This window comes from uncultured Porticoccus sp. (assembly GCF_963975625.1).
Taxonomy (GTDB): domain Bacteria; phylum Pseudomonadota; class Gammaproteobacteria; order Pseudomonadales; family Porticoccaceae; genus Porticoccus.
On record NZ_CAXBHS010000002.1, the window covers coordinates 115,344 to 173,014 of the forward strand.

Annotated in this window: 56 protein-coding genes (2 of these 56 cut by a window edge); 41 read left to right on the forward strand and 15 right to left on the reverse strand. The window is 50.9% G+C overall.

The genetic code is table 11. The features are described 5' to 3' along the window. From AACZ64_RS03175 to AACZ64_RS03205, 7 genes are all read left to right on the forward strand, one after another. Positions 1-1,062 carry the 3' portion of a hypothetical protein gene (locus tag AACZ64_RS03175; protein WP_293615018.1) on the forward strand. The gene continues 189 nt to the left of window position 1, outside the view, so only the last 1,062 of its 1,251 coding nucleotides appear in the window; the start codon falls outside the window, past its left edge; it ends in the stop codon at positions 1,060-1,062. Further along, positions 1,040-2,080: a transporter substrate-binding domain-containing protein gene (locus AACZ64_RS03180; protein ID WP_293615019.1), complete on the forward strand. Its 1,041-nt coding sequence runs from the start codon at positions 1,040-1,042 to the stop codon at positions 2,078-2,080. The genes AACZ64_RS03175 and AACZ64_RS03180 overlap by 23 nt, the downstream gene beginning before the upstream one ends. Positions 2,081-2,082: 2 nt before the next feature. After that, positions 2,083-2,640, forward strand: a complete 558-nt coding sequence (locus AACZ64_RS03185; protein WP_293615020.1) for a hypothetical protein — start codon at positions 2,083-2,085, stop codon at positions 2,638-2,640. Between the two features lie 275 nt (positions 2,641-2,915). Beyond that, on the forward strand, positions 2,916-3,389 hold the full coding sequence (locus AACZ64_RS03190) for a GtrA family protein (protein WP_293615022.1): 474 nt from the start codon (positions 2,916-2,918) through the stop codon (positions 3,387-3,389). Next, positions 3,386-4,549: a sulfotransferase gene (locus AACZ64_RS03195; protein ID WP_293615023.1), complete on the forward strand. Its 1,164-nt coding sequence runs from the start codon at positions 3,386-3,388 to the stop codon at positions 4,547-4,549. The genes AACZ64_RS03190 and AACZ64_RS03195 overlap by 4 nt, the downstream gene beginning before the upstream one ends. Beyond that, a complete protein-coding gene (locus AACZ64_RS03200) occupies positions 4,546-5,703 on the forward strand; it encodes a glycosyltransferase (RefSeq protein ID WP_339639681.1) in 1,158 nt (385 codons plus the stop codon). Before AACZ64_RS03195 ends, AACZ64_RS03200 begins: the two co-directional genes overlap by 4 nt. Further along, on the forward strand, positions 5,696-6,400 hold the full coding sequence (locus tag AACZ64_RS03205) for a polysaccharide deacetylase family protein (RefSeq protein WP_339639682.1): 705 nt from the start codon (positions 5,696-5,698) through the stop codon (positions 6,398-6,400). Before AACZ64_RS03200 ends, AACZ64_RS03205 begins: the two co-directional genes overlap by 8 nt. Positions 6,401-7,214: 814 nt before the next feature. Here the strand turns inward: AACZ64_RS03205 and AACZ64_RS03210 are convergent. Both AACZ64_RS03210 and AACZ64_RS03215 read right to left on the reverse strand, forming a co-directional pair. Continuing rightward, a complete protein-coding gene (locus AACZ64_RS03210) occupies positions 7,215-9,047 on the reverse strand; it encodes a sodium:proton antiporter (RefSeq protein WP_293614798.1) in 1,833 nt (610 codons plus the stop codon). Between the two features lie 264 nt (positions 9,048-9,311). Then, complete coding sequence (locus AACZ64_RS03215; RefSeq protein ID WP_293614799.1) at positions 9,312-10,526, reverse strand: lytic murein transglycosylase; 1,215 nt, start codon at positions 10,524-10,526, stop codon at positions 9,312-9,314. A gap of 560 nt (positions 10,527-11,086) precedes the next feature. Here AACZ64_RS03215 and AACZ64_RS03220 point away from each other — a divergent pair. From AACZ64_RS03220 to AACZ64_RS03230, 3 genes are all read left to right on the forward strand, one after another. Further along, entirely contained in the window at positions 11,087-11,656 is a 570-nt protein-coding gene (locus tag AACZ64_RS03220; RefSeq protein ID WP_293614800.1) for an EAL domain-containing protein, read from the forward strand. Continuing rightward, positions 11,592-12,284, forward strand: a complete 693-nt coding sequence (locus AACZ64_RS03225; protein ID WP_293614801.1) for an HDOD domain-containing protein — start codon at positions 11,592-11,594, stop codon at positions 12,282-12,284. The genes AACZ64_RS03220 and AACZ64_RS03225 overlap by 65 nt, the downstream gene beginning before the upstream one ends. Before the next feature lie 396 nt (positions 12,285-12,680). Beyond that, positions 12,681-14,165: a diguanylate cyclase gene (locus AACZ64_RS03230; protein ID WP_293614802.1), complete on the forward strand. Its 1,485-nt coding sequence runs from the start codon at positions 12,681-12,683 to the stop codon at positions 14,163-14,165. Between the two features lie 164 nt (positions 14,166-14,329). Here the strand turns inward: AACZ64_RS03230 and AACZ64_RS03235 are convergent, their stop codons facing one another. The 4 genes from AACZ64_RS03235 to AACZ64_RS03250 form a co-directional block, all read right to left on the reverse strand. Beyond that, positions 14,330-14,644 (reverse strand): hypothetical protein, encoded by a 315-nt coding sequence (locus AACZ64_RS03235; RefSeq protein WP_293614803.1) that lies wholly within the window; start codon positions 14,642-14,644, stop codon positions 14,330-14,332. A 32-nt stretch (positions 14,645-14,676) separates the two neighbouring features. Further along, positions 14,677-16,317, reverse strand: a complete 1,641-nt coding sequence (locus AACZ64_RS03240; protein WP_293614804.1) for a BCCT family transporter — start codon at positions 16,315-16,317, stop codon at positions 14,677-14,679. Between the two features lie 170 nt (positions 16,318-16,487). Continuing rightward, a complete protein-coding gene (locus AACZ64_RS03245; protein ID WP_293614805.1) occupies positions 16,488-17,198 on the reverse strand; it encodes a gamma-glutamyl-gamma-aminobutyrate hydrolase family protein in 711 nt (236 codons plus the stop codon). After that, positions 17,183-18,181, reverse strand: a complete 999-nt coding sequence (locus tag AACZ64_RS03250; protein WP_293614806.1) for an amidoligase family protein — start codon at positions 18,179-18,181, stop codon at positions 17,183-17,185. Before AACZ64_RS03250 ends, AACZ64_RS03245 begins: the two co-directional genes overlap by 16 nt. Before the next feature lie 269 nt (positions 18,182-18,450). On the opposite strand from AACZ64_RS03250, the gene AACZ64_RS03255 reads away from it, so the two are divergent. Next, positions 18,451-18,645, forward strand: a complete 195-nt coding sequence (locus tag AACZ64_RS03255) for a hypothetical protein (RefSeq protein ID WP_293614807.1) — start codon at positions 18,451-18,453, stop codon at positions 18,643-18,645. Between the two features lie 22 nt (positions 18,646-18,667). Beyond that, a complete protein-coding gene (gene tadA, locus AACZ64_RS03260) occupies positions 18,668-19,159 on the forward strand; it encodes a tRNA adenosine(34) deaminase TadA (protein ID WP_293614808.1) in 492 nt (163 codons plus the stop codon). A gap of 14 nt (positions 19,160-19,173) precedes the next feature. On the opposite strand, the gene mltF is transcribed toward tadA, so the two are convergent. After that, positions 19,174-20,637: a membrane-bound lytic murein transglycosylase MltF gene (gene mltF, locus AACZ64_RS03265; protein WP_293614809.1), complete on the reverse strand. Its 1,464-nt coding sequence runs from the start codon at positions 20,635-20,637 to the stop codon at positions 19,174-19,176. Positions 20,638-20,899: 262 nt separating this feature from the next. Between mltF and purL the strand changes: the two genes are divergently transcribed. Next, a complete protein-coding gene (purL, locus tag AACZ64_RS03270; protein ID WP_293614810.1) occupies positions 20,900-24,766 on the forward strand; it encodes a phosphoribosylformylglycinamidine synthase in 3,867 nt (1,288 codons plus the stop codon). Between the two features lie 65 nt (positions 24,767-24,831). On the opposite strand, the gene AACZ64_RS03275 is transcribed toward purL, so the two are convergent. Beyond that, a complete protein-coding gene (locus AACZ64_RS03275) occupies positions 24,832-25,137 on the reverse strand; it encodes a cytochrome c (protein WP_293614811.1) in 306 nt (101 codons plus the stop codon). Between the two features lie 46 nt (positions 25,138-25,183). Further along, on the reverse strand, positions 25,184-26,215 hold the full coding sequence (locus tag AACZ64_RS03280; protein ID WP_293614812.1) for a COX15/CtaA family protein: 1,032 nt from the start codon (positions 26,213-26,215) through the stop codon (positions 25,184-25,186). Positions 26,216-26,491: 276 nt separating this feature from the next. Between AACZ64_RS03280 and AACZ64_RS03285 the strand changes: the two genes are divergently transcribed. Then, complete coding sequence (locus tag AACZ64_RS03285) at positions 26,492-27,277, forward strand: alpha/beta hydrolase (RefSeq protein WP_293614813.1); 786 nt, start codon at positions 26,492-26,494, stop codon at positions 27,275-27,277. Here AACZ64_RS03285 and AACZ64_RS03290 read toward each other — a convergent pair. Next, positions 27,261-28,091 carry a patatin-like phospholipase family protein gene (locus tag AACZ64_RS03290; RefSeq protein ID WP_293614814.1) on the reverse strand — a complete coding sequence of 277 codons (831 nt, stop codon included), beginning with the start codon at positions 28,089-28,091 and terminating at the stop codon, positions 27,261-27,263. The genes AACZ64_RS03285 and AACZ64_RS03290 overlap by 17 nt on opposite strands. A 100-nt stretch (positions 28,092-28,191) precedes the next feature. Between AACZ64_RS03290 and ung the strand changes: the two genes are divergently transcribed. Next, positions 28,192-28,899 (forward strand): uracil-DNA glycosylase, encoded by a 708-nt coding sequence (gene ung, locus AACZ64_RS03295; protein ID WP_293614815.1) that lies wholly within the window; start codon positions 28,192-28,194, stop codon positions 28,897-28,899. On the opposite strand, the gene AACZ64_RS03300 is transcribed toward ung, so the two are convergent. Both AACZ64_RS03300 and AACZ64_RS03305 read right to left on the reverse strand, forming a co-directional pair. Further along, entirely contained in the window at positions 28,896-29,312 is a 417-nt protein-coding gene (locus tag AACZ64_RS03300) for a hypothetical protein (RefSeq protein WP_293614816.1), read from the reverse strand. The genes ung and AACZ64_RS03300 overlap by 4 nt on opposite strands. Before the next feature lie 58 nt (positions 29,313-29,370). Next, positions 29,371-30,360, reverse strand: a complete 990-nt coding sequence (locus tag AACZ64_RS03305; RefSeq protein ID WP_293614817.1) for a hypothetical protein — start codon at positions 30,358-30,360, stop codon at positions 29,371-29,373. Positions 30,361-30,463: 103 nt separating this feature from the next. Here AACZ64_RS03305 and AACZ64_RS03310 point away from each other — a divergent pair, with 103 nt between their 5' ends. After that, positions 30,464-30,709, forward strand: a complete 246-nt coding sequence (locus tag AACZ64_RS03310) for a succinate dehydrogenase assembly factor 2 (protein WP_272992044.1) — start codon at positions 30,464-30,466, stop codon at positions 30,707-30,709. Next, positions 30,684-31,088, forward strand: a complete 405-nt coding sequence (locus AACZ64_RS03315) for a hypothetical protein (protein ID WP_293614818.1) — start codon at positions 30,684-30,686, stop codon at positions 31,086-31,088. Before AACZ64_RS03310 ends, AACZ64_RS03315 begins: the two co-directional genes overlap by 26 nt. A 1-nt stretch (position 31,089) precedes the next feature. Here AACZ64_RS03315 and nadB read toward each other — a convergent pair whose 3' ends face one another. Next, positions 31,090-32,712: an L-aspartate oxidase gene (gene nadB / locus AACZ64_RS03320; RefSeq protein ID WP_293614819.1), complete on the reverse strand. Its 1,623-nt coding sequence runs from the start codon at positions 32,710-32,712 to the stop codon at positions 31,090-31,092. Positions 32,713-32,873: 161 nt separating this feature from the next. Here nadB and rpoE point away from each other — a divergent pair, with 161 nt between their 5' ends. The 23 genes from rpoE to AACZ64_RS03435 all read left to right on the forward strand — a co-directional run bounded on the left by rpoE (position 32,874) and on the right by AACZ64_RS03435 (position 55,194). Beyond that, the gene (rpoE, locus tag AACZ64_RS03325; protein WP_293614820.1) at positions 32,874-33,458 is read left to right on the forward strand and encodes an RNA polymerase sigma factor RpoE; all 585 of its coding nucleotides are present in this window, start codon (positions 32,874-32,876) and stop codon (positions 33,456-33,458) included. A 162-nt stretch (positions 33,459-33,620) separates the two neighbouring features. Then, on the forward strand, positions 33,621-34,280 hold the full coding sequence (locus AACZ64_RS03330; protein ID WP_293614821.1) for a sigma-E factor negative regulatory protein: 660 nt from the start codon (positions 33,621-33,623) through the stop codon (positions 34,278-34,280). Beyond that, entirely contained in the window at positions 34,270-35,259 is a 990-nt protein-coding gene (locus tag AACZ64_RS03335; protein WP_339639683.1) for a MucB/RseB C-terminal domain-containing protein, read from the forward strand. The genes AACZ64_RS03330 and AACZ64_RS03335 overlap by 11 nt, the downstream gene beginning before the upstream one ends. Before the next feature lie 95 nt (positions 35,260-35,354). Then, complete coding sequence (locus AACZ64_RS03340) at positions 35,355-35,822, forward strand: SoxR reducing system RseC family protein (protein WP_293614823.1); 468 nt, start codon at positions 35,355-35,357, stop codon at positions 35,820-35,822. Between the two features lie 90 nt (positions 35,823-35,912). Next, the gene (locus AACZ64_RS03345) at positions 35,913-36,989 is read left to right on the forward strand and encodes a trypsin-like peptidase domain-containing protein (RefSeq protein ID WP_293614824.1); all 1,077 of its coding nucleotides are present in this window, start codon (positions 35,913-35,915) and stop codon (positions 36,987-36,989) included. Positions 36,990-37,177: 188 nt separating this feature from the next. Continuing rightward, positions 37,178-38,977 carry a translation elongation factor 4 gene (lepA, locus tag AACZ64_RS03350; RefSeq protein ID WP_339639685.1) on the forward strand — a complete coding sequence of 600 codons (1,800 nt, stop codon included), beginning with the start codon at positions 37,178-37,180 and terminating at the stop codon, positions 38,975-38,977. Between the two features lie 9 nt (positions 38,978-38,986). Continuing rightward, on the forward strand, positions 38,987-39,739 hold the full coding sequence (gene lepB / locus AACZ64_RS03355; protein ID WP_339639687.1) for a signal peptidase I: 753 nt from the start codon (positions 38,987-38,989) through the stop codon (positions 39,737-39,739). A gap of 31 nt (positions 39,740-39,770) precedes the next feature. Further along, positions 39,771-40,136: a DUF4845 domain-containing protein gene (locus tag AACZ64_RS03360; protein ID WP_339639688.1), complete on the forward strand. Its 366-nt coding sequence runs from the start codon at positions 39,771-39,773 to the stop codon at positions 40,134-40,136. 24 nt (positions 40,137-40,160) lie between these two features. Further along, the gene (gene rnc, locus AACZ64_RS03365; protein WP_293614827.1) at positions 40,161-40,832 is read left to right on the forward strand and encodes a ribonuclease III; all 672 of its coding nucleotides are present in this window, start codon (positions 40,161-40,163) and stop codon (positions 40,830-40,832) included. 14 nt (positions 40,833-40,846) lie between these two features. After that, positions 40,847-41,731 carry a GTPase Era gene (gene era / locus AACZ64_RS03370; RefSeq protein WP_293614844.1) on the forward strand — a complete coding sequence of 295 codons (885 nt, stop codon included), beginning with the start codon at positions 40,847-40,849 and terminating at the stop codon, positions 41,729-41,731. Positions 41,732-41,842: 111 nt separating this feature from the next. Further along, complete coding sequence (gene recO / locus AACZ64_RS03375) at positions 41,843-42,583, forward strand: DNA repair protein RecO (protein WP_293614828.1); 741 nt, start codon at positions 41,843-41,845, stop codon at positions 42,581-42,583. Then, entirely contained in the window at positions 42,580-42,960 is a 381-nt protein-coding gene (gene acpS, locus AACZ64_RS03380; RefSeq protein WP_293614829.1) for a holo-ACP synthase, read from the forward strand. The genes recO and acpS overlap by 4 nt, the downstream gene beginning before the upstream one ends. A 162-nt stretch (positions 42,961-43,122) precedes the next feature. Beyond that, positions 43,123-44,025, forward strand: coding sequence for a cysteine synthase CysM (cysM, locus tag AACZ64_RS03385; protein WP_293614830.1), 903 nt, complete (start codon positions 43,123-43,125; stop codon positions 44,023-44,025). 139 nt (positions 44,026-44,164) lie between these two features. After that, on the forward strand, positions 44,165-46,417 hold the full coding sequence (gene relA, locus AACZ64_RS03390) for a GTP diphosphokinase (protein WP_293614831.1): 2,253 nt from the start codon (positions 44,165-44,167) through the stop codon (positions 46,415-46,417). Between the two features lie 3 nt (positions 46,418-46,420). Then, positions 46,421-47,254, forward strand: a complete 834-nt coding sequence (mazG, locus tag AACZ64_RS03395) for a nucleoside triphosphate pyrophosphohydrolase (RefSeq protein WP_339639689.1) — start codon at positions 46,421-46,423, stop codon at positions 47,252-47,254. A 119-nt stretch (positions 47,255-47,373) separates the two neighbouring features. Next, on the forward strand, positions 47,374-48,027 hold the full coding sequence (gene adk, locus AACZ64_RS03400; RefSeq protein WP_293614833.1) for an adenylate kinase: 654 nt from the start codon (positions 47,374-47,376) through the stop codon (positions 48,025-48,027). A 70-nt stretch (positions 48,028-48,097) separates the two neighbouring features. Then, positions 48,098-49,084: a ferrochelatase gene (gene hemH / locus AACZ64_RS03405; RefSeq protein WP_293614834.1), complete on the forward strand. Its 987-nt coding sequence runs from the start codon at positions 48,098-48,100 to the stop codon at positions 49,082-49,084. A gap of 145 nt (positions 49,085-49,229) precedes the next feature. Continuing rightward, on the forward strand, positions 49,230-50,237 hold the full coding sequence (locus tag AACZ64_RS03410) for a hypothetical protein (protein WP_293614835.1): 1,008 nt from the start codon (positions 49,230-49,232) through the stop codon (positions 50,235-50,237). 98 nt (positions 50,238-50,335) lie between these two features. Beyond that, on the forward strand, positions 50,336-51,055 hold the full coding sequence (gene tsaB / locus AACZ64_RS03415; RefSeq protein ID WP_293614836.1) for a tRNA (adenosine(37)-N6)-threonylcarbamoyltransferase complex dimerization subunit type 1 TsaB: 720 nt from the start codon (positions 50,336-50,338) through the stop codon (positions 51,053-51,055). Between the two features lie 4 nt (positions 51,056-51,059). Further along, positions 51,060-51,860, forward strand: a complete 801-nt coding sequence (locus tag AACZ64_RS03420; RefSeq protein ID WP_293614837.1) for an undecaprenyl-diphosphate phosphatase — start codon at positions 51,060-51,062, stop codon at positions 51,858-51,860. A gap of 21 nt (positions 51,861-51,881) precedes the next feature. Continuing rightward, complete coding sequence (locus AACZ64_RS03425) at positions 51,882-52,769, forward strand: NAD(P)-dependent oxidoreductase (RefSeq protein WP_293614838.1); 888 nt, start codon at positions 51,882-51,884, stop codon at positions 52,767-52,769. Between the two features lie 6 nt (positions 52,770-52,775). Continuing rightward, entirely contained in the window at positions 52,776-54,089 is a 1,314-nt protein-coding gene (locus tag AACZ64_RS03430; protein ID WP_293614839.1) for a M18 family aminopeptidase, read from the forward strand. Between the two features lie 73 nt (positions 54,090-54,162). Then, positions 54,163-55,194 carry a tryptophan--tRNA ligase gene (locus AACZ64_RS03435; RefSeq protein WP_293614840.1) on the forward strand — a complete coding sequence of 344 codons (1,032 nt, stop codon included), beginning with the start codon at positions 54,163-54,165 and terminating at the stop codon, positions 55,192-55,194. A 13-nt stretch (positions 55,195-55,207) separates the two neighbouring features. Here the strand turns inward: AACZ64_RS03435 and bioA are convergent, their stop codons facing one another. After that, a complete protein-coding gene (bioA, locus tag AACZ64_RS03440; protein WP_339639691.1) occupies positions 55,208-56,515 on the reverse strand; it encodes an adenosylmethionine--8-amino-7-oxononanoate transaminase in 1,308 nt (435 codons plus the stop codon). Positions 56,516-56,612: 97 nt separating this feature from the next. On the opposite strand from bioA, the gene AACZ64_RS03445 reads away from it, so the two are divergent. Beyond that, a complete protein-coding gene (locus AACZ64_RS03445) occupies positions 56,613-57,434 on the forward strand; it encodes a DUF547 domain-containing protein (protein ID WP_339639692.1) in 822 nt (273 codons plus the stop codon). 52 nt (positions 57,435-57,486) lie between these two features. On the opposite strand, the gene AACZ64_RS03450 is transcribed toward AACZ64_RS03445, so the two are convergent. Beyond that, positions 57,487-57,671 carry the final stretch of an orotate phosphoribosyltransferase gene (locus AACZ64_RS03450; protein WP_293614843.1) on the reverse strand. It continues 505 nt past the right edge of the window, so the window shows 185 of its 690 coding nt (coding positions 506-690); its start codon lies off the right edge, out of view; its stop codon occupies positions 57,487-57,489.

Consider the following 57,671-nt stretch of genomic DNA (forward strand, 5'->3'; position numbering starts at 1 on the left):
GCCTATTCGGATATCACCCGTGACGACCGCGATATACGGCTGGGCTACTGGTGGGGTCGAAGCGTCGACGGCTTTGAACTGACATTGCATTGCTTCAACAGCGAACTGGCCGTGGTGGAACTGGTGCTGGAGCCGACGCCGGATATTGACGCCCATGCATTGAAAGAGTGGGCCGAAGAGCAAACCAAACTCGCCATAAGTCAATTTGCCAACCGGGAATTTGCCCGCATTATGGCTGCTCTGCGCGAGGCAAATATTGACAACCTGCAATTGCGTGAAGAATGCAGCGACCTGAAGTGTCTCTGGGTCGGCAGTATACTTAATCTGTCGTCAGAGGAGGTGCAGCACGAAAACACTCAGGCTCTGCTTCATCAATGGCTGGATGCGACCATCCGGCCCGAAGATGCCGAGGATATTATCAACGGTCGGCTGCGCCATTCGCTGCGCTGGCTGAATTATGTGATCGTTGCACAGGAGCACCAGACGGATCGCCAGAAAGTCGACGCCATGATTCTGGCCCAGTATTTTTATGCGGTACAACACTACATCAACCGCGATCTTCTCGCGGATATTTCCGATGTGTTTCTCGAGAAAAACCTGAAAACCAGCGAGCTGAAACTGCAACGGGTAAGGGCCCGCACACAGCTTCACATTACGACCTATTACGAAGCACGCAACCACCTGGTTCGCGCAAAAAAACAGTGGATGGAAGAGATACTACAGGCCTGGGATTTCGACGACCTGCTGGAAAATGCACAGCGGATGGTGGATGTCTGTTCGACCCGCATTAACGAAATCAATAATAAAAAGCGCTCCCTGGCCTCGATTCTCACCGACAGCCTGCTGGCGCTGATAGGCCTGTTTGCCATACTCGATCTCGCGCTTCAATTCGTCACCTACAGCCGGGAGATGGTGACTTCACCAACACTGAATTACTACGACGAGCAGACATCGGGACTACTCAGTGTCCTGGCGACCTGGAATATCGATCTTTTCATGGGGGTTAATTTACTGATTGTGATTTTGCTGGGAGCATTGTATGCAGTTCTCAAACTGCGTTAAAAGTGCACTGTTGTGTTCAGCACTACTGTCGGGCACAGCTCCCGCCGGTCCTTTCACCGCAGTGGACGTCTATACAGACGTATGGCCACCTTATGTGAATCGGGCGCAGGGTCAGGAGACTGGCGCCATCACACGTATTGTCGAGCTTGCCCTGCGCAATATGCGTCTCGATCCGCAGTGGCAATATGTGGATTTTTCGCTGGCCTACGAAATGGTCAACAATAACGAAATTCGCCTGTCCTTTCCGTATTTCGAGACGGCTCGCCGCAAACAGCTCTATCCCGATGTGCGCTTTTCTGCACCCCTGATGACAGTGGACAATGTGCTCTATTACAGCCGAGAGCACCGGGATTTTTCCTCACCGCCGGATTCTATCGGCGATCTTCGACTCGGTCGCGTGGCCGAGTATGCCTATGGTGAGAAATTCGAGGCATGGCTGGTCGGTGCCACGGAGTATCAGTCGGAAGTGCTCGCCCTGCGCGCTTTGTTCAACGGTGATATTGATCTGTTGCCCATGACCAGGCTCGTAGGGCAGGCATTGGTCCTGGAGCATTTCCCCTGGCAATACCGTTCCTTTCGCCATATCCCCGGCGAGGACTATCTGTCACAGGATACGGTTCATCTGGTGACCCACGACGATCCGCAGGGGGAGGCATTTATCAAGGCGTTCGATGAGGCACTGGAAAAGCTGGCAGGGGTGAACAAGCAGGACGAGGTGCAGGAAACCTCGCTGGATGCCGGGCGCAGTACTGGCTATGTGCGTCTGGTAGTGGGGGAGGGACATCCTGTGATCATCGGACAGACTCAGCGGCAGGGAGAGCATCCCGACAACCGCTACGTCATGATTCCGCCCGGCAGCCGCGGGCTGGTGCTGGATTGGAGTGATGCAGTATTTAAAGAGTTCAACTCCCCCAAACTATACGCTGCCATGGTGGCATTATCAAAAATCCGCATCGTCGATGGTCCTCACGTTGGTCGGGAGTTCTACGTCAAGAACCTGCACATCGAAATTGAATAGTTATGACCGGTTTTGAATTGCTGGGCTGGTTCGGCACCCTGCTTTACCTTGCCAATTATGCTTACCTCGCCTTCTATCCGCGCTGGCACAGACCCGTGTATTTCTCGGCCAACGGCGTTGCCGCCCTGTCTTTGGTGGTATCTTCTGCAGCCATTGCCTCCTGGCAGGCGGTGGGCATAAATTTTTTCTGGGCGGCGATCAGTGTCTGGTTGTTGATAGGTGGAAGTTTCAGGTTCGTAAGGGTAGGGCCAAGCGTTCTCACAGTCGGTGTCGGATTGTGTTGGGTGGCCGCGTTGCCCGCGCTATTCTGGCAATGGCAGTTGGCGGTGGCGATCATTGGCTGGAGCTCAACATTTGCCTTCAGTGCCGCCTATCTGTTGTTCGCCGCACGCCGACTGTCAATTGGCCCCTACCATCTATGGAATGCCTATGCGGCATTCGTACTACTGCCGCAGCTTTACCTAGACACCAACTGGCCGGTGCTGGCGATGGAAGTATGCTGGTTTGCCATTTCGCTATCGGCGCGTTTCAACCTACATCAGCCTGACGAACCGCGCTAGGGAGGCGGTTGGTTGGATACACCAAACGAAGAGGTCGGATGATAGCGCGTTGAATTTTAAAGTGGGCTGTGATTAAAAAGAACAGCTTTGCCGTGTCGTTCTGGAATCAGCGAACAGTGTTCTATTTATGGTCTATGTTAGGTAATTTGCCTTTTCTTGTTCATCACTGCCATGCAGAGAGCCGTTGGCTACTGCCTGAAAGACGCCGATTGACACCTCCTGCCGGCATCCGATAATGTCCGTTGCTCCTGTCTTAAACCCGGCAAAAGTTTCCGATGAAGTGGTACCTCTGTCGTTATCTTCATTCGCAAAGCCGCCTCGCGCAGTTTCTGCGCTTCGCCACCGTTGGGTTGAAGATGTCTTTGATCGACGTTGGTGGTACTTACCTGCTGCCTTGGCTGTTTGGTATGAAGCTACATGTCGCCCGCATCATTTCGCTGACCACAGCAATCATGGTGGGCTATCTGCTCAACCGTTACTTCACTTTCGGGCGCGACCAGCGCGGCAGTTTTCATCGCCAGATGGCCGGACATTTTGGCGTTCATGCCGCCGGAGGACTCCTCAACTATGGCGTGTTCAACGGCGTAATTGCACTGGGTTACAGTCATCTGATCCAGCCGCAGGCACTACTGCTGTTGCCACTGGTTGCTATCTGGATCGGCGGCCTGGTCGGCCTGGCATTCAACTTCACAGTGTCCAGCAGGCTGGTGTTCAGCAACCGGGCGGAAAACCCCGGTGCGGCTTCATGAGAGATGCTTTCCTGCTCAGTGTGCGATTGCACGCGCGTTGGTTCATTGAAGCTTTCGGAGCTGAAGGTCGCCGTGCTGGGCCATTGGGTCCTCGGCGACTGGCCGTCCTGCTGATTCTGTTTCCGCTGTTCCTGTTGTTGCAGACCATACACTGGCTGGGTTTTCTGCTCGACGAGCTGTTTTTTTCCGGCTGGCGCAGCGTTGAAATTCACCAGCCATTGTTCATCAGTGGCGTGCCCCGCAGCGGAACAACTTTCCTGCACCGCACACTGGCTCGCGATACGGCCAGTTTCACTACCTTTCATACCTGGGAGGCACTGTTCGCCCCATCGGTTTCCGAGCGGAAACTGTTCGGTATGTTCGCTGCCCTGGATCGGTTGCTCGGCAGACCGTTGCAGCGGCTCGGAGATACAATTACCCGTCGGGTGACGGGTGGTTTTGCCCACATTCACGAGGTTGGCCTGCAGGCTGCCGAAGAGGATTACCTCACGCTGTTGCCCGCGGGTGGCTGTTTTATCCTCGTGCTGGCCTTTCCCGCCAGTAAGTCGTTGTGGCTGCTGGGGCGATTGCGCGAACTGCCGGATTACGAACGCACCGTGCTGCTGAATTTTTATCGGTCCTGTCTACAGAAACATCTCTACGTCAATGGCAGTGGGCGCCGACTGTTGTCTAAGAACGCCGCCTTTGGTTCCTGGTTGCCCGAGCTCGCTGAAAGTTTCGATGACTCGCGCTTTCTGGTCTGTCTGCGTGAGCCGGGTGGGGCGCTGCGCTCCCAGCTCAGTTCCATTCGCAACGGTCTGGTTTTTTTTGGTACGACGGCGGCATCGGATCATGTCACGCATGAGTTTCAAGTGAGCCTGGAACATGTCTATCAGCAACTACGTGAGCAGCGCCGCTGCCTGCCGGCCAGTCGTTTCGCCGTGGTTGATCACAGCCAATTACAGAACGAAACGCAGACCGCCATCACCGCGACACTGCGTCAGCTGGGGATCCCGCTCACCGATGCGTTGCAACGGGTACTGGAGGATGCTGCCAGAGAGGCCCGTGACTATGGCGGCAGCGGGCACGTCCACTCGCCGCTGTCAGAAGCCGAGGTGCCACAACCTGACCTGGTAAGCATTTACCGGGAGATACTCGAACCACCGGCGGGCTCATCATGAGCAGCGGTATCGGTACCGGGATCGCCTCAGGCACTGAACCGAGCTGCCGGCAACGCGATGCGAGCCGGCTGCGGGTGGCAATTTTTTCCGACGCATTACCCGCACGTAACGGCGCCGGAGCCTATTATGAAGACCTCGCCGCCCAGCTCGGGCCGCAACTCGGCGAACTGATACTGTTCCAGCCGGTGGTGAAAAAACGATTACTGCACTTCGCCCTGCCTCTGCCCGGCGACTCTACCCAGAAACTCATCACCCCCAATGTGCTGCGTATCCACCGCGAGTTCCATGCGCTGCGGCCTGACCTGGTGATCTCGGTAACGCCGGGGCCATTCGGGTTGCTGGGGCTTTGGCTTGCCAGGCGCAGCGGTGCTGGATTTCTGACCGCGTTCCACACGCATTTCGAAGGGCTGGCGAAACTTTACGGTGACACCTGGTTCTTCCGCCTGGCGCACTGGTACCTGGTACAGGTCAATCGTATTCTCTGCCGCAATAGCGACTCAGTGCTGGTCAACAATTCTAGCCTCAACGCCACCGTGGAAAGCCTTGGCGCGCGCCGTGTGGATGTGATGGGTACCCCGTTATCGCGAGCGTTTCTCGATACCCCGATTGTGCCTCCCACAGAGAATCTGCGGCAGGTACTGTTCGCCGGACGTCTGGCGCCGGAGAAAAACCTGCCCGCTATCCTCGATGCTGTGAAAGCACTGCCGGACATCCGCTTCGTCATAGCTGGCGACGGTCCGCTCCGTAGTGAGCTCGAGCGCGAGGCTCAATTGCTGCCCAATCTGCGGTTGACCGGCTGGCTGGAACGTGACGCCCTGCGCGCGGAAATGGACGCTGCCGGGCTGCTGATATTGCCCTCCCATATGGAGACCTTTGGCACGGTCGCATTGGAAGCGATGGCACGCGGCCGTCCTGCCCTGGTGGCCGCCAACGCCGGTATTCACGACTGGCCGTTGCTAAAGGACTCGCTGTTCACCCTGGGTGAGGGCGAGTCCCTGGCGCAAGTGTTGCACCAGCTGAGTGAGCTCCCGGCGAGTACTTGGCAGGAAAAAGCTGCTGCTGCACGCAGGGCCGCTGAAACCCTGAACAGCCACACCATTAGTCAGTGGCTGGATTTTGTGGAACGGTACGCGCGTAAAAACCGGCATGAATAGCCAACTCCGAGCAGTGCTGTCAATGCACGACGTGATGCCCGAGACGCTCTCCCTGGTGGAAGATTTCCTGGCATTCTGTAGCACTCACGCGATCCCGCCCATGACCCTGCTGGTTGTACCCGGATGCGATTGGCGTGACGAACAACTCGACCGGCTGCGGGATTTGGCGGGACTCGGCCACGAACTCGCCGCGCATGGCTGGCTGCACCGTGTGGGGACGCCGCAGAGCCTTTACCACCGACTTCACTCGACCCTGTTGTCGCGCAATGTCGCCGAACACCTAGCGCTCGACGGCGAAAGCATTCTGGCGCTGATGCGCCGCTCACACGCCTGGTTCGCCGAACACGATCTGCCTGCACCGTCACTTTACGTGCCGCCGGCCTGGGCGCTGGGCGCAGTTGCGCGACAATCGCTGGCATCACTGGATTTCGCGCGAATTGAGGTGCTGCGCGGTGTATTGGACTTGCGTACCGCTCACCTGCATCCGCTGCCACTGGTGGGATTCGAAGCCGATTCCGGGTTTCGTGCGGCGATCCTCCGGCTATGGAACAGCAGCCAAATCGGAATGGCCCGCATCTCTCGGCGAACCCTGCGCATCGGTGTTCATCCGCAGGATCTGAATCTTCGTCTCGGTGGCTCGTTGCGCGAGTTGTTGAAAGAGCGCTGGCACTTTATCAGCTATGGCGACGTACTCTGATCAGGATGGCAGGGTGGTAGCAATAACGGCGTTTTTAGAGATGGATTCATTTGACTGATGCATGAAATTTAGGGCTTTCTATGTTCTAACCGAACTCATTCACTGTATTCCCCAGAAACTGACGGGTGTGTAGTGGTTCAATAATTCTGGACCCCAACAAAAGTAGTAGTATCTCCACCTCTGGATGATATGGCAGGCCTATATCCAGCAACACATCAATACCCATCCGTTATCGGCGGTCTTGTCCTCGGTGTTGCTTTTCTGGTGTTACTGGCCTGGGTATTGGCCCGTTATTCAGTAAAATTGCCTATTGCCAAATTTTTGCCAATACCACCTATCTGTTGCTGGCTCTGGCGCTCATTTTGATGGGCAAAACGGTTATCGGTCCTGCAGGAAGCAGCCCTCCTTGGTATCAGTCCATTACCTGTTAGTTTCGAAATCGACTGGGTTGGCGTCCAGTGCAACTGCCAGGAAATACTTGCGCAACTTTCTGTTCTACTGTTTTTTTTTGATGGCAACGGAGTTGAGAAATAAAGCTTCCTGTGCGACATCACGTACAAGCTATTTTGAAAATCCAGATGTTGGCCGTTAGAAACCGGATTAACTGACAGATTTTTTAATCCATTTACTCAGATATTCACTAGTTTGCGCAATTGCGAGGAAGACTATCTGCTGTCCAAATTGGTATCGATCATCCGGTTCAGATGATCAGAGCGCGCTGGGCAGACGGGTTTTCTTATGGGTTGTTTCCCCACAGCAGCCTGCCCGGTTGCCACATCGGTCACGATTTAAGTCGTTGCGGCTTCATTTACACTCAGGCAGCTGTGTCGGTTGGCTTCGTTCTATCCGTTTGTGTCATGGTGGTGTCCCCTGGGCAAAAATAGATTAAGGTCCAACCAGTCGAGAACTTAAAGGGCTGTTCGCTCGAACAAATCCGTAATTTACCCTGTGGAGACAGGCTGCCAAGCAATAACCAGTCAATGCCGGATTCACCCAGCCGGCTTTCCAACTGGTCGAGATTAAAATCCTCGCTCAGGCGCGTTGACTGTATTGTCCAGCCATCGTTCAGACGTTGTTGGAGGGTATAAAAATCTGTTGGTGGCTCAAAGGCGAAATAGCCACGCTGCTGCAAGGTCAGACGTTTCTGCTCTTGGCCTGACTCCTCGTGAGGGCGTAGCTGAAAAGTGCGGTGGTGTCCGAACTGGGCGCCCTGTGCTTTGCAGACCAGCGCGTTGTAGTAATGATTGTCGGTAGCGCACAGTAGAAAACTTAAATGCTCATCATCTAACTCATGCTCGGCATGTTCGGAGAGAATCTCTCCATGGTAGACCTTGATACCATCCATGCGGATTGGTTTAAGGCGTTGATAAGATCCATCGGTGACAACCACGTCCACCTCAAGATCCTTGAGGGCCTTTGCCAGGGCCTGAGTCCAGGGAGAGGCCCCTACGATCAGCAGACCGTTTTCTTCTTTTGCTGCTAGAGACAATTTTCGCGCCAGTGGCCCGAGAGTGAGACCGTGTGCCAATACGGTCACGAAAATGATCAGAAAAACGATTGGTAGAAGCAATTCGGCGTCCTGATAGCCGGCAGCAATCAGTGCCGGTCCAAAGATGCCCGCAGTGGCTGCGGCTACGATACCTCTTGGTGCAATCCACGCCAGTAGCAGTTTGTCCTCGCCGCGCATGGGTGCACCCAGGGTCGCCAACAAGATGGACAGTGGCCGCACCAGCAACAGGATAGCCAGCACAAAGGCCATCACTCGCCAGTTCAGCAACTCCAACTGATCAATTCTGAGCTGGGAAGGGATGACAATAAACAGCACCGATACCAGTACGATGGTGAGATTTTCTTTAAAGTGACGCAGTGGCTCACGCTCGACCAGTTTCATATTGCCGATGACCAGGCCCATCACTGTCACGGTCAGCAACCCTGCCTCATGCTGGATGAGATTGCTGGCCCAGTAAGCCGCCAGCACCAGCAACATCAGTAGCGGTGGTTTGAGATGAGGAGGAACTCCTCCACGCCGGTAGAACCAGCCTGTGAGCCATCCTCCCACGCCGCCCAACAGTGCCGCTGCGGCGATTGCCGCACCGAGCCCTGTGAGCACCTGTGACCAATCGCTCCCGGCGAGCGTGAAGTATTGAAAAGTGAGCACCGCCAGCAATACCCCCATCGGGTCGTTGACGATTCCTTCCCATTTCAACAGTGAAGCCGACTTCCCGTTGAGACGCGCCTGGCGCAGCAAAGGCAGGATCACAGTCGGACCTGTGACCACCAGAATAGCGCCAAGCACCCAGGCGACTGGCCAGCTCAATCCGGCAACAAAATGCGCGGCCAATGCACCGAAAATCCAAGCCAGCGGTGGGCCAAGAATTGTCAGGCGGCCAACACCGTGACCAACGCGTCGGATTTCGCCGAGCTTCAAATCCATGCCGCCTTCGAACAGGATAATGGCGACCCCCATACCAATAAGCTCTGTCAGTTCGGCCTGAGATAAACCCAGTTCGATGATGCCGCTCACAGGCCCCAGAACAAGGCCGGCTGTAATCAGCACAACGATTGCTGGCAGATGGATTCGCCAGGCAATCCATTGGCTGACAAGTCCGGCGCTCAAAATAATCAGCATAAGGGTGGCAGCGTGCATTGGTGCTCCAATAAGCCATGTTGAGGCGAAAAAAACTTTTCAGTCATTAGGTTGTTTTTAAAAAATAACCAATAAAATTAGATAATTATATTTATCTGTTAAAAATGTTTCGAGAAAAATTCCAGCAACTGTCGAATGGGGTTAGAAGTAATAGTTAAACGACACATTCCGTGTGCTGCATTTGATGAAACTGAATTCATAATAATCCAGGACCGGCTGTTGAACAGCTGCAGCTGATATTGTTCCGGGACGCTGAGCGATTAATTAGCGCCTGTCATGTGTGGCGATAGCTTCCAGCGTTGATGGGTTGGGATAGCCGTCCGCAACCATATTATTGGCGAGCTGGAATTCACGCAGTGCACTGCGGGTTGCGGAGCCAAGCACACCGTCAACGGGACCGGCATCATAACCGATTGCGTTCAGTGTCTCCTGGACAAGTTCAATATCAGTTTTGCGCAGGGGCTCCTGGACGTTGGTGCCATTGCGCAGTGCGCCAGCACCTGCGATGCGATCGGCCAGGTGGCCTACGGCAATAGCGTAGAGCTCGGAGCGATTCCAGCGCATGATGATATCGAAGTTATCGTAGATGAGAAATGCGGGCCCGCGGTGCCCGGCCGGCACCAGCAGCGCGGCGTCGATGTTAGTGTTGGGCAGTTTTCCGCCATCATTGAGTCTTACCCCGTGGGCTGCCCACTCGTGTAGCGGCCGACGCTGGTCGCGCTGACCGGCAAACTGAAACGGAAAGTTGTCGGGTAATTGCACTTCTCGGCCCCAGCGTAGACCAGACTGCCAGCCCAGAGCTTTCAGGTAGTTGGCACCGGATGCCAGGGCATCGCGTTCACTGCGCCACAGATCGATCTGGCCATCACCGTCACCGTCCACGGCATAGCGCAAGTATGAAGAGGGCATGAACTGGGTATGCCCTACGGCGCCTGCCCAGGACCCCTGCATATCCGCAGATTCGAGGGATTCGCGCTGCATCAGCTGCAGGGCTGCAATAAATTCACCTGAGAAAAAATCACTGCGCCGCTGATCACAGGCCAGCGTCGCCAGTGAATCGAGTGTTGGCATGCGACCGAGGTAGCTGCCGTAATTGGTTTCCAGACCCCAAAAAGACACGAGATACTGCGGAGGCACACCATACTGCTCCTGCAGATCCAGGAGAAACGACCTGTACTTTTCGAGCAGCGCCCGCCCGCGTTCGACACGCTCCGGAGTGACGCGCAGATCAAGGTACTCGGAAAAGGTCTGCAGGAACTCGGGTTGCTTCCGGTCAAGACTGATGACCCGCTCCTGTTGCTGCAGGCTGGGGACGACATCCCTCAGAATGCTTTCGTTGATGCCCGCGCTGCGGGCCTGTGCCTGAAGCGACATGAGGCAAGTGGAAAACTCAGTATTTGCCGACGATGGTGCTGTGATGGCGAGTGCCCCTAAGGCGAGGATAACGACGAAGTGGCGACGTACTGCGAATGTATTCACGTTTTGCGTCTCAGGGGGCGGTTAGGAACACATCGATGATGATTATCCACGGGTATTGCCAGCTGTCCACGCCTGAGTGTAACTCCAGATCGGGTTGTAACCGTAGCAAAGTGAGGCATGAATAGAACCAATTGTTATCATCTGCACTGATTTAATCCTTATTGATATACTGGAAAGCCCGGTGCACGTACGGTACCACCGCCTGAAACAGCTTAGCAAAATAAGATGTTTGCAAGGGCAGAATACCCCGCTCGGGATGCTGCACCAGTTCTAAGGGGCAACCAGCATAGATTGTACATATGGCATCGTATACAGGCGATTGACCTACAAGATTAACTGTTTCACCAAAGACGCATGGGTCTGTTGTTGTGGCAGCAGGGAGTGTTGAAGTGTCGGGCAATTAACAACAAAGTTGCGTGTGGACCTGAACAAAAAGGCATTTATTCTTTGTCATTGTACGTTTGCCAGAATCTTCATAACCCAGTCTCGGGATTGGCCATTTTAAAAGTAGGTATTTTAAAAAATGGATAGTAAAATCATGAGAAAACAAGGAACAGTAGATGACAAATATAGTTGTCGGACGTCAGGAAATTCTTGACTCAAACATGTCAATTCACGCCTATGAGCTTTTGTTCAGAGGTCAGGATTTTGACCTGAGCAGCAAAGATGGTTCAAGCGAGGCCACCAATCAAATAATTACGGACACTATTCTTGAAATCGGACTTAATAACGTAGTTGGTAACTCAAAAGCATTTATTAATTTTACTGCCCAAAATCTGTTGGAAAAAATACCACTTTATTTACCCAAGGATCGCATCGTTATCGAGGTTCTGGAAAATGTGGCAGTTGATTTGCGAATAATCAGCGCACTTAAAGAGCTTTCTAACGAAGGGTACACCCTTGCATTAGATGACTTCCAGATGAGTTCAGAATGGCGTCCACTTCTGGAGTTCGCCCATATTGTGAAACTCGATGTGCTGGCCAACCCACTACAGGAAACTCTGGATCTAATTCAAGAGCTCAAACCTTACAACCTGACCATCTTGGCCGAGAAGGTTGAAACTCATGAAATGTTTGAATTATTTCGTGATGCAGGTTGTGAGCTGTTCCAGGGCTTTTTTTTTCAGTAAGCCAAATACTGTTAAAGGCCGGCGAGTAGGTGTTAATCAGCTTGCTGCAGTGAAGCTGTTAACACTGGTAAATGACCCTGATGTTACTTTTTCGGAGCTTGCCTCAATCGTTTCTCAAGATGCTGGTTTAAGCTATAAATTGCTTCGTTATATTAATTCGGCGTTTTTTGGCCTGCGCAATAAAATGGAGTCCATAACACACGCTGTATCTTATCTGGGTCTGAACGAAGTAAGACGTTGGGTTAACGTTTTGACATTAGCGACATTGTCAGGCAAGCCCGGCGCCAGTTTCCAGCAAGCGCTGATCCGGGGAAAAATGTGCGAATTGACTGCGCTTCAGTGCGGAGAACAGGCGGGAAATCTATTTCTGATAGGAATGTTGTCTTCTCTTGATAGTATGTTGGATATCCCCTTGGCGGAAGCATTGGAGCAGATGCCAATTGGTGAGCAAATGCGACAGGCGATTCTTTTCCAGGAAGGTCCTGCTGGAGATATCCTTAATGATGTTCTCTCTTATGAACGCTGGGAATTGGCACATGAAAACTTAACCTGCCTAAGCCCGGAAGAACTTGGCAGCCTGTATTTGAAAAGTATCGAATGGGCCAAAGACGCCTTTGGTCAACTATAAATACCGAGCAGACATATTGCTGGTTTAATATAAAAAATCAGCTGTTTTATGTGCTGATATGTGGGAACGATCATCAGGTTTTTAGCTCTCTGGTCTTGGTAGATATCCTTCGCCTCAACAACGTGTTTGTTTTCCTCGACTCGGTATGAACAGAGTTTGGAGGGTGCTTATCACCTTAATGGCAAGGTAGAAAGGCAACAGAGTAATCCGGGCAATCTGGGGTGTTATCTCGTCTCCAAGTGAATAAATCGGGTAAATCAGCTAACTTGAATCTTCCTTATCCTACAAATTAGACATGTTTGTGTCGGCTAATAGTAATTGAGATAATAACAAAGTACTTGTGTGCTATGCCTCAGAAGCAAGCCGCTTGTCATCAGTCAGGATCAACCCCTATTTATGACGGATTTAAACACCAGTAGGTTTGCCAGTCGGGCAGACCATTTTCGTGAATTTCACCGGCTCAGCTTGAGCCGATATCATTCCTACAGCGAGCTCTACGCTGATTATCTTAAAACGGGGATGCGCTTATTCGACATGCCGACGGGTATTGTCAGTCGAATCCGCGGTGATCAATATACGATTCTTGCTATTGAACCCGGTACCACGGGCTTGATCACCGGGGATACCCTGCCACTCGGTGAGACCTATTGCTCGGTAGTTGTCAGCAAAGACTCGACCATGGCGGTCACCCATGCAGCAGAGGATGTTGCTTTCAATGGCCATCCGGCTTACCGACAGATGCAACTGGAGGCTTACCTTGCCACGCCTATTCACGTTAATGGAGAAATACATGGCACCTTGAATTTCACGGCGCCAGAAGTCCGAGAGCACCCTTTTGATGAGATTGATATAGAACTCATTGAACTCATGGCCGGGCGAATCGGTCAGGTCATTGAGCAGCATCAGGTTGATCGTGAGAGGCGGGATGCTGTCAAACGGTTGCGTGACAACATCAGGCTGTTTGAGAGTGCGTTCGAATATGCCCCGATCGGGATGGCTTTGGTGAGCCCTGAGGGCCGCTGGTTAAGGGTCAATCGTGCGATTACCAAAATTTTAGGTTATACGGCAACCGAATTGTTGGCTATTGACTTTCAGGCCATTACTCATCCGAATGATCTGGATACCGATTTGAAGTTTCTGTGTGAAATACTGGCGGGTGAGCGTGACACTTATCGGATGGAGAAGCGGTATTTTCATAAGGATGGGCGTGAGATTTGGGTCCTTCTGAGTGTTTCAGTGGTTCGCGACGAGCAAGACAATCCAGAGTATTTTGTTTCACAGATTCAAGAAATCACGGCCCAGAAGCGCGCAGAAGCGGAGTTGCTCTGCCGTCAAAAAGAGTTGGAGTCAGTGAATCGAAAACTAAAGCTGTTGTCCGCTACGGACCCACTGACTCAACTTGGTAATCGACGTGCACTGGATAAGCGGATGCAGGAAGAGTTACAGCGTAGTTCGCGAACTGGTGAGCCGCTGTCGCTGGTGATCGTGGATGTTGATCACTTTAAACATTATAACGATACGTACGGTCATCCTGCGGGGGATGTGGCACTCCGGAAACTGGCTATCGCTCTCAAGCAGGTGGCTCGTATAACTGATACCGTTATACGGCTAGGCGGTGAGGAGTTCTTGCTCCTGCTGCCACATACTGATGAAGCTGGTTGTTATACCGTGGCAAAGCGCCTTTCCCGGTTAGTTAGTAAACTGGATAATCTGGAGGCAGCGATTACTGTGAGCACGGGAGGAGCGACACTGATACCCGCCATAGGAACGACACATATACCCGAAGCAGACGCCCTGTTAAAGCAGGCCGATGATGCGTTGTACCGTGCCAAGCAAGAGGGAAGAAACCGCCATTGCCAGTCGCCATTACTGACCTGCTGAAGTATCTCCCCCTCAAACGCTGATTACATTCCGGTGATCTGTCGGGGACAATAAGAGATATGATATGCCGAGCTCTTGCAGATAGGCAGCGGCTCTACTTTTGAAAGCCCGACTCGATTGTTGAAAGTGGTTTTGTTCCTAAAATTCCTAACTACACTGGCCCGCTACGCTATGGGCCCGAGCACTGGCAGGTAGCGCTTGAGGAAGAAGGGTGAAGGCAACTGCTCAAGCCCAGGTTGAAACTGTGCTGACCAGCCGGCAGCAAGGGCAGGGCGATAGTCATCCAGAGCCTTCGTACATCTAGCATCCTCAATAGTGGTTCTCTGCCCATCAATCTGCTCCATCAGAAACCTGGCCCATAGTGCCGCCGTAACGACAATCAATACGTTTACCGCCGAGCTCCGATTGAGCAGAGCGGCGATCAGATGACCGGTCAGGCAAACCAACCACAACAGGAACTTGCACTGGATTCGATGCACATGAATGGCGGAACGCTGCTGCTAGAGAGTGTTTACTCCGATCGAGAGGATTCCCCTTGACTGACCTGTTCTATCAGTTCTTCGCGCAGTTCATCAAATTCTGTTGGTCGCTCCGACTCCCCAAGGTGATCGCTGCGGTCCAGTAGCCGGAGCAACCGTTCGCGAGTCATGGCTTCGTGCAACTCCTGCTGGCGACGCTCGGTGCGCAGGGAACGGAGCAAAGAGGCGGCCATAAAAATCATCAGAATCATAAACGGAAAGGCAGCCACAATGGAGATGGTCTGTAGTGCCGCCAGTCCGCCACTGAGTAGCAATACGCCGGCCACCAGCACCTGAATCACGCCCCAGGTCACCCGCGACCAGCGGCTGGGCGTGAGTACACCCTTGCTGGTGAACATGCCCAATACAAACGTGGCGGAGTTGGCCGAGGTAATCACAAACAGAATGATCAGCACCAGCATCAGAATACTGACAATCTCCGCTCCCGGTAGAAGTGCCAGGGTGGCGAACAGGGCAGAGCTCATCTCCTGTACCACCGCATTGCCCAGGGCTGCACCTTCAAACAGTTCAAAATACAGTGCCGAGCCGCCAAAGGTTGAAAACCACAACACACTCAGCAGCACCGGCATGCCGATCACACCCACGACAAATTCCCGGATGGTGCGACCGCGGGAGATACGGGCAATAAAACTGCCAACAAATGGGGCCCAGGAGAGCCCCCAGGCCCAGTAAAAAATCGTCCAGCGCTCTACCCAGTCATCGCCGGTATAGGGAGTCATCACCAAACTCATGCCCATAATATTGCCAAAATAATCACCGATGGCGTTGGTCATCGCGGCGGTAATGAAATCGGTGGGACCGGCAAAAAACACAAACACCAGCAGCGCACCCGCCAGCAACATGTTCACGTCACTGATGTAACGCACGCCGCTCTCCAGTGGCGCCAGCGCACATACCAGAAAAATCATCGAGATGCCGGCCAGAATCATCAGCTGCTGGTTGGCACCAAAAGGCACATCGCTCACTGACACCAGCCCACTGTTAATCTGAATAACACCCAGCCCCAGCGTGGTAGCCACACCAAATACCGTCGAGACCACCGCCAGAACGTTGATCAGATGGCCGCGAGCACCATCCACCCTGTCACCCAGCAGGGGTCGAAAAGTCTCGCTGATCAGCCCCGGGCGCTGCATCCGGAAGCGCACATAGGCAATGGATAACCCGACCAACGCAAAATTGGCCCACTGGTGAAAACCCCAATGAAACAGCGCGTAGCGCATCGCAGCCCCCGCCGCTTGGGGACTGCGTGGCTCGGCCTCGCCAAAAGGCGGACTGACAAAGTGACTCATGGGCTCGGCCACTGCCCAGAACACCAGTCCCACACCCATACCGGCCGAAAAAATCATCCCTAGCCAGGTGAGATAGGGAAATTCTGCTGCCTCTCCCTCCGCACCAAGACGGATGTGGCCGTAATCGCTCGTGGCAATGCCGATGCAGAACAGGAGAAAGCCACTGGTGGCAAACAGGTACAGCCAGCCAAAATGCTCGGTCGTAAACTTTAGACCGGCCCCAGCCCATTCCGACAGCCGCTCGGGGTTGGTAGCTCCCAGTCCGACAAAAGCCGCCAATAGCAGCAGCGACATGTAAAAAACCCAGCCGGGGCGGTTGTTCATGACCAATTATCCAAACAGCGTGCATTGAAAAAACAGCGCGGTGACGAACTTAACATAGCTGGCAATTGCCTGCACTGAGATAGGGCGGTCACCCGGAAGACTCTGTCAAAACGGAAGGAAACCTGCTGATAGTCGATAAACGGTTGTTCAACTATAGATACATCGCCTTATCAATACTTCAGTCTGTCAATGTATTCTTTATGTATTTTTGCATGCCTGACAACTTCCTTGAACAGGGCGCGCTGACGACGCATATACAGCAGAAATTCAGGGTGCCATTGCACGCCCAGCAAAAAATCCCGGGAAGGGTCTTCAATGGCCTGTACGATGCCATCAAGGTCGCGACCGGTGACCACAAGACCGTCACCAACACGGTCGATACCCTGATTGTGCAGGCTGTTGATCCGTGAACGACCACGCTCAAAAAGTGTGGCCAGCACACTGCTCCCTGTTTCCGGTTCAGCGGCAATACACAGTGTCTTGATCGGCAGGATGGTCCACCGGTTGGAAGTTTGCCTACGCCGGGAGCGCAATTCCTGGTGCAGTGATCCGCCCCGGCAAATATTGAGTAATTGGTTGCCCCGACAAATACCCAGCAAGGGTAGCTTTCGTTCGAGCGCATCGTTGATCACTGCGATTTCCAGCGCATCGCGAGCTGTATCGTAGTTGGGTTCAATCTCAGGTTCCGCTGCATAAAGTACCGGTTCGACATCGTGGCCGCCGGTCACAACGACACCGTGATATTCAAGGTCCCGCTGCTCATCACCCGGACGGAGTTGTAGCGGATTCCCGCCATAAAGGCGGATCGCCATTGCCACCAGCAACCGTGGACCAATCGCCCCACGCTGGGGTCCCGTAATGGCAATTACTGGTCGAGCCACCTGTTCTCCACCGCGGTTGCCCAGTTACTGAAAAGACGCTTGAGCGGGCTGTTGAGATATTGCAGATACGCTGCACAGCAGCGTTGCAGGCGGGCTTCATCCGCCGCGAGGCGCTCCACCTCTACCCAGTCATTCCACGACACATAAAGCCCCCAACCGGGCATGTCAATTTCGCAATCCGGCAGGCGGTAGTGAAAGGTGGGGCGTGCCTTGATCAGGGCGTCGTCGGCCCCTGCACGGACGCGCTCCTCATCGAGAAACATGAATAGCGGCAGCATATCGAGCGCACGATTGCGCGTTGGGTTATCGGTGAGGTAGTCGTCAATCAGGGTTGAAAGATCGGGCCAGTAATCCGCTGCAATGACTTTTTTCACGTAGTTGGCCGGGAAGGGGTCGACGTAACTGGTGACACGGCGGGTGAGATTGATGTCGGCGCGAACGTATAACCAGTCGTAAAGGCAGAGAAAAGCTTTCAGACAAGCGGTAATAAGCCTCGGTTCGAGACTCGGAAGTTCAGGATTAAACTGCATACCAAAGGCATTGGTGGCGCGATCCGATGTACCCTTGGCACCCCTTTCGCGCAACTGAGTGATGAGCTCCTCGACTTCGCCAAGCCTGGTCAGCGGCAACGGTGGACTCACGACCTCATGTGGCACCAGTGATTCGGCAGCCCAGGCTAATATGTCCTCGGATGTCTCTTCCAGTTGCCCGCCAAAAGAATCGCTGGAACGCGGCTCCCGCCCGAGCCGTTTGAGCAGATCGAAATCAAGCTCTACCAGCCAGTCACCATCGGGGTCGCCCTTTAGAATACGCTCGTAACGCCCTTTGGTTTCTACATCAAGTCCAAGGACTTGCGCCACACTACCAGCCAGCGCATCGAGATCAAGCCCGCTGATCTCGAGTTCGACACCGACACGACGACTCTCCCCATGGCTGTTTTGTAACCAGGGTGGCTGTTTCAGTTTCTGGTATTTGTCTTGCATTTTCGTTTTCTCAGCTATAACCGGTTCCCGGTAATACAATGTTCTGGCTTCACCATCTGCCAACCGGCCGCTTTCGGTATTTCACAAACAGTTGGGAGCTGTCTGCCGACAAGGCGAATTGCCAGCGTATCATAGGCAAACCCGTTGCGGGATGCGTTCGTTTCGGTTGAAGGCGCATCCAGAGAGATAATAGATTGCGGTTTGTCTGTCTGCTGTATTATGACGGGTAATCGGGCTCGGAAACGCAAAACAGAATAGGGGCTCAGTGAATGAAATTCCTGTTATTGGCTTTAGTTGTACTTGGCGTGCTTTATGTGGTGTTGATCGACGGCAAAAAAACGTCTGTCTCCCCTGAGCAACCGGCGGCCATTTATCAGCGGGAAGTTGAGCGCGTCGAAAACCTCAATGACTTTTTACAGGATGCGGTGGATCGGCAGGGCAGTGAAATGGACGCAGTGAAATGACTCATCTCAACGAGGGTCTGTAATGACCAGTAAAGGTTACAAACCACAGGACAGGGAGTGGATGCTGGAGGCTATGTCGCTGGCTGAACGGGCCGGGGTTGCCGGTGAAGTGCCGGTGGGCGCTTTGGTGGTATGCAACGGTTCGGTGATTGGCCGTGGCTGGAATTGCTCGATCGGCCATTGTGACCCCACCGCTCACGCTGAAATTGTCGCCCTGCGCGATGCGGCAAAATCTGTCAGCAACTATCGCCTTCCCGACACGACGCTCTATGTCACCATTGAGCCATGTACCATGTGTGTTGGTGCAATGATTCACGCCAGAATTGGTCGCCTGGTCTATGGTGCTTCAGAGCCCCGTGCCGGTGCAGTGGCGAGCCAGTTGAACTTAACCGAACAGACGCATTTCAATCATCGTATTGAGGTCGTCAGCGGCCTGTTGGCCGAGCCATGCGGAGAACTGGTCAGCCAGTTCTTTCGTCAGCGTCGCAAACAGTCCGGCCAATCCAGGTTATAGCGCCTTTTTGACGGTTACAGCGACAACATGGAACCGGTATTCCAATCGCTGGAGTTTGGCAGTTCAAGACGATTCTCCCTCTCCAGTCGACGTTTCTCATCCAGTGTGTGCCAGTTGAGTATGGTACGGAAATGGCGCACGTTCCTGACATAGCTGACGGGCTCGTAGCCCCGTGCATAGCCGTACTTAACCGTGCTGTAATATTTTTTCTGTTGTAACAGTGGCAGGAACTCTTTGACATCGTTCCACAGGTGGGGGTTGCTGCCCGCTCGCTCAGTTAGCACCCTTGCATCTTCAAGGTGACCGAGACCAATGTTGTAACCTGCCATGGCAAACCAGGTGCGGTCTGGCTCGGTGATATCGTCGGGAATACGGGATTTGGTCTGGAGGAAATATCGAGTGCCGCCATCAAGGCTCTGTCTGGGGTCAAGACGATTTTTTATTCCCATTTCTTTAGCCGTGGGCAGGGTGAGCATCATCAACCCACGAACCCCGGTCGGGGATGTTGCCTTGTGATCCCAATGCGACTCCTGATAGGCGATCGCTGCCAGAAGCTGCCACTCAATGCCATATTTTTGTGCTACCTCCTGAAACATTTCCTGATAATCGGGCAGTCGACTGCTGACGCGTTTCATGAAGAGCTGGGATCCCGCAAAATTAAATTCGTTGGTTTGAATCAGCGAGCGTTTTTTTAATCGATCCAGCTCTCCCGATGCTTCATATCCCTCCAGAAAACGATTTGCTGCTTCCACCAGGCTATCGTCGCCGTGACGGGGAAAAGCCCAGGCGATTGGCTGTGGTTCAGAAATATCAAAAGCGCCTCGAGCCCGGGGATAAATGCCCCTGTCCACCTGAAAGGAGATTGAATCCACAATGGCGTACTCCACTTCACCGGAATCTACCATTGCCATCAAATCCAGCATTTCCAGACCAGATGCCTCCCGCCATTCGAGTGACGGGTACTCATCATTTTTCAGATCTTCCAATCGTTCGCTGTGGGAACTCTGGGGAATGACCAGCAGTTGGCCACCGGCCAGATCCTCTATATCGCGGGGTCGCCTCGATCCATTTCGGTAGATCAGCTTTTGGGTAACCTCATAGTAAGGCTCGCTGAAACGAAGCGCTTTCTGACGCTGGGGTGTCACCGTTAATCCCGCTGCGGCCATATCGCCCAATGGGCCACCGATAGCAATGATCGCACCACTGACGGACTCCCTGGGAGTCATCCTTAGCTCAACACCGAGATACTCGGCAAAAGCACTGGCTAGCCAATACTCGAAGCCGCCTTCGCCCTTGGCATTTTGAAAATAGGTGGTCGAGCCCATGAGGGTGATAACACGCAACTCTCCCCGATTAATCACCTCTTCGAGTTGAGTGGGTGCGCGGCTGGTGGAAAGCGTCAGGGCGAACAAAAAAAGCAGTAAGCCATACAAGATGCGTTTTGTGGTTTTTTTCAGATGGAAGTAGAAACCCAGCACCTATACACCCAATGTGTCACGCATTCTCGGAAAGCCTCTGGCCCGGTGAAGATTGTTGCTATAAATAAAGAACAGCCCTGCAGATAACACGCCCATGCGCTTTTGATAATAGCTTAATGCCGGGCCTAGGTTAGTGAGAGAGGTCTCAGGGTTCAACCGTTTTCTGTGCATATGCCGGTCCGGAATCTCCCGATGACGCTCAGAGGGCAATTCCAGTACAATGTTGCCCCTTCGGAATGGCCCCCATACGAGTTACCTTAAGATGCAGATTTTTCCCGGAAACCCCGTACTTTCCAGTTTCAGACAACGACAGTTATTGGCGTCTCTTCAGTCAGTCGATCCTGCTGTGGAATCCGTTTACGCTGAATATAGACATTTTGTGGATCTGGTCTCGCCCCTGAGCGAAACCGAGCATCTGACGTTGAACTCATTACTGGAATACGGCCCGAAAATTCCCCCTGAGAATAACGATGGCATGCTGATACTGGTAACTCCCCGTGCCGGAACGATTTCTCCCTGGTCGAGTAAGGCCACAGAGATCATTCACAATGCCGGAGTGAACTCGGTCGGGCGGATAGAGCGCGGCATTGCCTACTATTTGAAGGGCGATATTCATCCAGACGCCAGGGTAGGGCTGGCCGATGCGCTCCACGATCGTATGGTGGAAATGGTCTGTTTTGACCTGGAAAAGGCAGGGAGCCTGTTTCAGCACCAGCAACCGGCACCCATGACCAGCGTCCCTCTGCTCGCAGAAGGACGGCAGGCGTTATCCCGCGCTAATGTCTCATTGGGGCTGGCCCTTGCGGATGATGAAATCGATTATCTGACGGCCTGTTTCCATGACCTGCAAAGGGACCCAACCGATGTAGAATTAATGATGTTTGCTCAGGCAAATTCAGAACATTGCCGCCATAAAATCTTCAATGCCTCCTGGACAATTGACGGTCATAAGCAAGAAAAATCCTTGTTTGCCATGATCAAAAATACGTTTGAAAAAAGTGGTGAAGGCGTCTTGTCCGCTTATTCAGATAATGCGTCTGTGATCGTCGGCAGTCATGCTGGCCGATTTTTCCCGAACCCGGACAGCAAAATCTATCAATTCACGCAAGAGCCGGTTCATCTCCTGATGAAGGTTGAAACCCATAACCATCCGACGGCAATTTCCCCCTTTGCCGGTGCCGGTACGGGTGCCGGCGGTGAGATACGCGATGAAGGCGCGGTGGGTACAGGGTCAAAACCCAAAGTGGGTCTTACCGGCTTTTCAGTTTCCAACCTCAATATCCCCGGTTTTGAATGCCCATGGGAATCGGATTACGGCAAGCCCGACCGGATCAGCAATGCCCTGGAGATCATGCTTGAGGGGCCTATTGGTGGTGCGGCATTCAATAATGAATATGGTCGACCCAATCTCTGTGGCTATTTTCGCACATTCGAGCAGGACTTTAATGGCGAACGCCGCGGCTATCACAAACCCATTATGATTGCCGGCGGTTACGGCAACATTCGTGAAGAACACATTGAAAAGAAGCCCTTTGAAAGCGGCTGCAGGCTGATTGTGCTGGGCGGGCCGGCAATGTTGATCGGTCTCGGCGGCGGTGCCGCGTCATCAATGAGCTCCGGCAGCAGTGCCGAAGATCTTGATTTTGCCTCGGTACAGCGGCAGAACCCTGAAATTGAACGCCGCTGTCAGGAGGTGATCGATCAGTGCTGGCAGCGGGGTAATGGTAATCCCATCGCCTTTATCCACGATGTGGGCGCCGGCGGTCTGTCCAATGCCTTCCCCGAGTTGGTAAAGGATGGTGGTTGCGGCGGCAGGTTTGAACTGCGCGATGTACCCAATGATGAACCCGGCATGTCACCGTTGGCAATCTGGTGCAATGAAGCGCAGGAACGTTATGTGCTCGCTGTACGACCTGAGCAACTGACGGATTTTGAGGAAATTTGCCAGCGCGAACGCTGCCCTTACGCAGTGGTTGGCGAAGCCACTTCCGAAAAACATTTGCTGCTAAACGATAGGCATTTTTCCGCCAGGCCAGTGGATCTTCCCATGTCTGTGTTGTTCGGAAAACCGCCGAAAATGCACCGTACAGCAGAAAAACTGACGGCAACAAAGGTATCCATTGAGCGCTCTGACATCGCGCTGGATGATGCCATTGATCGTGTACTTACCCATCCGGCTGTAGCCAGTAAAAGTTTTCTTATTACCATCGGTGATCGCAGTGTTAGCGGAATGGTTGTCAGGGATCAGATGGTGGGGCCTTGCCAGATCCCTGTCGCCGATTGTGCGGTCACTACGGTCAGTTATGACAGCTACTGCGGTGAGGCAATGGCGATGGGCGAGCGTTCACCGGTTGCGTTGCTGGATGCCCCAGCATCGGGCCGCATGGCGGTTGGGGAAGCGATCACTAATATTGCGTCAGCGGCCATTGACCGACTTGCAGACGTCAGATTATCTGCTAACTGGATGTGTGCCGCGGGCCATCCTGGTGAGGACGAAAAGCTGTTCCGTACGGTACAAGCGATTGGCGAAGAGCTCTGTCCAAAATTGGGCATTGCGATTCCGGTCGGTAAGGACTCCATGTCCATGCGCACCACCTGGGAGGAACAGGGGGAATCCAAAGCTGTCACTGCGCCATTGTCGCTGATTATTTCCGCTTTTGCGCCTGTCTCCGATGTTCGCAAAACACTAACACCGGAGTTGCGCGCCGATCTTGGCGATACAGTGCTGTTGTACATCGATCTCGGCGAAAATCGCAATCGCCTGGGCGGCTCAATTCTGGCCCAGACCTACAGCCAGCTGGGCGATACCCCGGCCGATTTGCTGAGCCCAGAGAAACTCAAAGCCTTTTTCGACGCTATCCAGGCCGCCAATCAAAGCGGCGAACTGATCGCCTATCACGATCGGTCTGATGGTGGTTTGATGGCCACATTGGTAGAGATGGCTTTTGCCGGTAATACAGGGATCAGAATTTACCTCGATGAGCGGCCAGGCGATGCACTCTCGATTCTGTTTAACGAAGAACTCGGGGCCGTTGTTCAAGTGCTCGAAGAAAGGGCCGCGTCTTTCAAGCAGCGCTTTGCCGATATCGCTATTCCGGTCAGTGTCATAGCAACGCTTGATGACACTGACGGCATTGAGATTTATGAGGATGGCGATTGTCTGTTCAGTTCCAGCCGCACCGAATTATTGCGTCGGTGGAGTGAAACCAGCTACGAGATTCAAGCACGTCGAGACAATGAAGATTGTGCCAGGCAAGAATTTGACGGGCTGTTTTTTGATAACCCCGGATTGAGCACGGCCCTCAGCTATGACATCAATGAGGATATTGCCGCCCCCTATATCAACCGTGGGGCCCGTCCTCGCGCGGCTATACTCAGGGAGCAGGGAGTAAATGGGCAGATGGAGATGGCCGCTGCATTTGATCGGGCCGGTTTCGAAACTGTCGATGTCCACATGAGTGATATCCTCGCTGGTCGTATCGCTCTTGATAGTTTTAAGGGATTGGCCGCCTGTGGTGGTTTCTCTTATGGCGATGTGCTCGGTGCCGGGGAGGGGTGGGCCAAAACCGTACTGTTCAACCCTTTAGCCCGTGCACAGTTTGAGCAGTTTTTTCATCGGCCTGACACGTTCACATTCGGTGTTTGTAATGGCTGTCAGATGTTATCCAACCTGAAATCTCTCATTCCGGGAGCGAATCATTGGCCCCGCTTTGTCAGGAATCTGTCAGAACAGTTTGAAGCGCGGTTTTCTCTGGTAAGGGTCGAGAAATCACCTTCGGTGCTGCTTGCAGATATGGCGGGCTCCCATGTGCCGATCGCGATTGCCCACGGAGAGGGAAGAGCGGAGTTCGCATCGTCGTTTGATCAGGAAACATTTGATGGCTCGGGTGCGGTAGCACTGCGTTTCCTCGATAATTTCCTGGAAATTGCAGAGACCTACCCAGCAAACCCCAATGGATCACCTCTGGGCATCACGGGTGTGACCAGCGAGGACGGCCGCGCAACGATTATGATGCCGCATCCAGAGCGGGTGTTTCGTACAGTGACCAATTCCTGGCATCCTGATGACTGGGAGGAAGATGGTGCCTGGCTGCGATTGTTCCGCAATGCTCGCCGATTTGTAGATTGAGGGCTTCTGACCATAAAAAAACCCGGCAACCGGCCGGGTTTTTTTATGGGTTATTCGACGTATGACTACAGGCTGGCAAAATAGGCAGCCAAATCCAGAATATCCTGATCGGACAGGGGTTTTGCCATACCCAACATTACCATGTCAGTACGGTTTCCATCACGGAAATCTCTTAGCTGTTTAGCAGTGTAGCCAGCTTTCTGGCCCGCCAGGTTGGGCCACATGTCGTTGTTGCTGATGCCATTGGCACCGTGACAACCGGCACAGGCCATGGCTTTGTTTTTGCCAGCCTCTATGTCACCGGCAGCCAATGCGTGGCCCGCAGCGGTTGTCAGCACTAATGCCAGGATGGTTCCAGTCAGTTTTTTCATTTGATCACTCCAGACTTGAGATATAAAAAGATAACAAAAAAGGCCATTAGTTCCCTAAACGGTGGCACACAAACAACACACTGGTGAAGAGCAGAATAGCTCCCCCCTGATGCGCCGCCGCCAGAGGAACCGGCATATGCAATAACAGGGTTGAAATACCCAGCGTAACCTGTACCGCCAGCATTAGAAGTACCAGCTTGATGCCCGTCCGCGCTTCCGGGCGAATATTGCCATGTTTCAGTGTGCTGATCGCAAAACTGAGAATCACCACTATCAATAGGTAGGCAAATATCCGGTGGTTGAACTGAATTGTCGTGATATCTTCAAAAGCCGCCAGCCAGAAAGGCTCTGTTTGATAAATGCCGGGCGGGATAAAGCTGTCACCCATTAACGGAAAAGTGGGATAGGCGTACCCCGCATCTGTACCCGCGACAAAACCTCCGGAAAGTATCATCAAAAAAACCAAGCCCAAAAGGGCAACGGCGAAATGCCGACAGGTCGGTTGGCCCTTCTGCAGGTCAGACTCTGGTGGATAAAGTAAGCTGAAAGCCACCCAGATAATGTAGCCATAGATGATGACGGCAGTACCCAGGTGGGCTGTCAGACGATATTGGCTAACACTCGGATTATCTACCAAGCCACTTTTGACCATATACCAGCCAAGTAAGCCCTGCAGGCCCCCCAGAACAAACATGGCCATAAGTTTTGGCGTCAACCCGGGTTTGATACGGTGACTAAAATAGAAAAACAGAAAAGGTACCAGAAATAGGATGCCAATCAGTCTGCCGAGTAGGCGGTGAGCATATTCGTAGAGAAAAATTCGCTTGAACTCAGGCAGGTCCATGCCGCTGTTGACTTTCTGATACTCGGGGAACTGCTTATATTTGTCGAAGGTCTGCTGCCATTCCTGTTCGTTTAATGGCGGCAGAACGCCGGAAATGGGCGCCCATTCAACAATGGAAAGCCCCGAACCTGTCAGCCGGGTAACGCCCCCCAAAAGAATCATACTCAGAATAACGGCAGCGCAGACAATCAGCCAGGAAGCCAACTGTCTATCATATCGAGTCTGCAAATCCATAAGAGATTTATACCTTCCTGTCCAGTGGGGAAGACCATTGACATGGATCTTTGCGAGGGAACCCCGATTAAGTGGTTTTTAAAATACCTCGAGGCGGCTTACTAGCATCAACTCCAGCGATCCAATATTACCAAATACAGGTGTGCATTTCCGGCAAAAATGTCCCTCGCAGAAATATTTTTGACAATTCCAGTCCGTCAGTTTGTTTGCCAAGCCTTGCTGAACAAGGCGCAATCCTGCAAAGTCAGTGAGACTTGAAGAGACTCGGAGACTGAAATGCAACAGACGACCGTCAATGGCGTCAGGGTTGCCTACCTGGACGAAGGGCAGGGTGGTGATGTCATTATTTTTTTACACGGCCTAGGAGTCAGCAGTAGAGACTGGACCGAACAGGTCGATTATTTCTGTCACCATTGGCGGGTAATTGCCCCGGATTTTCGGGGGCACGGTGCGTCAGATAAACCCGATAGCCATTACGATATATCGGTCCATGCCAAGGACGTTCTCGGGTTGATGGATCAGCTGGATATCGACCGGGCACACCTTGTTGGCCTGTCCATGGGAGGGATGGTCGCTTTTCAGATTGCAGCCATAGCGCCACAACGATTAAAAAGCATGACAATCATCAATTCTGGTCCAGCGCTCCCCGACAACACCTTCGCCGCAAAAAAAATGCTCTGGACACGAGTGCTGTCAGTTCATCTGCTGGGTATGCACCGTTATGCCCGCAAAGTGGCAGAGAGTATGTTTCCGGGGGAGGGGAGAGAGGCGTTGATTGATATCTTTACCCGACAGATTGCTTCCAACCCCAAAAAAGTTTATCTAAAAAATCTCAAGTCTCTTTTTGGCTGGGGGGTTCTGGAGCATTTGGCCGACATTGAGGTACCGACCCTGATGTTGACGGGTGACCGGGACTATTCACCGGTAGCGCTGAAACAGGCGGTGGTCGATGCCATGAAAAATGCCAAACTGGTGGTCATTGCCGATACCGGCCACGGCACACCGATTGAGAAGCCCGGGGAGACCAATGAAGCCATAGCGCGTTTCATTGAAGCTGTTTGAGCTGGCGATTGAGCTTGCGCTTCAGTTCACTCTTGGTTTTTGAGCCATTATTGAGGATCAAATTCGCCTTGTAAAACTCCAGCATCCTCACGGCGGCTACATCTGGCTCAATATAAATATCCGGGGCTTCCTTGGCCAGTTTTTCCCTAATGATACTTTTTTGCATGATCTGGTAGGTGTTGAATACGGCTTCTGACAGGGATGGGAGTTTATTGGAGACGGTGCGCGTGCCAATCACATCAACAGCAATCGTAATGTCACAGTCATCGGGCAACAAGTCGAAGGGCACAGGGTTTACCGCGCCACCATCTATCAGCACCTGTCCATCTATAGTGACTGGCTGAAAAAGTCCGGGGAGGGACATGCTCGCACGAATGGCAGGTATCAGCGCCCCATGTTGAAGAACAACCTGTTCCCGGCTCCAGAAATCCGATGCCACAACTTTTAGAGGCGTGTCGAGTTCGGAGAACTGGGTAGCATGAACGGATTCAAAGAGATAATTCAGGAGGTTCTCTACCCGAATCAGTCCCCGGCCACGAAATTGCGGGCTGATAAAATCCAGCCATTTGAAGAGGTGTTTTCTGGTGACTAGATGTTTGAGCGATTCATTATCGCGAAGGCTAAACTGGAGAAAAATTTGTTTCATGTCACCTGTTGTCATGCCCGCACAATACATGGCGCCAATTAATGCGCCGATGCTGGTACCGGTGATGAAGTAAGGCTTCAGTCCCATTTCCTCTAGTGTTTCCAGAATCAGTAAGTGGCTGATGCCCTTGGCTCCACCTCCCCCCAATGCGAGTCCAATTTTTGTCATACAAGGTTCACCCGGCGGTTTTTCACGATGATCGTTGGTTGATTTGAAGTAGAAATTCCGGTTTATTACGCAGCTTTACCATCATAACCGGAAGAAACCTGTGGCAGAAATCCCGCAAATCAAACTCCATCCTTCCTGGCTGGCCAAACTTGAAGACCAGTTCCAATTGCCCTACATGGTCAAGCTAAAACAGTTTCTGCAGGCCCAGAAAAAAGCGGGTAAAACCATCTATCCCAGTGGATCAAACTGGTTTGCAGCGTTCGATAGTACGCCTTTTGATAAGGTCAAGGTGGTCATTATCGGACAGGATCCCTACCACGGCGACCATCAGGCACATGGTCTTTGTTTCTCGGTGCTGCCCGGCGTGGATATTCCGCCATCCCTGCGAAATATTTTTCGGGAGTTACAGCAGGATTGCGGGATTCAGCCACCTCGACACGGTTGTCTGAGGGGCTGGGCTGCCCAAGGTGTGTTTTTACTCAATGCGACATTGACCGTTGAAAAGGGCCTTGCCGGATCTCACCAGGGGCAGGGGTGGGAGCAATTTACCGACCGGGTAATACAATTGTTAAACGATGAACGTCGCGGGTTGGTCTTTATGTTATGGGGCAGTTATGCTCAGAAAAAGGGGGCTATTATCGATACCGATAAGCATCTGGTGCTCAAAGCGCCGCACCCGTCGCCACTATCGGCCCATCGAGGTTTTCTGGGTTGCGGGCATTTTTCAAAGGCAAATCAGTACCTCAAGGAACAGGGCCTGGAGCCAGTGGACTGGCAGGTGCATGAGGTGGCCCAGGGCAAAGTTTAGGGTTTATCCACCTTGAGTGCGGGTAAATGCCGCTTTGCCCTCAACCAGTTCAACCCTTTTAAAACAGAGGGGGTACTGACAATACGCTTTTCCAGTGTGTATTTCCCAGGGTAGTCCAGCAGTAATAAACCTACCGCCATAGTCAGGATGCCTTGTCCGGGCATGAACAGCATCAGAAAACCACCACACAACAGGATTAAACCCAACAGGTTTTTCCCAACAAGCAATAAACCCCGGATGACCGGATGTCTTTTTTTCAATGTTGTTGTTTCGCGGTTTCCGTAAAGAAAATAATCCTCTGGGATCATTGCCACCATCCATGGCAGAGCGAGCAGGCTTCCAATGAAGGTTGCAAGAGATGCAATGCTAAGCCATGTCAACAGCATCTGATGTTCAGATAACCAAGCCAGCATCGGCTACCTCGTGCTATATTGATAAATAGAGTTAAGTTTTAATTTCAATAGTATGATTTTATTCAATTTTGTATGGAAGAGGTAGTTTTTCAATAGCAGAATATGGCTGTAAACCTATCACAAGTTCAACGCTCCCTGCCGCTTCTTCAGTCAATACGACCAACATCTCCAATTGTTCAGCAGCGCAGCGTGCTGTAGATACGACCTGTCCGACAGATTGATTCTGGTCCTGCAGATAACAGGGCATGCCCGGTAACAAACGATTCTTGGGGGCGGGGACTCCGATACGGTACATGCGGCGCTTCAATTTTCCCAAATACTTCATGCGTGCGACCACTTCCTGCCCTGTGTAACAACCTTTCTTGAAGCTGATTGCCCCGATCGCCTGAAAATTCAGCATTTGCGGTATAAACAGATCAACGGTGTCCGCTTCTACATGGCCAAGACCGGATCGAATATCCATGAGTTGCCAGAGCTCGGTCCCCACAGGTTTTACTGTATCCCGTAGTGCCTCCCAAACAGACGGTACTTTTTCACTGGAAACGATAAATATTTTTCTGCCATCGACCAATGGATACTGATAGGCCGTGTCAGTCAGACTCATTTTTTCAACAGATTTTCCGGCGCTCCCCAACAAACAGTAGTGATCACTGGTATCAGTCAGCTCAACTTTGAAAAACACCGCATATTTGGTCAACTCGTTGACCAGCGGGGTAATCAGGCTGCGGTGTAATTGAAGCAAAAAGTGGTGATTATCAGCATGGAACAGGACAAAACTGGCCAGTATTCGACCTTTGGCATTACAGCGAGCACCAGGAGTTGACTCACCAATTGCCAGCTGAAGTACGTCACTGGTTATCTGTCCTTGCAGAAAACGAGCCGCATCCGGGCCTTTTACTGAGATCAAACCCTGGTGAAGAAGAGGGCTCATGATACCATCGTCCTCGGCCAACAATGCCTGGAAGTCTGTTGGTGATTCATGGAAATGTATTTGGTCATCATTGATGACCGCGCCCTGAGTGGATAGGTATCTTTGCCAATCGTTCATGATTTGCCCGGTTGAGGTGAATGTAACCATCCTGATGAGTTTAAACTCACTTGTTCCATTATAATGCCTGACATTCTATTTATTGAGACAGAGGCGACCGCCGATGGAAAGAAATCGACTATTTTGGGCAAGCCGACGCGGAATGCTGGAACTGGATTTGGTGTTGCAGCCTTTCTTGGACGACATTTATCCTACACTTGAAACGGCAGACCAGGAACGCTACCACAAACTTCTCGAGTGCGAAGATCAGGATATGTTCGGTTGGTTCCTCCGCCGGGAAACCCCGGTAGACCCTGACTTGCAAAAAATTGTGCAGATCATTCGTGACTCAAGATCCCGTCCGGGTTGAGATGGAACTTTATCGTTCGTTGCTGCTGTTGGTCTGGATTCTGTCCATTCACAGTCTTGCCGCATGCCTCCTGATTGTCTCGGCAATACCTCTATGGCTGAAGGTTTTAACAATCATTCCGGTATTGGTGGGTGGCGCGCACACCTGGCTTATGTGGTACAGACAGCCGGTCAAGCAACTGAGCTGGACAAACGGCCATTGGCAATTGAATCGTGCCGATCAGCGAGAGGATGTCACCTTACAGCATTTTTTTAGGCTGGGCAGGCTATTACTACTTCGATTTCACGGCGCGAAAAGACGTTATTCTGTTCTGGTGTTGCCTGACAGCACCTCGCCTGCAAACCTGCGCAGGATTCACGTAACGCTACAGTTGGGTTAGGTCAACGTTTGCTGACAATAAAGTTTTGTCCGGCGAAATTGATTGGCACCATGATGGTATCTTTGGCAACTGCAGACAGGTCCGGGTAATCCAGTGTGTAATGCAGACCGCGACTCTCTTTGCGTTGCTCTGCAGAGCGAATGATAAGCTCCGCCACTAACACCAGATTGCGCAGTTCCAGCAAATCCCGGCCGATTTTATAGTTGCTGTAATATTCATCAATTTCTTTTTGCAGCAGTTTAACCCTGTGATGAGCTCTGGCCAGTCGTTTCCGGGTTCTGACAATGCCTACGTAATCCCACATAAAGCGGCGCAACTCATCCCAGTTATGCGCGATGACGACGTCTTCGTCTGAATGGGTGACACGACTCTCATCCCAAGCTCTCGCCTTATCCGGTTCTGGAATCAACTCAATGCTTTCGCGAATGGCCGTGGCGGCTGAATGCCCATAAACCACGCACTCAACCAACGAATTGCTGGCCATGCGGTTCGCCCCATGCAAACCCGTAAAAGCTGTCTCACCAATCGCGTATAAATTCCAAAGATCGGTCTGACCTTTTTGGTTTACCACGATACCACCACAGGTATAGTGAGCGGCGGGAACCACGGGAATGGCTTCTTTTGTGATGTCGATTCCATACTTCAGGCACTGAGCCATAACCGTGGGAAAGTGGTTTTTTAGAAACTCTTTCGGCCGATGTGATATGTCCAGATAGACACAATCGATGCCCAGCCGCTTCATTTCAAAGTCAATGGCTCTGGCAACAATATCCCTGGGAGCCAATTCCGCCTTCGGGTGGAACTTGTCCATAAACCGCTCACCATTGGCCAGCGTCAGGTAAGCGCCTTCACCACGCAGGGCTTCAGTAACCAGAAATGCCTTGGCATTGGGGTGATAGAGACAGGTGGGATGAAACTGGTTGAATTCCATGTTGGCTACCCGACAACCGCGACGCCAAGCGACAGCAATGCCGTCGCCGGTGGCACCGTCGGGATTGGTGGAGTAGAGGTAAGCCTTGCTGGCACCACCGGTTGCCAATACAACAGCTTTTGCCTGAAAAACGCGGACACAGTCCTGTTCGTTATCGAGCACATAAGCTCCCGTACACCGCATGCGGCTGGAGCCTTTGTCGGCCTGAGTGATCAGGTCAACAACAACATGACTCGGAAAAACCTGAATATTGGGATGCTGAAGTACCCTATCTGCCAAAGAGGATGAAACTTCCTTACCTGTGGCATCGGCAGTATGCAAAATTCGACGGTGACTGTGGCCACCTTCCCGTGTCAGATGGTAATCAACGTTATCCTCATTGCGGGTGAACTGGACGCCCTGCCTGACTAACCAGCGGATGGCATCTGGCCCGTTCTCAACGGTGAATCTCACGGCATCTTCGTGACATAGCCCCGCACCAGCTTCCAGGGTATCTCCAACGTGGGACTCAATAGAGTCCTCAGTATCAAAAACGGCGGCGATGCCACCCTGCGCATACCAGGTAGACCCCGACTGAATGGCACTCTTACTGATCAGCGCAATTTGATAATTATCAGCCAGTTCAAGCGCTACGGTCATCCCTGCAGCGCCACTGCCAATCACCAATACATCATGACAATGGGGGTTTTTCATTAACTGCCTAAAGTCCTCGAAACCATTGAGGAGCATGATAGTATAGCGGGCCAAAAATAAATACAGACCCGAGAATCATCCCTTTACCCGGCGGGTTTGTTGTAATTGAATGCCCTGAGGCGCAATCACCACGAGGCGATTCGGGGACAATCGGAGCGACTATGGATAACGAGCAGGCAAAAGATACTGACAAGCTACTCGTCGCTCGTGTTCAAAAAGGCGATAAACGCGCTTTTGACTTGTTGGTGATGAAATACCAGTACAAAGTCCATGCGATTGTCAGTCGCTATGTCAAAGATTTTGATGAGGTTAACGATGTTGTGCAGGAGGCCTTTATCAAGGCTTATCGGGCATTGGCCAAATTTCGTGGTGAAAGTGCTTTTTATACCTGGCTGTATCGTATTGCCGTCAACACGGCAAAGAATTATCTTGTCGCTCGGAATCGGCGCCCACCTGCCAACGATGTTGATGCTGAAGAGGCTGCTTTTTATGAGGGCAGCGAGAAACTCCGCGACATTGACTCGCCTGAAAATCTTCTCTATCGGGATGAACTGGAGGCCGTAGTGGATCTGGCCATAAAAAATCTTCCGGAAGATTTGCGTACTGCGGTAACTTTAAGAGAGTTTGAGGGTCTCAGTTATGAGGAGATCGCAGAGATAATGGGATGTCCGGTAGGGACTGTAAGGTCACGCATCTTTCGCGCCAGAGAAGCCATAGATGAAAAGATTCGGTTACTTGAGGGCTGACCTCCCGTATTGATGAACTTTTTCAGCCAACGGGCTGTCATATATAGAATTATTTGATCAATAGCTGTATGGGTACCATTGTTCGTATTGATGAATTAAAAACAGGTTTTACGGCCACGATGTACCGTGGCATGGTTACTAATAGTTTTGAGGTAGTTGCTTATGACCGCTAACAATGATCGCGAGAAAGAGCCCCTGTCAGCATTGATGGATGGTCAGGCAGGCGAGTTTGAGGTCCGTCGGATTCTGAAAAGTATTTCCGATAATGACCAGTCTCGTGACACTTGGCGTCGCTATCAGATGGCAGCTGCTGCTATGAGGCGGGATCTTCCGGAGCAGGTGGTTGACCACTCTGCCGGCATAAGTGCGGCCCTGGAAAATGAAAAAGCCCTACAGGTAAATTCGCTGTCTGCCCGCATGCTTAAGCCCCTCGGTCGTTTTGCCATTGCCGCTTCAGTGGCCACCGTTGCTATCATTGGTTTTCAACAGTACAACATGCCGACTACCAATCAACCTGCTATCGCCTCAGCCAAAACTGTTGACAACAAGCTCTCTCCAGCCCAACTTAGAACTTCTGCCGATTTCGGAATACCTTCTGTCACAGCCCGAACCGTCAGCGTCAACAACAATCCTGAGAGTTACCGGGCCAGCCAGTCCCAGCCGGTCATTGTGGTCGATCAGTCCACCGAGCCTGACGTCACTCGCGAACAGGTACAGGCTTACCTCAACAGTTTAATGGTTGAACATACCGGCCACGCGGCAATGAATACCAATCAGGGTATGTTGCCATTTGCTCGCATGCCCACTACGCATGATCAGTAATTCACTGGAAATCATGTCTATTCCCAGGTCTTTTGTGGCTATATGCCTATTTCTCATTGTTGCGCCATCTGGCGTGATCGCAGAGACTGCTTCTCCAACGACCATTCTTGCCAAAATGGCGGATGCCAACCGAACGCTCGACTACAGCGGGATATTCACCTACGAACACGGCGGCATTCTAAGGACCATTAAGGTTTTTCATTCTGTGAGGGATGGTCAGGAGTTTGAGCGCCTTTTTTTATTGAGTGGACCGAAAAAGGAAGTCACTCGTCAAAGTGGCGAACGTCGATGCGAACGCCTTGGAGATCTTATGCTGAGGAGCCCTGTTGCAGCAGCTGCCTCTGTACCGAAAGACCACCTGGAAAAACTCTACCATGTACACCCCAAGGCCAAAGATCGTATAGCCGGTCGTGAGACGCTAACGGTTCATGTAATCCCAAAAGACAGCTACCGCTATGGATACATACTGGGGATTGATCAGGAAACGGGGTTATTACTCCAGTCCATGCTGATTGGCGACAACAATCGCGTCCTGGAAAGATTTCAATTTGCAGATGTTGAAATTGGGAAAGCAATTAACGAGGCGTCACTAGATCCTTCCGAACCGGAAGTGCATAGGGTTTCCTCGAAGGTTTCTACCTGTCTGAACAATGTGGAGTCATCCGTAGCCCAGTCCAATTGGCAGCAGTCCTGGCTTCCGCCGGGTTTCGGTTTGGCTGGTTATCTGAAATCTGGTGACTCTGGCCGAGAGACATTGATTTACACTGATGGTTTGGCAATTTTTTCTGTGTTTATCGATAGCAGTGAAGCCATCGACATCCCTAAAATGCAAGCCCAGCGCGGTGCAACTGTGGCTTATCTCACCAAGGCTAAAATCAAACAGCAAGACTTTCTGATTTCAGTGGTTGGCGAAATACCGGTTGAAACCGCCAGAGCCGTTGCACATGCGGTAATACCTGTTCAACATAACTACCAATAACAATCGGTGTATCTTTTCTATTCAAGGTGTATCTTTTCTATATAGCATCGGCACCTTTTGGTAAAAATTCATGGCATCGCAGGCATTGAACTAAAGTGATTGAAGAGCGGGGCAGGATCACCACCGTGGAGTCAGACGGTTTCTGGGTCGAGACGATTCAACGTTCGGCGTGCCAGGTGTGTGTGGCTGAAAAAGGTTGTGGCCAGAAGCTGCTCAGTCGGCTTTCCGGTAAAACTGCGTTAATCAGGGTATTGTCCGGGCACGGTGAGCTACAGTCACTCAAACCCCATGACCAGGTGGTGATTGGCATCCCGGAGGATGTTGTTGTCAAAGGCACGCTGCTGGTTTACCTTTTTCCACTACTGACAATGGTGGGGGCTGTATGTATTGGAGCCCTGATTTCTTCCCACGACATCATCGTTCTGACAAGCGCCTTGATCGGCTTCATTCTGGGTGGAGTTTTTGTCAGACTGCATTCCTGGCTTAATAAAAATAACCGTCGAGTCCACCCCGTATTGCTGGAGAGACTGGTCGCATCCAGTGATGCATCGGTTTCTGCCTGAGTAGTCTCTGCCTGCAGCGCCACTTCCTGTGGTCATATGGCAAGGATGGAATATATAAAAGGGTGGCTCGTCTATAAAGAGGAAGCACATATGTTTAAGTGGTTTTCTTTGGGGGCATTGCTCTTTGTAGTTATAGCACTGACCCTCAGCCAATCTAATCGGCAGGATTTGCCAAATTTCAATCAATTAATTCAAACCTCATCCCCCGCGGTCGTAAAAATTGATTCCGTTCAAAAAATCATTGGGGCGGGAATGACCCAGATGCACGAGCGAAATATTCCTGATATGTTCCGTGAACCCCATGAAGATGGCAAGGCAGGGGAGGCACATGCAACCGGTTCCGGTTTTATCATTTCCGATGACGGTTACGTTCTCACTAATGAACATGTGGTCGAAAATGCCCATGAGGTGATCATTCGATTAATAGACCGCCGCGAGTTTGAAGCAAAGGTAATCGGCATTGACCATCGCTCGGACCTGGCGTTACTCAAGATTGATGCCAAGAACCTACCAAAAATCAACTTTGCCGATCCCGGCAAGGTCAAAGTAGGCGATTGGGCCCTGGCGATAGGCTCACCATTCGGTCTTGATTATTCGGTGAGCGCCGGGATTATCAGCGCAATTGGCCGCAGTATACCTACCGAAAATGGCGATAATTATGTGCCGTTTATTCAAAGTGACGTTGCTATCAACCCAGGTAATTCCGGTGGCCCCTTACTGAATCTGGATGGCGAGGTGGTGGGTATAAACTCTCAAATATTTACCCACTCCGGCGGATCGATAGGCCTGTCTTTTGCTGTACCTGCAGGTGTCGCTATAGATGTTGTGTCACAGCTCAAATCAAAGGGCCGTGTTGATCGTGGCTGGCTTGGTGTCTACGTTCAGGAGGTTGACAAGTCGCTGGCCCGATCATCGGGGCTGACAAAAACGCAGGGGGCGCTTGTTGTCCAGGTTGAAGCCGGAAGTCCGGCCGATGTAGCCGGCATTCAGGCCGGCGATATTATTCTGTACTTTGATAATGAAGAAATTATCGAATCAGGGGATCTGCCCCATGTGGTTGGTTTGTTGTCACCTGGCAGCCAAATCAAGGCTCAACTGATCCGGGGAAAAAAGAAGAAAACGCTTGATGTGATCGTTGGTACTTTACCGGACGGGCTGAATCCTTAAACTACTGCTATTTACCCGTTCCATATCCAAGAAAATCAAGAAATAAGTTTCTGTGGAATCCCATACTTTTTGCAGAGCGTTTGGCTGTTTGGCGTGGTACTCATGGCGTCCACACAGCAAATACGCTAGACTGCATGGCCTAAAATTAACCCCCCCAGCCCGACCGGCTGCAAACTGATTGAATCGCTGTGTCCGACCTTAGTTATATCCGAAACTTCTCTATTATCGCGCACATCGATCATGGGAAATCCACCATTGCTGACCGCTTTATTCAAATTTGCGGTGGGCTTTCTTCGCGTGAAATGGCTGAGCAGGTTCTCGACTCGATGGATATCGAGCGAGAGCGCGGCATCACAATCAAGGCACAGAGCGTGACACTTGATTATCGTGCCAGAGATGGCAAAACCTATCAGCTCAACTTCATTGATACACCAGGCCATGTGGATTTCTCCTATGAGGTGTCGCGCTCACTGGCTGCCTGTGAAGGTGCTTTATTGGTAGTGGATGCAGGGCAGGGTGTTGAAGCTCAGTCTGTCGCCAACTGCTACACCGCCATTGCTCAGGGCCTCGAAGTCATTCCTGTTCTGAATAAAATGGATTTACCCCAGGCAGAACCCGAGAAGGTCATTGCCGAGATAGAGGATATCATCGGTATTGATGCCCAGGATGCCGTGCGCTGCAGTGCAAAAACCGGGCTCGGGATAGAGGACATACTGGAACAGCTTGTGGCTAAAGTACCAGCCCCGGTAGGCGATTTGGATGCACCCTTACAGGCACTTATCATCGACTCCTGGTTTGACAATTACCTCGGCGTCGTTTCCCTGGTGCGGGTGACCCAGGGTACTCTGAAAGCGAAAGACAAAGTGATTACCAAATCCATCGGTAAAGCACATGTGGTAGATAATATCGGCGTTTTTACTCCCAAGCGAAAAGATACCGGGGTTCTCAGGGCGGGTGAAGTAGGTTTCGTCGTTGCAGGGATTAAGGATATCCATGGTGCGCCAGTAGGCGACACATTTACTCACAGTCATACCCCGGATACTCCTGCGCTACCCGGCTTTCAACGAGTCAAGCCGCAGGTGTATGCCGGCATGTTCCCGATTAGTTCAGATGATTTTGAAGACTTTCGTGAGGCACTGGCCAAACTCACGCTGAATGACGCTTCATTGTTTTATGAACCGGAAAGCTCTGACGCGTTGGGTTTTGGATTTCGCTGTGGTTTCCTCGGCATGCTGCATATGGAGATCATTCAAGAACGCCTCGAACGGGAATACAATCTCGACCTCATTACGACTGCACCCACGGTTGTTTATGAAATAATAAAAACAGATGGTGCAATCTTGCACATCTCAAACCCCTCCGACCTTCCAGATCCGGCCAGTATAGAAGAAATGCGGGAACCTCTTTGTGAAGCGAGTATTCTCGTTCCAAAGGATTATCTGGGCAACGTCATTACACTTTGCGAGCAAAAACGTGGTACTCAAAAAAGCATGGTGTTTACCACTAGTCAGGTATCACTAACCTATGAACTGCCCATGAGTGAAGTTGTCATGGATTTCTTCGACCGCCTAAAATCGGTCAGTCGGGGATTTGCATCACTGGACTACGCATTTACACGTTTCCAGACGGCTCCTCTGGTGAGACTGGATGTCCTGATTAATGGCGAAAAAGTAGATGCTCTGGCCTCGATCATTCATCGCCAACACTCACAGTACAAAGGTCGTCAACTGACAGAAAAAATGAAAGAGTTGATTCCGCGCCAGATGTTTGATGTGGCTATTCAGGCAGCTGTTGGTGGTCATGTGATTGCCCGGACCACAGTGAAAGCCCTGAGAAAAAATGTCACCGCAAAATGTTATGGTGGCGATATGACCAGGAAGAAAAAACTGCTGGAAAAACAGAAAGAGGGTAAAAAGCGGATGAAGCAGGTGGGCAGTGTAGAAATCCCTCAGGAAGCATTCCTGGCTGTACTTAAAACGGATAGTTGAGACTTGTAAATGGATATTAATTTTCCGCTAATCTTATTGTTTCTGGTAATGATTTCCGGAGTAATATGGTTTTCTGATCGTTTTGTACTCTCAAAAAAACGCGGCGAGGATGAGCCAGTTCCGGGCTGGATTGAATACAGCGGTTCATTTTTTCCCGTCCTGCTGCTGGTTTTTGTGCTTCGTTCATTTCTCTTTGAACCGTTCCAGATCCCTTCCGGATCAATGATACCAACTTTAAAAGTTGGCGATTTCATCCTCGTAAACAAGTTTACCTATGGCCTCAGGCTGCCTGTGATCGGTACCAAGGTTGTCCCGATTAATGAGCCAAAGCGAGGGGATGTGATGGTCTTTTTTCCACCCGATGATGACCGCTATTTCATCAAAAGAGTCATTGGCCTTCCCGGGGATGAAATTCAATTACGGAATAATATGTTATATATAAATGGCTTATTGGCTGAGCAGACACTATTGCCCGACGCTGCAGAAGACTCAAGATTCGAGCTGATTACTGAGAATCTGAATGGCCTCGTTCATACCGTGCAAAAAAATAAAGTGGCGGGACCACTGGGTAGAAACTATGCCCTGGTTGTTCCGGAAAATCATTACTTCATGATGGGCGATAATCGTGACAATAGTAGTGACAGCCGGGTATGGGGTCCGGTACCGGAAGAGAATATTGTTGGCAAGGCCGTATTAATCTGGATGCATTGGGAATCATTTGGCGAGCTGCCAAGCTTCGACCGGGCCGGCACAATCAACTAATATCAACAGGTAGACACCTGGAGCCAATGCTATGAAACATACTAATCAACAGGGTATTACGGTGCTTGGTGGCCTCCTGTCGCTTGCGATAGTGGGTTTTTTTATTACCGCAGCATTAAAAATAGGACCACTGTATCTCGATAACTCTTTTGTCAAAGCAGCAATAGATTCACTGGCGGATGAGAATATCCATAATATGAGTGATACCGAAGTCCGCAGAAAGCTTTTAACCCATTTTGATATCAACAATGTACGCGATATCGACACAAAGCTGGTCAAAATCAAGCGTGAACAGACGCATACAACGGTCAGCCTCAATTATGAAAAAAGAATTAATTTCATGGGAAATCTGGATGTGGTGGTACGCTTTGAAAATACCTATGACAGCGCCAGATAATCAGATCACTTGCAGAACTTGGGCGTGAAAGAATCAAAAAAACGGCTACTCGATCGTATTAATCACCCATTCAGGGATACCAGCCTGTTCGATTTGGCCCTAACCCATCGCAGCCATGGTTCGGTCAACAACGAACGTCTGGAGTTTCTCGGCGATGCGGCGCTGAATTTTATTATTGGTCATGCTGTTTACGAACGTCTTCCTCAGGTCAAAGAAGGTGACTTGAGTCGCTATCGTGCCAATCTTGTCAAAGGTGCCACACTTACCGAAATAGCCAAGGAGCTGGAGATAGGTCAATGTCTGAATCTGGGTGCCGGCGAGCTGAAGAGTGGCGGCCACCGACGGGCATCTATATTGGCAGATACAGTAGAAGCTATCATCGGAGCAGTGTATCTGGACGGCGGTATGGCTGCCTGCGAAAAAGTCGTCATGGAGTTATTCAGCGGACGTCTTGCCAACCTGTCAGAAAATACGCTCAGGGACCCGAAAACCCATTTACAGGAATTTATGCAGGCTCAAGGGAGACCATTGCCTAATTATGAAGTGATTTCCGTGACCGGCGAAGCACACAGCCAGTTCTTTACGGTAGAGTGCAAGGTTGATGGCCTGAAAACTCCTGCCCTTGGCGAAGGCAGTAGCCGCCGTACGGCCGAAAAAAAAGCAGCTGAAAACGCATTAGCCGGACTCATCAAGTGACTGAAATAGAATCTATCAAGCGGTGTGGATACGTGGCCATTGTCGGTCGACCAAATGTTGGAAAGTCCACATTACTGAACCACTTATTGGGTCAAAAAATAAGCATTACCTCACGCAAACCGCAGACGACTCGACAAAATATGCTTGGCATAAAGACAGAAGGTGACGCGCAACTCGTTTTTGTCGATACTCCGGGACTACATGACAATCAAAGCAAAGCGATCAACCGGTCCATGAATCGCGCTGCTGAAAGTGCAATTCGTGACGTTGACGTTATTGTTTTCGTTGTCGATCGTGCCATATGGACGGAAGCTGACGAAAAGGTCGCGCAGGAGGTAATGAAAAGTAACGTACCAGTTATTATTGCCCTGAACAAGCTGGACAGACTGGAGAACAAAGCGGTTCTGCTGCCTCATCTGCGAATGTTAGCCGAGCGCTTTCCCAAAGCACGACTGATCCCGGTTTCAGCCCTGCAGGGACAGCAACTAGCCCAACTTGAACGTGCCATTCTTCAGTATATTCCGGAGGGTGTTCATTTCTTCCCCGACGACCAGATTACAGATCGCAGTCAACGCTACATGGTGGCTGAAATTATCCGGGAAAAGATCACTCGTCAGCTGGGAGCCGAGCTTCCCTACGAGGTGGCCGTAGAGGTTGAGGAATTCAAACCCTCTGAAAAAATATGTCATATCAGTGCGCTGATTCTTGTCGAGCGAGATGGCCAGAAGAAAATCATTATCGGTGAAAAAGGCGGTAGATTGAAAAAAATCGGCCAGCAGGCTCGCCTCGATATGGAGCGTATGCTGGAATCAAAGGTCATGCTCAACCTTTGGGTAAAAGTGCGTCGTGGATGGTCAGATGACGACCGGGCACTGCGCAGCCTCGGCTACGACGATTAACCGGTCTACTCCAGGACCGGGGTTATTCACCATCAACGTTAGAATTGGCAATATGTCGAAGAGTGGCAGTGATACTATCCGACGAACTGCTACAGCCTGTATCATCGCGATATGACCAATTTGCGTGTCGACTCAGAGCCAGCTTTTGTTCTCCATACGCGACCTTATCGGGAAACCAGCCAGCTGGTAGACTTGTTTTCCCGCCATTATGGTCGTCTGCGCGTGGTCGCCAGAGGATTCCGGCGGCCAAAAAATGGCAGTCGGATACTTGCCCCGTTTACACCACTACTGGTGGGATGGAGCGGAAAAGCAGAACTGAAAACCCTGGTCAGTGCAGAGCACTCAGGGCGTTCGCTGATGCTTTCTGGCGAACGTCTGTACAGCGGCTTTTATCTCAATGAACTGCTGATACGGCTACTTGTAGAGCACGATCCTCACCAGCACCTGTTTGACCACTATCTCAATATCATGACAAGTCTCGCCGATGGCGAACCGATTGAACCTGCTCTGCGGCTTTTCGAGCGCAACTTGCTAGATGAGGCTGGCTACGGGTTAATGATCGATACCGATATCGTCTCCGGTCATCCGGTATTGCCGGACCAGTGGTACTGGTTGGATCCATCTACTGGGTTTTCCCACTGCCAACCATCGGAACAGGATAAAACATCACCTTACCTATTTTGGGGTGAAGCGTTATTGGCTATCGGCAACGGTGACTATCATGACCTTGACATCGCCAAAGCAGCCAAGCGACTGATGCGGCTGGCCATTCAGGAACATCTTGGGAACAAACCTCTGCGAAGTCGTGAACTGTTTAACCTTCAAAAGACCAGCGGGGCTAAAACTTCGTGATTGTTGCCATAGGAACAGACATTGTACAGGTGGCCAGAATCAGTGAGGCACTGAATCGTCACGGACGTGAATTTGCCAGGCGGATACTTTGTCCCCGCGAGCTTGACCTGTTCGATAGCAAGCCTAATCCGGCTGCCTACCTTGCCAAACGCTTCGCCGCCAAAGAGGCGTTGAGCAAAGCCCTGGGTACGGGTATTGGCAAGGTCTCTTGGCAAGACATGGAAACTATCAACGATCCCGCTGGCGCACCCGCAATCCTGCTAACTGGCAATGCCGAAAAATATCTGTGTAAACTGGGCGCCAACAATGTGTTGCTCAGTTTATCTGATGAACGTGATTTTGCGGTCGCCTTTGTGGTGCTCACTCAGACGCAATAGCCATAGGCTCTCGCGTGAATCGCTCTACATAACAATTTGGCTGGCGTTTATATACAAACAATCTTGATCTATAGTCTGTTCCGCCAAGACAAGCAGATCATGGGTGGCTAAAATAACAGCCTGTTTAGTGAATATTGAATTCTTCCTTTTACCGGAAAACTGATGATCTATCCAACCATTGAATCCTGTATTGGTGAAACTCCGCTGGTTAGGCTACAACGACTTCCGGGAGACACCAGTAACGTTATTCTGGTAAAGCTGGAGGGCAACAATCCTGCTGGGTCGGTAAAAGACCGGCCTGCAATCAGCATGATCCAGCATGCCGAAGCGAGAGGGGAGATCAAACCGGGCGATACGCTTATCGAAGCAACGTCGGGCAATACCGGTATCGCACTGGCCATGGCCGCAGCCATCAAAGGTTACCGGATGACCCTGATCATGCCGGAGAATAGCACTGAAGAGCGCAAGGCGGCCATGCAAGCTTATGGGGCGCAGCTTATCCTGGTCAGCCGTGAACAGAGCATGGAAGGCGCCAGAGATCTTGCAAAAGCCATGGAGCAACAGGGCAAGGGAATCGTCCTGGACCAATTTGCCAACAGCGATAACCCACTGGCTCATTATGAGCATACCGGCCCTGAAATCTGGCGGCAGAGTGGCGGAAAGATTACTCATTTCATTAGCTCCATGGGCACTACCGGCACCATCATGGGTGTGTCCCGCTACCTCAAAGAAAAAAACCCCGAGATTCAGGTTGTTGGATTGCAACCTGAGGAAGGGGCGAGTATTCCCGGTATTCGGCGTTGGCCACAGGCCTATCTGCCGGCTATATTCGATAGCGCACGTGTCGATCGTGTTATGGATATAGGACAACAGGAGGCAGAGGACTACATGCGGGCTCTTGCGCGGCAAGAGGGCATATTTTGTGGTGTTTCCTCGGGCGGCGCTGTGGCCTCTGCACTGCGTTTATCCCGTGAAGTAGAGCATGCAGTCATCGTGGCGATTATCTGCGATCGCGGTGATCGCTATCTCTCATCGGGACTTTATCAGGAAGATCAAAAACTGTAGTTTGGCAGGCTGACACCGTTGCATGACCTCATACAACGTGCACAATTGCTGCAAAGGTCAACGTTAGTCAAGACAGCTATTCCTCCAGTTAAAGACGCCTTCTGGCCTGGCATACAAATAATTCAGACGAGAGCTGTTTATGGTACAGGTCAGAAACCATCACCCCGTTCAGGAGCAGGGGACGGTAAAAATAGAATGCTGGGTCGACGATCTCCTGAGAGACAAAATCTTCGCTGAAGCAGGTGCCAGGGATATCCTGATCGCCGCCTGTGAACTGGCGCGCGATGCAGAAGAAAAATCAGGCAGTGAACGCTGGACACCGACTGTCAGCAGCTTCAGAACCGGCCTCGAAATGGCTGAAATTCTCACTGAACTCCACCTTCATGATATCGCCAGTTTGGTTGCTGCCATTTTATACCGGGTTGTAAGAGAAGGGCGCATTCCCGTCGCAACGGTCAGAAACCGCTTCGGTGACCCAATCGCTGCTCTCATTGAAAGCGTTCTGAAAATGGCGGTTATCAGCACCATGCGTGCTGACAGCGAAGGTCTCGTGTTTGGTCACACGGCGACTCAGCAAGCATCGAAAATCCGTGAAATGCTGGTTTCTATTATCGATGACGTACGTGTGGCCTTGATCAAACTTGCAGAGCGCACCTGTGCTATCCGGGCACTGAAAACAGCTACCGATGAAAAACGTCAGCGCGTTGCCCGTGAGATTTTTGACGTTTATGCACCCTTAGCGCACAGACTCGGTATTGGCCAACTCAAATGGGAGCTGGAAGATCTGGCGTTTCGCTATCTGGAGCCAGAGGAGTATAAACAGATCGCACGATTGCTCGATGAACGTCGTATGGATCGTCAACACTATATCAACCAAATGATCGATACGCTCCATTCGGAGCTGGAAAAAGCAGACGTAAAGGCACAAATCGCTGGCCGTGCAAAACATATATACAGCATCTGGAAAAAGATGCAGCGCAAGGATGTTGGCTTTTCGCAAATTTATGACATTCGTGCAGTGCGAGTCCTGGTGCCCGCGGTAGCGGACTGTTACACCGTACTGGGTATCGTGCATGGACATTGGCGCAATATTCCCAATGAGTTCGATGATTATATTGCCTTCCCCAAGGAAAATGGCTATCGATCCCTGCACACAGCCGTAATTGGTCCGGGGGGCAAGGTGCTGGAAATTCAGATTCGGACCCATGAAATGGATGATGAAGCTGAATTGGGCGTCTGTTCTCACTGGCGCTATAAAGGTACCGATACCAGGACCACCAACCGCCGCTACGAAGAAAAAATCGCCTGGCTGAGGCAGGTTCTGGAATGGCACGAGGAAATCGAGGAAGACCATGTCAAAGAGCTGATTAATCGGGATAGTACAACCGATCGGATATACGTGTTTACACCCGAAGGACATGTGGTCGATTTGCCGGCCGAATCCTCTCCACTGGATTTTGCCTATCGCATTCACACCTCGATTGGCCATCGCTGCCGGGGCGCCAAAGTAAACGGCAGGATTGTCCCATTGAATGCGTCATTGCGAACCGCCGATCAGGTAACCATTCTTACGGGTAGGCAGGAATCACCCAGTCGTGACTGGTTGTCGCCAGCATTGGGCTATATTCACTCAGCCCAGGCTCGATCCAAGATACAGCAATGGTTCAGAAAACAGGACCATGAAAAAAATGCGCAGGCCGGCAAATCCATGCTGGATCGGGAGCTTCGTCAATTAAATATCAAGCAAGTCAATCTCGAATCGATTGCGGAAAAGTTCAATAAGCACGGAGAGACTGGGCTCTACGCCGCTATCGGAGCGGGAGACACCAGTGTCACTCAGGTTGTGAATGCCATTCTGGCCATGCTTGACTTGAATAAAAAGCCCGAAAAACCTATTTTCATCACCCCACCAAAAGCCAGTCGCTATCAGGAATCCGATATTTATATTTATGGTGTGGGTAACTTGCTGACTCACATTGCCGGTTGCTGCAAGCCTGTACCTGGCGACGAAATCGTCGGTTATATCACCAACAGCCGGGGTGTTTCAGTGCATCGCAAGGATTGCGGAAAAATTCTTCGCCTGCAAAATGTTGAACCGGAAAGAGTCATTGAGGTCAGTTGGGGCGGTGAACCGAAAAAGGTTTATCCCGTTAAAATTGCAGTTGAATCCTACGACAGGAGTGGCTTGTTACGTGATATCAGTGCGGTTCTGGATAAAGCAGGGCTCAATATTCTGGCCATGTCTTCACGAAGCGATCAGGGCAGAAAGGGCGTTTCCGTCAGGATGGAAGTGACCCTGGAAGTCATGAATATTAATGAGTTGAGTAATGTCATGACAAAATTGAGACAAATTCCGAATGTCACTGGCTTGCAACGTATTGATGAGGGCTAACCTATGGAAGATACCACTTATACCATCGACAATTTGTGTTATCTGATGGAGCGACTTCGCAGACCGGGAACCGGCTGCCCCTGGGATCTGAAACAGACTTTTAAAACTCTAGCCCCCTATACACTGGAGGAAGCCTACGAGGTCATTGATGCCATAGAACATGGGGATTACGGCCAGCTCAAAGAGGAGTCAGGTGATTTACTGTTCCAGGTCATTTTCTACTCCCAGTTGGGGAAAGAACGAAATCTGTTCGATTTTGAGGAGGTCGTTTCACTATTGGTAAAAAAGCTCATTTCCCGCCATCCCCATGTTTTCCCTGAAGGGACGCTGACCAGTGAGCGTCAACCGGGAGGAGCAGAGCCCAAAGAGCAATCCATCAAAGATAACTGGGAGTCCATCAAGCAAGGCGAGAGAAGAGACAAGGGCCAGGCATCGATCCTTGACGATATTCCCCTGGGTTTACCTGCCTTGACCCGCGCGACAAAATTGCAAAAGAGAGCTGCCAGCCACGGTTTTGATTGGCCAGATATACAGGGCGTTCTGGATAAAGTCCATGAAGAGACCCATGAGCTCAATAAGGCAATCACAGGGGGAGAAGCGGACGCCATTGAAGAAGAGCTTGGCGATGTGTTGTTTACAGTAGTCAACCTCTGTCGTCACCTGAAAGTTGACGCTGAAAGCGCTCTTCGGAGGTCATCGGCGAAATTTGAGCAGCGGATCAATCACATCGAGCAAAGCTTGCATCATCGGGGTAAAACGATGGTCGATATGTCCATGGAGCAACTCGACGATTTATGGACAGAAGCCAAGTTTTCAGTTGTGTCCAAACACCCGTAACAGCGCCGTCTAGCTTGTGGTTATGGTCGTTTCTGTGTAATGTTTGCGCCCTCAATTGCGAGTTTGGGTAATTGACTAATCACTCTAAAAACTCAACCCCAGATAATCGGAGATCACGAATGCGAATTATTTTATTGGGCCCACCGGGTGCCGGTAAGGGTACACAGGCCAAATACATAACTGAAAAATTTGGGATCCCCCAAATATCCACGGGCGACATGTTGCGGGCAGCAGTAAAAGCGGGCTCGGAGCTTGGTCTCAAAGCTAAAGATATTATGGCTTCTGGCGGGCTGGTTTCCGATGACCTGATCATCGCATTGGTAAAAGAACGCATTCAAGAGCCCGATTGTGTCAACGGATTTCTTTTTGACGGATTTCCTAGAACAATCCCACAGGCTGAGGCTTTGTTAAACGAAGGTGTGGCCATCGATAAAGTCATTGAAATCCATGTTGAAGACGAAGAAATTGTTTCGCGCCTGAGTGGACGGCGTGTTCATGAAGGATCTGGCCGTGTTTATCATGTGGCACATAACCCGCCGCAAAAAGAGGGGCTGGACGATATTACCGGTGAACCACTTGTACAGCGTGAAGATGATAAGGAAGACACTGTTCGCAACCGTCTTTCTGTCTATCACGAGCAGACTCAGCCTCTGGTTGGTTTCTATAAGGATCTGGCCAGAACTCAACCTGAGAAAGCGCCTTCCTACGCTTGTGTCAACGGCGTTGGGAAGCTCCCGGAAGTTGAAGCACGCCTTGAAGAAGCGCTAGCCTGAGGCCGGCATCTGATGCAGAATGGGCTCAGGAAGAGCCCATTTTTTTTGCCGGTTAAAAGTCTGGAGTCCGATGAGTAAAACATCTGTCATTCTGGTTAATCTGGGCACACCGGATGAACCGACACCTGCCTCAATAGCCCGTTTCCTCAGGGCATTTCTATCTGATCCTCGAGTGGTTGAGGCTCCCAGACTGATCTGGTGGTTTCTACTCAGGCTGCTGATCATCCCCTTGCGCGCCAAAAGAGTTGCCCATGCTTATCGCGAAATATGGTGGGAGGACGGCTCCCCTTTGCGGGTCATCAGCGGTCGCCAGGTTGCCGACTTACAGGCGGTATTAACAGACCGTTACGATGAGGAAGCGCCTGTCGTTGCGGAAGCCATGACCTATGGAAAACCAGCGCTGGATGAAACCATCCAGCGTCTCGAAGAAAAAGGTATCGAGAAATTTTTAATCCTCCCCATGTATCCCCAATACTCGGGATCAACTTCAGGAGCGATCTACGACCAGGTGGCCCATATCATCCGGCGAAGCCGCAATGTTCCAGACATGACGGTCATAAAGTCCTTTCACGATGATATTGGCTATATTCAGTCAATCGCCGAAACGATTAAAGCCTATTGGGCTGAGCATGGACGCAATGAAAAACTTTTGATGTCTTTTCATGGAATCCCTCAGGATTACGTCGATAAAGGTGATCCCTACGGCGAACATTGTCGGGTAACCGCTCATGCCATTGCCAGTGCTCTTGGGCTTGCATCTTCTGAATGGTCGATGAGCTATCAGTCAAGGTTTGGCCCAAAAAAATGGCTTCAGCCCTATACCGATGACAAACTTAAGCAATGGATCGAGGAGGGTATCAGGTCGGTGGACGTTGTTAGTCCCGCATTTACTGCAGATTGTCTCGAAACCCTTGAAGAACTGAATATAAGTTACCGTGAACTATTTTTTGAACAGGGGGGAGAGAAGTATCATTACATCCCCTGCGTCAATAATACGCCGTTATTTATCAATGCACTCGCCGAAATGACCGCAAAAAACCTGTTATTGAACCACTAAATTTTACAATTAATACCCCATTTTAAAATTAAAATAATAATTTCTCTGTTTTAAAGTGGAAATATTCTATTTTTTGAATAAACTTTAACCATCTTCTGTGTTCCCAGTAAAAAACGTATCTCTTCCAATATCAAGGAGAAACACAATGGCCAAAGCTCCCCAAAAGCGTACAGCCAAAACATCTGATAAAAAAACTGTACCTGTATCTGCTAGAAAAACTACATCTTCAGTAGTCAATAAAACAGCTGTCGCCCTGGAGCGGACCGAGAGGGAAATCAATGTACAGAAGAAAAAAGTTGCTGACGCAAAACAAAAGCTAACCGCTGCGAAAAACCGGGTCACTGGAAAGACAACTAAAGCCTCTGAGGCGTCACTTAAAAAGCGTGCTCAGGATGTCAAAACAAATATCAGCAAACTTAACAGTCTCATATCAAAAAATACGCTGGTAAAAGCCGAACTCAGGGCAGCAAAAATTCTGTCTCAAGTCTCAGAAGCAGAAGAGAAAGCCCGAGCCCGTATTATCGCAACAGAACAAAAACTCGAGCAGAAAACTGCTAACGATCTAGACAGGGCAGTGGCTCGCTATAAAAAGTCCTGGCTCAAAAAACGCGCCAGCACCATTGCCAGACAGGTCAAGAGAGTCGAGAGGAATGCTTTGACTCGAGTCAAAGCCATTGAAAAACGACTGCACAAGCAGGCTACAGCTGTCATCAAGAATGCTGAACAAAAAATCAATTCCCGCAAGCAGGCTGTCACGAAAACAGTTTCCACACGCGGCCCCGGCCGCCCACCGAAGAACTCGGCAGCCACCAAGGCACCGTCAGTAAAATCAACCGCTCGCACGGCCAAAACCAGCCCAACAAAATCCAGGAGAAGCCCCGGTCGCCCCTCGGCAACAGCAACAGCAGCAAAGAAACCATCCAGGGCTAAGGCTACAACTAAGCAGCCGGTGGCCAATACCGCAAACAAAGCGAAGAAGCCAGCTAGAAAGCCCGCCGCAAAAAAAACCACCGTTGGCCAATCCAGACGATCCAGCACCTCGGGACCAACGAAAAAAACGACGACACGGGCAACACATACAGCGAAGAAGAGTACAGCTGTACCCACCAGCTCGCCGCCAGCCAGTAATAAACCGGATACATCGCCGGAGTAGCAGCTCATTCGTGACGGTGTGAACCGCCCCCAATCTAACTCCGTTCTTCAAAGCAAACAGGTTACAATTCCCCCCGATTCAGGGGGGAATTGTTCGTTGTGAAAAAAGTCTTGGCCATTGATACGACGACTCAGGCATGTTCTGTAGCACTGTCGATAGGGAATAGTGTGAGCAGTCGTTTCCAGCTTGCCAGCCGTGAGCACACCCGTCTGTTATTACCAATGGTAAATGAGTTGCTGTCAGAGGCAGAAATAACGTTAAGCGAACTCGATGCACTCGCATTTACCCGGGGGCCCGGCTCATTTACGGGCATTCGGATTGGCTTCAGTGTCGTACAGGGCCTGGCCCTTGGTGGTGACATTCCTGTATTGCCCGTGTCCAGTCTGGAAACCCTGGCTCATACAGCCTGTAGGAAATTAATTATAGAGGATAGTTATCGGCTTTTACCGATGTTTGATGCCCGAATGGATGAAGTTTACTGGTCGGTCTTTGAATGGAATGGTGTCGGCTTAACCCGTCTGACCCCCGACAACCTTTCTCCCCCTGAAACAATAATACTCCCCCACAGCGATTTGCCTCTTGCGGTGATTGGTGATGGCTGGCACTACGCCGATCGGATCGATTTATTTTCCACCATTGAGGCTTCGACGCTACTGCCCGATGCTCGTGATGTGCTGACTATTGCCATGCCGCAAATTGAGAAAGGTGCTCTAATGGCTATAGATGAAGTGCAGCCGCTCTATCTCAGAGATAAAGTTTCCTGGCAAAAACGAAAACGACTACGTGCAAATAACCCTATAAGCGGAACAGGAACCTAGAGAAGTGGATAATTTACAGGTTTTTTTTCTGGCTATTATTCAGGGGCTGACCGAATTTTTGCCCATTTCAAGCTCTGCGCATCTTATTTTGCCCTCAGCCATACTGGGCTGGACAGACCAGGGGTTGGCATTTGATGTCGCCGTTCATGTCGGCTCCCTGACCGCTGTACTCTGGTACTTTCGCCATGATGTCCAGCAAGTGGCAATGCACTGGTGCCAGAGTTTGATTGGCGGCAAAGCCACGCCTGAGAGCCGATTGGGCTGGCTGCTTATTCTCGCAACTATTCCCGCTGGCCTGGCAGGTCTGCTGCTGGGTGATTTTATTGAAAGCCAACTGCGCTCAATTGCAGTGATTGCTGCAACAACCATCCTGTTCGGTTTGCTGCTGGGTATGTCTGATTTCTGGGGACGCCGCGTAAAAACGCTTGATCAAATCACCTGGCATTCAGCACTTTTTATCGGGATGGCACAGGCGCTGGCCCTTATTCCCGGGACATCGAGATCAGGAATTACCATGACAGCTGCGCTGGCTCTGGGTTTTACACGAGAGTCGGCCGCCCGCTTTTCTTTCCTGATGGCAATTCCCGTCATTATTCTCAGTGGTGGTTATAAGTGTGCTCAACTGATGCAGCTACCACAGGTGCCATGGAGTGATATTGTTCTGGGTGCAGTACTCTCTTGCATCGCAGCCTACTTCTGTATTCGTGTATTTCTTATCTGGATCACCCGGATTGGGATGATGCCTTTTGTCATCTACCGACTGTTATTGGGTGCCTTGCTGATCGCCATCCTTGTTAATAGCTAACTACTACCAGGGACATCGTTTATGAAAAATATTGCTTTCATTGGTCTCGGTGTCATGGGGTTCCCGATGGCGGGCCATTTAAGCAAGGCTGGTTTTTCAGTTTGTGTGTATAACCGCACACGACAAAAGGCAGCTCAATGGCTTGAACAGTACACCGGTTTTTCAGCACCGACCCCAGCAGCAGCAGTCAAAAAAGCCGATATTGTCTTCACCTGCGTCGGTGGTGACGAATCTTTGCAAGAGGTTCTACTGGGGGCTTCGGGTGGCTTTAGCGGGGCTTCTCGCGGGACACTCTTTGTCGATCACACCACCGTATCGGCCAAAGTCAGTCGAGAGCTCGCCAAAGAGGCCAGCAGACACAAAATGGCTTATCTGGATGCCCCGGTATCCGGTGGACAGCAGGGGGCTGAGCGAGGCTCCCTAACAGTGATGATCGGTGGGGAGAAAGCAGATTTCCAGCGAGTAACGCCTATTATTAAGCACTATGCCAGCAAGGTGTCTCTGATGGGCCCAGCCGGGTCTGGACAGCTTTGTAAAATGGCGAACCAGATTTGCGTGGCGGGTATTATTGAATCACTTGCTGAAGGGCTGTTTTTTGCTCGTCAAGCAGGTCTTGACCCCAGCCAAGTTATTGAGGTTATCTCCAAGGGGGCGGCACAATCCTGGCAAATGGAAAATCGCTATCAAACCATGCTAGCTGGTGAGTACAATCACGGTTTTGCAGTGGACTGGATGTGTAAGGATCTGGCTATAGTGCTGGAAGAGGCCCGGCTTAATGGTAGCGACCTTCCCGTCACAAAACTGATCAGTGAATTTTATCGGGAAGTCCAGTTGATGGGTGGCGGGCAATGGGACACATCCAGCCTGTTAGCAAGGCTTGAAAAAACAGAAAATGAGGTTGGCAGTTAGTCAATAATGAACAAGCAATATTACAACCAGCAGCTGCTGAATTTCATCTATCAGTCCCCAACACCGTTTCATGCCGTTAAAAACATGCGTGAAATACTGGAAATTGGTGGATTTACCCGGCTCCCAGAAGAAACAGACTGGGACATACAACCCGGCGGTCGCTATTACACCGTTCGCAATGGCTCATCCCTTATCGCCTTTATCGCAGGGCACCAATCTGCTCTTGAATCAGGAATACGCCTGGTGGGGGCCCATACGGACAGTCCCTGCCTTAAAGTAAAACCAAAACCGGAACTGAACCGTCAGGGCTATTTTCAATTGGGTGTCGAAGTTTATGGTGGGGCGCTTCTCAATCCCTGGTTTGACCGTGATCTCAGCATCGCCGGGCGTCTGGTGTTCGATAATGGTGAGGGCTCGTTAGACCAGGTACTGATCGACCTGAAAAGACCTGTGGCAGTCATCCCGAGCCTCGCCATACATCTGGATCGGGATGCAAACAATGAGCGCAAGGTGAACCCTCAAACAGATATTCCACCTCTGTTGTTCAGGGATCCGGATAAATCAGTGACAGACTTCTTCGAGTTCCTAGCAAAAGAACTCTCCTCATCCGGTGAGTTACCGGAAAAAGCCAGAATTCTCGATCATGAACTGTACCTTTATGATTGTCAGAAGCCGGTCCTGACCGGTATGCATAATGAGTTTATCTCCGGCGCCAGACTGGATAACTTGTTGAGTTGTTTTACCGGTGTTCAGGCGCTTCTGGAAGCTGGCGATCAAGCTACCTGTATGCTGATTTGTAACGACCATGAAGAAGTCGGCAGCATCTCAGCCTGCGGCGCAAACGGCCCGATGCTGCAATCAGTGTTGCAGCGTCTGTACCCGAATCCGGGGTTGCTTACCCGCGTTATGCGTCAGTCACTACTGGTCTCTGCAGATAATGCCCACGGCATTCACCCAAACTTTGCGGATCGCCATGATAGTAATCATGGACCACGCCTAAACGAAGGGCCGGTCATCAAGATGAATGCCAACCAGCGTTATGCCACCAATAGCATCAGCGCCGCTATGTTTCGTCACCTCTGTGAAAAGGAGGGCGTTGCAGTGCAGACGTTTGTTAACCGGACTGATTTAAGCTGCGGGAGCACCATTGGACCAATCACTGCTGCAATGATTGGTGTTCAAACACTGGATGTCGGTGTGCCTACATTTGCGATGCACTCTATCCGCGAGATGGCTGGTGCAGATGATGCGTTCAATTTATACCGGGTGCTACGGGGGTTCTATAACCATCAATCAACACTGGTGATTCAGGAGACCTGAATACAGGCTTTATTCAACCCCTGAAACCCGTATGATGTGGACCACAATCGAGACCGGACCAAAGAATCTAATCATGAGTCAGCATCCAGCTTCAACTGTTGAAAAAAATACTGTTTTAACGGGTATTACAACCACAGGAACACCGCATCTGGGCAACTACGTGGGCGCGATCCGTCCAGCCATTGAGGCCAGCCAGAAACCTGACATCAATGCTTACTATTTTCTCGCGGATTATCATGCACTGATTAAATGCCAGGATCCCGCCATGGTCCACCAGTCGAGCAGAGAAATTGCTGCCACATGGTTGGCTCTGGGTCTCAATACTGACAATGTTGTATTTTATCGACAGTCAGACGTTCCCGAAATTACTCAGCTAATGTGGTTCCTGAGCTGTGTTGCCGCCAAGGGACTAATGAACCGGGCCCATGCCTACAAGGATTCTGTTCAAAAAAATCAGGATGCTGGGGAGGACCAGGATTATGGTATTACCATGGGCCTTTTTTCCTATCCGGTACTCATGGCTGCCGATATCCTGATGTTCAACGCCACCAGGGTGCCGGTGGGCCGGGACCAAATTCAGCATATTGAGATGGCTCGGGATATCGCACAACGTTTTAACCATGTGTACGGCGAGCACTTCACCTTGCCGGAAGCCGTGATCGATGACCATGTTGCTGTATTACAAGGGCTGGATGGTCGCAAAATGAGTAAAAGCTACGGCAATACCATTCCCCTGTTTCTGCCTGAAAAACAGCTCAGGAAACACATCAACAAAATCAAGACCAACCTTTTGGAACCCGGCGAGCCCAAAGACCCAGACACCTCCACTGTATTTCAAATCTGGCGGGCATTTGCCAGCAGCGAGCAAACCGCCGCAATGCGTCGTGAATTTGAAAATGGTATCGCCTGGGGGGAAGCCAAAAAGCAACTGTTTGAGTTGATTGAAGCCGAGCTGCGAGAGCCACGGCAACGCTATTATGAACTACTCGAAAACCCATCTCACATAGAGAACATGCTCAATGAAGGAGCAGAGAAAGCAAGAGCGGTAAGTGTCCCATTTATGGCCACACTTAACCGTGCCGTCGGCCTACATTCTCTGTCCTGAAAGGTATTAGTGCTCACCCTCGCTCACAGTGTGCAGCATCTTTCAAAACCTCAACCAACGCACTGGTTAGGAATGACAAATCGGTTTTGCTGATAATGTAAGGGGGCATGACATACACGAGCTTCCCGAAAGGTCGAACCCAAACACCCTTATCGACAAATTGTTTCTGAATGATCGGCAGATTAACCGGGTTCTTCATCTCAATGACACCGATACCCCCAAGCACTCGCACGTCTTCCACATGGCTATAATCCTTGGCAGGTGTCAGCTCTGCAATCAATTGTTGCTCGATATTCATAACACGGGTTGACCAATCTGAGGAAAGCAGTAATTCAATACTCGCATTGGCCACGGCACAGGCCAGGGGGTTACCCATAAATGTTGGACCGTGCATAAATACGCCCGCTTCACCAAGACAAATACCGTTGCTGACTTTCTCCGTACACAAAGTAGCAGCGAGCGTCATGTAGCCACCCGTCAGCGCTTTCCCCAGACACATGATATCCGGCGAGATCCCAGCCCACTCAGTGGCAAAAAGCTTTCCTGTGCGACCGAAACCCGTGGCTATTTCATCGATAATTAACAACACATCATACTGATCACACAATTCACGAACACGCTTCAGAAATATCGGCGAATAAAAACGCATGCCCCCCGCACCCTGAACCACTGGCTCCAGTATTACGGCAGCGATTTCATCGGCATGAGCACTGATAGTTTGCTTGAAACTGAGGATGTAATCCTCACTCCAGGCATCATCAAAGCCGCACTGAGGGGATTCTGAAAAAAACTGGGGTGTCAGAACGTCACGAAACAGATGGTGCATACCTGTAACTGGATCACATACGGACATGGCGCCGAAGGTATCACCGTGATAACCACGTTTAAGGCTCAGGAAACGCGATTTTTCTTTTTCTCCCCGTGACTGCCAATATTGGAGAGCCATTTTCATGCCTACCTCTATACTGACAGACCCCGAGTCCGATAAAAAAACCTTTTCCAGTCCGGCCGGAGTGATCTCGGCTAATGTCTGCGCGAGCTTCGCTGCTGGCTCGTGGGTAATACCACCAAACATTACGTGGGACATTTTACTGATCTGGGCGGTTATAGCTGCATTGAGGGCAGGGTGGTTGTAGCCATGGATTGTGCTCCACCAGGATGACATGCCGTCAATTAGTACTTGTCCATCGGACAGGTATAGTCTGACACCCTCGGCGCTGGCCACAGGATAAACCGGCGAAGGATCCACAAAAGACGAATAGGGATGCCAAATGTGATTTTTATCTATGGCCAATATTTGAGACGCATTCAAGTGTTTCATGTAGATGCAATTCACAGGTAGGAAAACGTATATTGTATGATAAGGATCTTCATGGTATCAAAGCACCATAGCAACGCCATCACTCAAACGGGTAGCAATGATGAACCTAAAGCATCCACTGATAATCGCACTGATGACAGGATTATTGGGCGTATCTTCAGCAGTCGCTGCAGAATCAGGGCAATCGCCAATGTTCTGGGCAAAGAGCAATGAGTCGAACCCGGACACTGTTAATCATCGGCAATGGGATGAGCTGCTCCGTACACATGTCGTCAACACAGGGCAGGGGGTGAATCGTTTCCGGTATGGCTCAGTGGATAAAAACGAACAAAAACGCCTGTCGGGCTATATTGCCTATCTGGCAAAAATTGACCCACGAAACTACAGTCGGGACGAGCAAAAGGCCTACTGGCTAAATCTCTATAATGCATTAACCGTCAAACTTATTTCTGAAAACTACCCTATAAAAAGCATCAGGGATATCGGTAAAAAAATGGACGGACACAGCTTATTGAGTAAACCGCTCATTCAGGTGGCCAACAACCCGATAAGTCTCAATGACATAGAAAATCACATTCTTCGACCGATATGGAAAGATCATACAATTCATTTTGGCTTAAACTGCGCCAATATGACCTGCCCGGGTTTGTTACCTCAAGCTTTCACCGGAGAAAATGTTACAACGCTGTTAAAACAGTCAGGACGTGATTTTATCAACAACCAAAATGGTGTAACCCTTAAAAATGGCAAACTGATTGCTGCAGGTATTTTCAGTCAATACCGCTCTGACTTTGCCAAAGACGACAAAATGATGCTTAAGGTATTTGCCCACTATGCAGATGATCGACTGGCTCTCTACTTATTGGGCTTTCAAGGTAAAATCGACTACTTTCACGATTACAGCTTGAACGGCCTCTAAAAACCTATAAAAGTTAATTATTTAAAATCATATAGTTATAGAACTATTTTAATTAACTCTCTGTTCCTCCGTGAGCAGTTGACCATTCAACAGGGGCATGAAGAAACGACTCAATTTCTGCAATAGCCTTAGTGTCCATAAAGCTTTCACTTTTGCAGACCTCCAGCACATCCCACCAAGAAGTTAAATGGTGCAGATTGATACCAATTTCACTCAGGTTTTTACGTGTATCCGGAA

Bases quoted from the DNA above. Each gene is read 5' to 3' on its own strand.
- AACZ64_RS03180 (WP_293615019.1), top strand. From the start codon at position 1,040: ATGCAGTTCTCAAACTGCGTTAAAAGTGCACTGTTGTGTTCAGCACTA.
- AACZ64_RS03185 (WP_293615020.1), top strand. From the start codon at position 2,083: ATGACCGGTTTTGAATTGCTGGGCTGGTTCGGCACCCTGCTTTACCTT.
- AACZ64_RS03190 (WP_293615022.1), top strand. From the start codon at position 2,916: ATGAAGTGGTACCTCTGTCGTTATCTTCATTCGCAAAGCCGCCTCGCG.
- AACZ64_RS03195 (WP_293615023.1), top strand. From the start codon at position 3,386: ATGAGAGATGCTTTCCTGCTCAGTGTGCGATTGCACGCGCGTTGGTTC.
- AACZ64_RS03200 (WP_339639681.1), top strand. From the start codon at position 4,546: ATGAGCAGCGGTATCGGTACCGGGATCGCCTCAGGCACTGAACCGAGC.
- AACZ64_RS03205 (WP_339639682.1), top strand. From the start codon at position 5,696: ATGAATAGCCAACTCCGAGCAGTGCTGTCAATGCACGACGTGATGCCC.
- AACZ64_RS03210 (WP_293614798.1), bottom strand. From the start codon at position 9,047: ATGCACGCTGCCACCCTTATGCTGATTATTTTGAGCGCCGGACTTGTC.
- AACZ64_RS03220 (WP_293614800.1), top strand. From the start codon at position 11,087: ATGACAAATATAGTTGTCGGACGTCAGGAAATTCTTGACTCAAACATG.
- AACZ64_RS03225 (WP_293614801.1), top strand. From the start codon at position 11,592: ATGAAATGTTTGAATTATTTCGTGATGCAGGTTGTGAGCTGTTCCAGG.
- AACZ64_RS03230 (WP_293614802.1), top strand. From the start codon at position 12,681: ATGACGGATTTAAACACCAGTAGGTTTGCCAGTCGGGCAGACCATTTT.
- AACZ64_RS03240 (WP_293614804.1), bottom strand. From the start codon at position 16,317: ATGAACAACCGCCCCGGCTGGGTTTTTTACATGTCGCTGCTGCTATTG.
- AACZ64_RS03250 (WP_293614806.1), bottom strand. From the start codon at position 18,181: ATGCAAGACAAATACCAGAAACTGAAACAGCCACCCTGGTTACAAAAC.
- AACZ64_RS03255 (WP_293614807.1), top strand. From the start codon at position 18,451: ATGAAATTCCTGTTATTGGCTTTAGTTGTACTTGGCGTGCTTTATGTG.
- tadA (WP_293614808.1), top strand. From the start codon at position 18,668: ATGACCAGTAAAGGTTACAAACCACAGGACAGGGAGTGGATGCTGGAG.
- purL (WP_293614810.1), top strand. From the start codon at position 20,900: ATGCAGATTTTTCCCGGAAACCCCGTACTTTCCAGTTTCAGACAACGA.
- AACZ64_RS03275 (WP_293614811.1), bottom strand. From the start codon at position 25,137: ATGAAAAAACTGACTGGAACCATCCTGGCATTAGTGCTGACAACCGCT.
- AACZ64_RS03280 (WP_293614812.1), bottom strand. From the start codon at position 26,215: ATGGATTTGCAGACTCGATATGATAGACAGTTGGCTTCCTGGCTGATT.
- AACZ64_RS03285 (WP_293614813.1), top strand. From the start codon at position 26,492: ATGCAACAGACGACCGTCAATGGCGTCAGGGTTGCCTACCTGGACGAA.
- AACZ64_RS03290 (WP_293614814.1), bottom strand. From the start codon at position 28,091: ATGACAAAAATTGGACTCGCATTGGGGGGAGGTGGAGCCAAGGGCATC.
- AACZ64_RS03300 (WP_293614816.1), bottom strand. From the start codon at position 29,312: ATGCTGGCTTGGTTATCTGAACATCAGATGCTGTTGACATGGCTTAGC.
- AACZ64_RS03305 (WP_293614817.1), bottom strand. From the start codon at position 30,360: ATGAACGATTGGCAAAGATACCTATCCACTCAGGGCGCGGTCATCAAT.
- AACZ64_RS03310 (WP_272992044.1), top strand. From the start codon at position 30,464: ATGGAAAGAAATCGACTATTTTGGGCAAGCCGACGCGGAATGCTGGAA.
- nadB (WP_293614819.1), bottom strand. From the start codon at position 32,712: ATGAAAAACCCCCATTGTCATGATGTATTGGTGATTGGCAGTGGCGCT.
- rpoE (WP_293614820.1), top strand. From the start codon at position 32,874: ATGGATAACGAGCAGGCAAAAGATACTGACAAGCTACTCGTCGCTCGT.
- AACZ64_RS03330 (WP_293614821.1), top strand. From the start codon at position 33,621: ATGACCGCTAACAATGATCGCGAGAAAGAGCCCCTGTCAGCATTGATG.
- AACZ64_RS03335 (WP_339639683.1), top strand. From the start codon at position 34,270: ATGATCAGTAATTCACTGGAAATCATGTCTATTCCCAGGTCTTTTGTG.
- AACZ64_RS03345 (WP_293614824.1), top strand. From the start codon at position 35,913: ATGTTTAAGTGGTTTTCTTTGGGGGCATTGCTCTTTGTAGTTATAGCA.
- lepB (WP_339639687.1), top strand. From the start codon at position 38,987: ATGGATATTAATTTTCCGCTAATCTTATTGTTTCTGGTAATGATTTCC.
- AACZ64_RS03360 (WP_339639688.1), top strand. From the start codon at position 39,771: ATGAAACATACTAATCAACAGGGTATTACGGTGCTTGGTGGCCTCCTG.
- recO (WP_293614828.1), top strand. From the start codon at position 41,843: ATGACCAATTTGCGTGTCGACTCAGAGCCAGCTTTTGTTCTCCATACG.
- cysM (WP_293614830.1), top strand. From the start codon at position 43,123: ATGATCTATCCAACCATTGAATCCTGTATTGGTGAAACTCCGCTGGTT.
- relA (WP_293614831.1), top strand. From the start codon at position 44,165: ATGGTACAGGTCAGAAACCATCACCCCGTTCAGGAGCAGGGGACGGTA.
- mazG (WP_339639689.1), top strand. From the start codon at position 46,421: ATGGAAGATACCACTTATACCATCGACAATTTGTGTTATCTGATGGAG.
- adk (WP_293614833.1), top strand. From the start codon at position 47,374: ATGCGAATTATTTTATTGGGCCCACCGGGTGCCGGTAAGGGTACACAG.
- hemH (WP_293614834.1), top strand. From the start codon at position 48,098: ATGAGTAAAACATCTGTCATTCTGGTTAATCTGGGCACACCGGATGAA.
- AACZ64_RS03410 (WP_293614835.1), top strand. From the start codon at position 49,230: ATGGCCAAAGCTCCCCAAAAGCGTACAGCCAAAACATCTGATAAAAAA.
- AACZ64_RS03425 (WP_293614838.1), top strand. From the start codon at position 51,882: ATGAAAAATATTGCTTTCATTGGTCTCGGTGTCATGGGGTTCCCGATG.
- AACZ64_RS03430 (WP_293614839.1), top strand. From the start codon at position 52,776: ATGAACAAGCAATATTACAACCAGCAGCTGCTGAATTTCATCTATCAG.
- AACZ64_RS03435 (WP_293614840.1), top strand. From the start codon at position 54,163: ATGAGTCAGCATCCAGCTTCAACTGTTGAAAAAAATACTGTTTTAACG.
- bioA (WP_339639691.1), bottom strand. From the start codon at position 56,515: ATGAAACACTTGAATGCGTCTCAAATATTGGCCATAGATAAAAATCAC.
- AACZ64_RS03445 (WP_339639692.1), top strand. From the start codon at position 56,613: ATGATGAACCTAAAGCATCCACTGATAATCGCACTGATGACAGGATTA.